Raw genomic sequence first — 44,308 nt, forward strand, 5'->3', positions numbered from 1 at the left:
TGCCCGCGCCCAGCACCGGCCCGCGACCCAGCCTGTCGGCCAGCCCCCCGGCAATCGGCGACGCCGCCGTGCCCAACAGATAGGCGTAGAAGATATGGCTGATCTGCAACTGGCTCAGACCATAGGGCGATGCGCTGAGCAGAAAGCCGGCATAGTTGTAGATGCTGACAAACACACCCATCAGACCGAAGGCGATCAGGAACAGCAGCGGCAGGCCCGGGTGACGCAAATGACGACCCCAGGCCTGCAGGTGGTATCTGGCGCCCAGCCCGGTCTTCTTGATGAAGTTGCGCGAATGGGGCAGCAACCAGACAAAACCCAGGGCGGCCAGCAGATCGAGCACCGAAAGCACCGCCATGGCGTGGCGCCAACCCCAGAACTCGGTCATGGCGCTCATGCCGACCCGGCCCAGCATGCCGCCCAGCGCCGTGCCGCCCACATACAGGCCCATGGCAAAGCCCAAGCCGGGCGGATCGATCTCCTCGGACAGATAGGCCATGGCCACCGCGGGCACGCCGCCCAGCAACAAGCCTTCCAGCGCGCGCGCGGCCAGCAGCGCATGCCATTGCGGCATGAATGAAGCCAGCAGATTGCACAGCGCCGCCAGGGCCATGGAGATGAACATCAGCTTGCGCCGCCCCAGCCCCTCGGACAAGGCCCCTGCCAGCACGATGGAGCCTGCCAGGCAGGCCGTGGATACCGACAGCGCCAGCGCGCTCTGGGCCGGGCTGACGGCAAAGCTGTGGGCCAGCTCCGGCAGCAGCGGCTGCACGCAGTACAGCAGGGAGAAGGTGGCAAACCCCGCCAGGAACAACGCCACGCTGACCCGCCAGTACTCGGGAGTGCCGCGCTTGATCCATACCGGAGCAGCAGTGGCAGGAGACTGGTTGGGTAAGGAGGTATTCACATCCTGCGGGGCGCTGTTCATGAGGGAAAGATGAGGACCGGAAACAAGGCCCCTATTGTGCTGTGCATCTGCCAGTTGCCGCAGCCGGCGGCCCTGGCAATGGCGTCGAGCGGCCCGCATTTCCGCAGCAGCTCCAAGAATTGGCCCTGCCGTTAAAATAAGCGCCCTCAAGACTTATTCACAGGTCTGCCCTGCATGGGTGCGGGCCTGGTGCGGCAAACGAACCGCCGCACCTTTTGTTGTCACAGCCGGCGTTCTCCGGCTGTATTTACAGCTCTCAATACTGTGTCATACGCCCCAGAAACCCGGCGCCGTCGTACGTTCGCCATCATCTCCCACCCGGACGCGGGTAAGACCACGCTGACCGAAAAGCTGCTGCTGTTCTCGGGTGCGATCCAGCTGGCCGGTACCGTGAAGGCGCGCAAGAGCGGCCGTCATGCGACCTCGGACTGGATGGAAATCGAAAAGCAGCGCGGCATCTCGGTGGCCAGCTCGGTGATGCAATTCGAGTATCGCGACCACGTGGTCAACCTGCTCGACACCCCGGGCCACCAGGACTTCTCCGAAGATACCTACCGCGTACTCACCGCCGTGGACTCGGCGCTGATGGTGATCGACGCCGCCAAGGGCGTGGAAGAACAGACCATCAAGCTGTTGAACGTCTGCCGCATGCGCAATACGCCCATCATCACCTTCATGAACAAGCTGGACCGCGAGACCCGCGATTCGCTGGAGCTGTTGGATGAGCTGGAGTCGGTGCTCAAGATCCAGTGCGCGCCAGTGACCTGGCCGATCGGCATGGGCAAGAACTTCCGTGGCGTGTATCACCTGCTGCGCGACGAGATCATGCTCTTCAAGGCCGGCGAAGAACGCGCCAACGGCAACGTGGAAATCATCAAGGGCATCGACAACCCCAAGCTGGCAGAGATGTTCCCGCTGGAGATCGAACAACTGAAGATGGAGGTGGAGCTGGTGCATGGCGCCTCCCACCCCTTCAATCTGGACGACTTCCTGGCCGGTGTGCAGACGCCGGTGTTCTTCGGTTCGGCCATCAACAACTTCGGCGTGCGCGAGATCCTCGACGCGCTGCTGGACTGGGCACCCGGCCCGGGTGGCCGCGACGCCACCGTGCGCGAGGTCAAGCCGACCGAGGAGCCCTTCTCCGGCTTCGTCTTCAAGATCCAGGCCAACATGGACCCGGCGCACCGCGACCGCATCGCCTTCCTGCGCGTGTGCTCGGGCCGCTTCGAGCGCGGCATGAAGTTGAAGCACCTGCGCCTGAACCGTGACATCAAGGTGTCCTCGGTGGTGACCTTCATGGCCTCCAGCCGCGAGCAGGTGGAAGAAGCCTATGCCGGCGACATCATCGGCCTGCCCAACCACGGCAATATGCAGATCGGCGACAGCTTCTCTGAAGGCGAGATGCTGCAGTTCACCGGCATCCCCTACTTCGCGCCGGACTTCTTCCGGGTGGCGCGCATCCGCAATCCGCTCAAGATCAAGCAGTTGCACAAGGGCTTGCAGCAGTTGGGCGAAGAAGGCGCGGTGCAGGTCTTCAAGCCGGTGACCGGCAGCGACCTGATCCTGGGTGCGGTGGGCGTGCTGCAGTTCGAAGTGGTGGCCAGCCGTCTGCTCAACGAATATGGCGTAGATGCCGTCTTCGAAGGGACCAGTATCAGCAGCGCCCGCTGGATCACCTGCGAGGACAAGAAGAAGCTGGCCGATTTCGAACGCTCCTCGGCCGGTGCCAACCTGGCCGTGGATGCGGCCGGCAACCTGGCCTACCTGGCCAGTTCGGGCGTGAACCTGCGCCTGACCCAGGAACGCTGGCCGGAAGTGACCTTCCACGCCACCCGCGAGCACGCCGCCAAGCTGGACTAAGGTGTTGCTCTTGCACTGCGTACGCGCCTACCGTTCGGGCTGAGTAGACGCGTAGCGTCGTATCGAAGACGCGACTACGGCGCGACATCCGCTGACGGAGCGCCCCTTCGTCAGGCTCAGGACAGGCTTCGATACGGCCCATCCGGGCCTACTCAGTCCGAACGGAGATAGGTAAGCGAAGTATCAAAAAAAATCGCCCGGCAGGCGCAAACCTGTCGGGCGATTTTTCTTGGTACGGCGTCGGGATTACTTGGCGTTCTTGAACGCTTCCACACCAGCCAGGATTTCGGCGCGGGCGGCATCCGGGCCTTCCCAGCCTTCGACCTTGACCCACTTGCCCTTTTCCAGGTCCTTGTAGTGTTCGAAGAAGTGCTTGATCTGGTTCAGGCGCAGTTCGTTCAGGTCTTCCGGCTTTTGCCAGTGGGTGTAGATCGGCAGGATCTTGTCGACCGGCACGGCCAGCAGCTTGGCATCGATGCCGGATTCGTCGGCCATCTTGAGCACGCCGATCGGGCGGCAACGCACCACCACGCCCGGGATCAGCGGGAACGGGGTGATCACCAGCACGTCCACCGGGTCACCGTCCTGCGACAGGGTCTGGGGAATGTAGCCGTAGTTGCACGGGTAGTGCATGGCGGTGCCCATGAAGCGGTCGACGAAGATGGCGCCGGTGTCCTTGTCCACTTCGTACTTGATCGGATCGGCGTTCATCGGGATCTCGATGATCACGTTGAAGTCATTGGGCAGGTCGCGGCCGGCGGGGACGTTGTTCAGGCTCATGGGATTCTCACTAGGGAAAGAAAACAGAAAGCTTTTTCGCGCAGGCCGTACGGCGGGCCTGATCGCGGAAAGCCGCAATTATAGCGGCAATCGGACTTGGGTCTGCATCTTGGCGGCTGCAACTTACGCCAACATGACAACCGCCTGCAAAAAAGGCGGAAGGGCTTGCGCCGCTTCCGCCTTGGTCATTCCTGCCTGCAACAAGTTCAACGGATGGCCGTGGCCAGGGCGCATTGCTTGTAGTGGGCGGCGGCCTGGTCCGGCTGGTCAAGCGCTTCATGCAGCTGCGCCAGCGCCAGATGCGATTCGCGCACGGTGCGTGGCTCGATGGCGTCCGACAGGGCCTGCTCCAGATGGCGCTGGGCCTTGCCCCACAGCTTCTGGCGCAGGCAGAACATGCCCAGGGTCAGGGCCAGTTCGGCGTCGGTGGGATTGCGGGAGAGCCAGGATTCGCAATGCTCGATCTGCGACAGCAGCGCCGGCGAGCCGGACTCGGCGGTCGATTCGCGATAGGCGCGCAGCAGGCGGATATCCCAGTCGGCCGCCAGGGCACGTTCCAGCAGGCTGCGGGCTTCGTCGTGCAGGCCGCGGCTGGAGAAGGCCTGGGCAGCACGCACGGCGATGTAGGGCTTGAGCTTGTCGGCGCCGGGGACCGCATGCCACAACAGGCGGATCGATTCTGCATCATGGGCGCGGTCCGATAGCAAGGCATCGTAGGCCATCTCGCGCAGGCGGTTCGACAGCGCCGGATGCAGGGCATTGCGCTTGTCCAGGGTCTGCACCAGACGCAATACCTCGGGCCAGTTCTTGGCTTGCTGATTGGCCTTGAGCGCCCACTGCAGGGCCTGGATGTGGCGCGTGCCGTTGGCGTTGAGTTCTTCCACCGTTTCCAGCGCCTGCTTGAAGTGGTGTTCATCCACCTGCAGTTCCAGCGCGGTCATCAGGCGCGCCGCCTTCAGGGTGGGGTCGACCTCGGTGCTGGCCAGCCAGATGTCGCGGCGCTCGCCCTGGCGCATGCGATGCGCGGCGCGGGCCGCGATCAGGGCGGCGATGCCGGCATTGTCGGCCAGGTCGGAGGCACGGGTGGCCGACTTTTCAGCCTGGCCGAAGCGACCTTCGAAATAGGCCTTGAGCGCATCGCGCAGGGCCTTGTTGCTTTCGTTCTCGCGCTTGGCACGGCGATAGGCGATCACGCGGCCAGGCAGCTTCTGCGTCAGGCGCACGGCGCGGATGACCACGTAGATCGCCAGGAACAGCGCCAGCACGGCGAAGATGAAGAAGTTCAGGGACAGGTCGATGCGGTACGGCGGGTAGAACAGCACCACATTGCCCGGGTTGAAGCGTGCCAGCACGGCCAGGCCGATGGCGGACGCGAAGAGGGTCAGGAGCCAGAGCAGTATTTTCATATCAGGTATGCGTCAGCGGCTCAGGGACGGGCCTTGTAATTGCGCACCGCGTTGAGGCTTTCGGCCAGCGTGGGCAACTGGATGGACAGGTTGCTGCCCTGTACCTGCTTCAACAGCGACTGGGTGGTCTGGACCTGCTTGGCGCGGGTATCGAAATACTTGGCGATGGTGTCCTGGGCCGAGGCCAGATCGTTGCGGAAGGCGAACTCATTGCGAGACAGCAGCGCCAGGCGGGCGTTCAGGAGACGCAGCTTGAGGTTTTCGCGCACGAAATAGGCCTGACCCGGCGAGAGCAGGATCGCCTCGGGCGTCTGCACTTCACGGATGCGCACCAGCTGGCGCAGCTCGGACCACATCTCGGTGCTCATGCTCTGCCAGGTTTCACGGGCGCCGGCCAGCCATTGCGACCAGGCGGAGGCTTCGGCCGGTGCGGCTTCGGCCTTGGTGTTGGTCTTGGGATGCGCGGCACTGGCCTTGCCGACCGGGGCCGCTGCGGGCGCCGGGCTCACGCGCTGCGGCCGGGGCTCGGTGGCCGATTCCACCGGACGCTCGTCCACCAGCAACGGCATGTTGTCAATCTGGCCGATAGCGCTATCCAGGCGCACGGCGATGCCGGCGATGTCCACCGTCGGCAGTGCCTTCAGACGTTCGATGTCGCGCGCAATGGCACGGCGGATGACGATGAACTGCGCCTTGTCCGAGCGCGACAGGCTCTTGTCGGCATTCTGCAGGGCGATCAGGGCGCCCTGGACGTTGCCGGCCAGTTCCAGCTGCTGGTCGGCGGTGGAGAGCACTTCCTCGATCTCGGAGAGCGCCCAGTCGTCGCGGTTCTTGTTGAGGTCCTGGTACATCTGTTCCAGGGCCAGTTGCTGGCTCTGGGATTCGGCCTGCTTGCTGTCGAGCACGCTGACCTTGGACTGCAGTTCCTTGGTGCTTTCCTGCACGCTCTTCAACACGCCCTTGAGCTCATTGCTGCTGTTGTCGCCACTCTGCAGGCGCTGCGCCACTTCGCTGCGCAGGTCGCGCAATTCGGTATGCGAGACCCACCACTGTGCGCCCAGGCCGGCGATGACCAGCAGCAGCACGACGGTCTGTGCCCGTTGGCGACGGCGGATGACAGCGGTGCCGTCCGGCGTGGTGAAGGTATAGGACGCCTGCGAGGCGGCCGCACCAGCGTTCTGGCTGGCTTGCGGCTGGGGCTCCGGCAATTGGGGAGTGGATTGCTGTTCGTTCATGGGCTGGATTGTAACGCGGCAAATTACGCGGCCACTCAAGTTGCAGGGGCAGCAAGGGCAGCAAGCAGGCGCTCATCGCCCGAACCGGTCTGGATCACCTGCACGAAGCCCTGCTCCCGTGCGTTCTCGGCGATCCTGTGGTGCGAGACGAAGATACGCTGTCGTTGCAGTTTTACCACACGTTCCTCGCCCCCGGCTAGTCTTGCCAACTCCAGCAAATTGCGCAAGGCCTCCGAACTGGTGATCACCCAGTCGGCTCCACCGTCCAGCAAATCCAGCAGCTGCGGGCGTGTTTGCGCATCCAGCACCGGGGCCAGGCGGCGATAGGCGGTCAGGTGTTCGACCATCACGCCGTGTTGTTGCAATGCTTCACTCAGGAAGTCACGGCCGCTCTGGCCGCGCACGATCAGAGCACGACGACCGCGCAATTGTTCCAAGGGGAGGGATTTGAGCAATTCTTCCGAATCCATCTTGTCGGCACGCTGCGGGCCGTAGAGGGTGGCATTGGACGCCTGCACGCCATGCGCGCACAGGGCCAGCCGGCTGCCCTCGCCGACAATGCCTATCGGCAGTTCACTTGGCCAGCCATCCAGGTGAGCGAATGCGGCATCGATGGCATTCGGACTGACGAAGACCACCAGCGCAAACTCCTGCAGGCGCGACAGTGTGGCCCGCAGGGGGCCGACATCTTCGACCGGCGCGATCTGCAGCAGCGGGAACACCACCGCTTTGCGCCCCAGTTGCCGCACGGCGTCGGCAAAGGCCTGCGCCTGCTGCAGTGGTCGCGTGACCACCACCGGCAAGCCGCCTGCCGGCTCAGCTGGCAGCGGCATCGGCCTGGGCCTTGCAGGCGGCCAGGATGGCGTCGGCGCCACGGGCCTTGAGCAGATCGGCGACCTGGGCGCCCAGCGCTTCCGGCGCGGCTGCCGTGCCTTCGGCTTCGGCGGCAGCGGTCTGTTCGCCGTCGGGCGTGGCGATCATGGCGCGCAGGTGCAGGCGGTCGCCGTCCAGCGTGGCATAGGCCGCCAGTGGAATCTGGCAGCTGGCACCGAAGATGCGCGAGACCGAACGTTCGGCCGCCGAGACCACGGCAGCGGCTTCGTCATGCAGCGGCGCCAGCAGACGCTTGATGTCGTCGCGCCCCTCGGGGATTTCGATGGCCAGCGTACCCTGCCCCGGCGAAGGCAGGCTCTGCTCGGGCTCCAGGAAGGCACGGATGCGCGCCTTCAGGCCCAGGCGATTCAGGCCGGCCACGGCCAGGATGATGGCGGCATAGTCGCCGCGATCAAGCTTGCCCAGGCGGGTATCAAGGTTACCGCGCAGCGGCTTGACCACCAGTTCCGGATAACGGGCGGCGATCATCGCCTGGCGACGCAGGCTGCTGGTGCCGACCACGGCGCCGTCGGGCAGGTCGTCCAGCGAGGCGTAGTCGTTGGAGACGAAGGCATCGCGCGGGTCTTCGCGCTCCAGCACGGCGGCCAGCTCGAAGCCTTCGGGCAAGTCCATCGGCATGTCCTTCAGGCAGTGCACGGCCAGATCGGCGCGGCCTTCGGCCATCGCCACTTCCAGTTCCTTGACGAACAGACCCTTGCCGCCGACCTTGGAGAGCGTGCGATCCAGGATCTGGTCGCCGCGCGTGGTGGTGCCAAGGATATTGATGCTGCACTGCGGATATAATGCCGCCAGACGGTCCCGCACGTATTCGGCCTGCCACATGGCAAGGCGACTTTCACGCGAAACGATGACGATGTTGGAAGGAGGAAATTCTTTCAAGACGGGCTTTCCGATTCAGTCGTGGCACCCGCGGCAGAGGAGACAAGGAAAGCAGGAGACCGGCGAATCCAGACTGTAAAACGATCAAAAACGCAGTTCAGAAGCGAAACGCAACCATAAAAAAACGAGGCAAATTCTAGCACGCACACCACTGGCAATCCGATCCACAAGCACGACTTTCTCTCCCGAAAACCGCAGCAACCGTTGATCATGGCGACTACAAATCCAACTACACGCAGTGCCCGCTCCGCTTCTTCCAACTCCCGTCCGGCTGGCGCCAGGACTGCCAAGCCTGCCATTGCACCCGGCAAACCCGCACGCGGCACCGACAAGGATGCCCCGCTCAAGGAAGACATCCGTCTGCTGGGCCGCCTGCTGGGCGAGGTGGTCCGCGAACAGGAAGGCGATGACGTCTTCGAGGTGGTGGAGACCATCCGCCAGACCGCCGTACGCTTTCGCCGCGAGTCCGATGCCAAGGCCGGTGCCGAGCTCGACAAGCTCCTCAAGAAGCTGACCCGCGACCAGACCAACTCGGTGGTGCGCGCCTTCTCCTACTTCTCGCACCTGGCCAACATCGCCGAGGACCAGCACCACAACCGCCGTCGCCGCACCCATTTGCTGGCCGGTTCCGAAGCGCAACCGGGCAGCGTGGCCTATGCCCTGTCGCGCCTGGATGACGCTGGTGTTTCCGGCGCCCAGGTGCGCAGCTTCCTCAAGGAAGCGCTGGTGTCGCCGGTGCTGACCGCCCACCCGACCGAAGTGCAACGCAAGTCCATCCTCGACGCCGAGCGCGAAATCGCCCGCCTGGTGGCCGAGCGCGACCTGCCGCTGACGCCCCGCGAACTGCGCCACAACACCGAACTGCTGCGCGCGCGCATCGCCACCCTGTGGCAGACCCGCATGCTGCGCTATACCAAGCTGACGGTGGCCGACGAGATCGAGAACGCCCTCTCCTACTACCGCATCACCTTCCTGCGCGAACTGCCGGCGCTGTATGACGACATCGAAGCCGAGATCGACAGCCAGTTCCCCTCGCGTGGCAAGGCGCGCATGGCCGAGCTGCCGCCCTACCTGCAGATGGGCAGCTGGATCGGTGGCGACCGTGACGGCAATCCCAACGTCAATGCCGCCACCATGCAGCATGCCCTCAAGCGCCAGTCCACCACCATCTTCGACTACTACCTCGATGAAGTGCATACGCTGGGTGCCGAGCTGTCCATCTCGACCCTGATGGTCGATGCCAGCCCGGAACTGCTGGCCCTGGCCGATACCTCGCCGGATCACTCCGAACATCGCGCCGACGAACCCTACCGGCGCGCCCTGATCGGCATCTATGCGCGCCTGGCCGCCACCGCCCGCTCGCTGGGCGTGGTCAACATCCTGCGCCAGGAAATCGGCAGTGCCTCCCCCTACGCCAACCCGGCCGAGTGCGTGGCCGAACTGGATGTGCTGGTGACGTCGCTGCAGGCCCATCACGGCGCCGCACTGGTCAAGCCGCGTCTGGCCGGCCTCAAGCGCGCCGTGGAAATCTTTGGCTTCCACCTGGCCACGCTGGACATGCGCCAGAGCTCGGACGTGCACGAGCGGGTGCTGGCCGACCTGTTCGCCAAGGCCCAGGTCGAGGCCGATTACGCGGCCCTGAGCGAAGAGCGCAAGATCGCGCTGCTGCTGGGCGAACTGTCGCGACCACGACTGCTGTACTCGCCCTATGTGCAGTATGCCGACGAGACCAATTCCGAGCTGACCATCCTGCGCGCGGCCCGCGAGATCCGCCGCCGCTATGGCGAGCGCGCCATCCGCAACTACATCATTTCGCATACCGAGACCCTGTCGGACCTGCTGGAAGTGCTGCTGCTGCAGAAGGAAACCGGCCTGCTGCATATCGAAGGCAACCAGCTGCAGGCGCTGGAGCTGATGGTGATCCCGCTGTTCGAGACCATCCCCGACCTGCGCTGCGCCGCCGAGATCATGCGCGGCTGGCTGACCCAGCCCCAGGTCAAGGGCCTCATCGCCAAGCACGGCAAGCTGCAGGAAGTGATGCTGGGCTATTCGGATTCCAACAAGGACGGTGGTTTCCTGACCTCCAACTGGGAGCTCTACAAGGCCGAGAACCAGTTGGTGGAGCTGTTCAACGAGGCCGGCGTCAAGCTGCGCCTGTTCCATGGTCGCGGCGGCACCGTCGGCCGTGGCGGTGGCCCCAGCTACCAGGCCATCCTGGCGCAGCCGCCGGGTACCGTGAACGGCCAGATCCGCCTGACCGAACAGGGCGAGATCATTGCCTCCAAGTTCTCCAACCCGGAGATCGGTCGCCGCAACCTGGAACTGCTGGTGGCCGCCACCCTGGAGGCCAGCCTGATGCCGACCAACACCGACAGCAAGGAAGCCAGGAAGCTGGCCGAATTCGAGCGGGTGATGGAGCAATTGTCGGAACGCGCCTATCAGGCCTATCGCAACCTGGTCTATGAGACCCCGGGCTTCACCGACTACTTCTTTGCCGCCACGCCGATCGCCGAAATCGCGCAACTGAACATCGGTTCGCGCCCGGCCTCGCGCAAGGCCAGCCAGCGCATCGAAGACCTGCGCGCGATTCCCTGGGGCTTCTCGTGGGGCCAGTGCCGCCTGCTGCTGCCGGGCTGGTATGGCTTTGGCAGCGCGGTCTCGGGCTGGCTGGGCGAGGCCGGCAACGCCAAGGAGACCTCCAGGCGCCTGACGACCTTGCGCGCCATGTGCAAGGAATGGCCGTTCTTCGCCGCCCTGCTGTCGAACATGGACATGGTGCTGTCCAAGACCGACCTCGCCGTGGCCTCGCGCTACGCCGGGCTGGTGGCCGACCGCAAGCTGCGCAATACCATCTTCGGCCGTATCACCGACGAACATGAACGCACCAGCGCCGTGCTCTCCACCATCACCGGCAGCAAGGAACGGCTGGCCGCCAATCCGCTGCTGGCGCGCTCGATCAAGAACCGCTTCGCCTACCTCGACCCGCTGAACCACCTGCAGGTCGAACTGATCAAGCGCCACCGCGCCACCGCAGCGGCCAAGCGCACGCCGGAAGAACGCGTGCAACGCGGCATCCACCTCACCATCAACGGGGTGGCCGCCGGCTTGCGCAATACCGGTTGAGCGTCGCTGCATCAGATGTTTCACCGCAAGCTGCCCGGGATGACCGGGCAGCTTTTTTTTCGCCCTGCCATGAGAAGAGCGATCATCGCCGGGAGACGCCCCGTCTCAAGTTCAGGCTTTACATGCCGATAACAGATGGATGAAGTGTCATTTGGCAAGACGACAAGCTGTTGCGAAGGATGGACAGCCGCGTCCGAGGTTTGTGCAGGATCAGGTTTTTGCAGCGCAAAAACCTGATTTGCCACGCCGCCGAGCTCTTCACTTTTGTAAAATAAGATCTGAGCGAATTTAGAACACGTCACCGTCGCAGACCCTGAAGGATCTTGCTTCAGAGACCATTTTCCCGGGCCATGGGGCGGGCCTGGAAACAGACGGTGCGGCATCGATACGGGGAATCACACACTATGCAATACTGGGGAAAACCGGTAGCTGCGTTCTGCATTGCAGCAACGCTGGCCTTGATCGGCGCACGCGTGCAGGCTGCGCCCAATGCGGCACCGCCGCCGCCACTGGAAGCCCGCCGCGTCTCGCTGACCAGCGTGGACAGCAAGGGTGGCAAGGCGACCGCGCTCTATGGCGTATGGATCAAGGCGCGCAAGTCGCTCAACAGCAAGGGACCTTATCCCACCGTGATCGCCCTGCATGGTTGCGGTGGCCTGTACAGCATGGTGCGTGATGGCAAGGGCGAATTCACGCCACGCCATCTCGCCATGGCGCGGGTACTGACCGACGCCGGCTACAACGTCCTGTTCCCGGACAGCTTTACCCCGCGTGGCCGCCGCTCCACCTGCCAGGACACCGTGGCCCAGCGCGAGATCAGTGCCATGAACCGGCGTTTCGATGTGCAGGCCGCCATGCACTGGGTCACCTCCCAGCCGGACGTGGACGTCAAGCGCATCGCTCTGCTGGGCTGGTCGCACGGCGCCTCCACCCTGCTGGCCTCGATCAACCTGGCGGAAACCGATGTGGCCGTGCGCAAGATCCAGCCGCGCGCGGCCGTGGCCTTCTATCCCGATTGCCGTCCCTATGCCAAGCCGGGCGAAGCCTTCAAGCCGGCCGCGCCGCTGCTGATCCTGATGGGCGAGAACGACGACTGGACCCCGCCCCAGGCTTGCGAAGCGATTGAGCAGAAGATGCAGGGCAGTGACACCGAAATCGCCCTGCGCCTGTACCCCGACACCTACCACGACTTCGACGCGCCCGGCCTGCCGGTGCACGTGCGCATGGACGTGGCTGGCGTGGGCAAGCGGGGTGAGGGCGTCACCAGCGGCGGCAACCCGGATGCGCGCAGCCAGGCCTATCGGTCCATGCTCAACTTCCTGGACGCCAAGCTGAACTACTGAGCGCACCGCTCACGCCCCCAAAAATCAAATGCCGGCCCCTTACGGGGCCGGCATTTTTCATGGGCAGCCTGCCCGGAACCGCAGGCAGGCGATCAGGCCAGGAGCTCGGTCAGGCCACCAGTTCCTGCATACCCTCGCTCAGCTCGGGCAGCGGCGGCATGTCTTCGGTGAAGGTCGCCAGGCTCAGGCCCAGCTTGGCCGCCACCTCGGTGGGGAAGGTCGATTCCATTTCATCGGCGGAATATTTGTTTTCTTCTGCGCGGGCGCGCCAGGTCGCCAGGTGCACGATGGCCGCGAACGGGTCGTACTGCCCTTCCAGCGGCTGCGGGAAGGCCTTGATGACCTGACTGAATTCCTCGGGGAAGCGCCAGCGGCGCGCCAGTTCGGCACCCACATCGGCAAAGTCGTAGCCGAAGGACTTGCGCTCCACGTCCAGGCGGCGCGCATCCAGGGGGCCGGCCACCTTGTCCACCTGCAGGGCCTGTTCCGGCATGGCCGCATGCATCACCAGCTGGCCGATGGCGTGCATCAGGCCCACGGTGAAGGCGAAATCGGCATTGAGCTTCAACTGCTTGGCCAGCCACTTGGAGACCACCGCCGTATCCAGGCTGTAGCGCCAGAACAGCTTGAGGTCCACGCCCGGCAGCTTCTTGAAGCTACCCGCCATGCCGGTGCTGACCACCAGCGTGCGCACGGTCATGAAGCCCAGCATCAGCACCGCATCCTCCACCGTGCCGACGGTGCGCGAGACGTGGTAGTAGGACGAATTGGCCAGGCGCAGGATCTTGGCGCTGAGCACCTGATCGGCGGCCAGCTTCCTGGCGATCTCTTCGATCGAGACCGATTCGTTGTTGAAACTTTCGATGACTTCCTGCACTACCTTGGGAATGCTCGGCAATGCGGTTTGCTGCTGAAACAGTGCTTCCAAATTCATGCTTCTCTCCTGTAAGACGACCCCCATACATCTTGCTCATGCGCGTCGACAGGCCCCTTTGGGCGGCAACAGCGGCCGGCGCCCGACATCCCGTCGTCGGCTGCATCCCGGCCATGCCGCAAGCGTGTGGGGCCCTTGCTCCCCGGCGCGCCTTCATCGGCCCTCCGGATCGGTCATCGCGTGTCGAGTATAGCGTTGGCTTTTGTCAGCCGTACAAGAGTTTTTTGCGCCGCAGGAAGACTTGCGCAAATACAACAAGCAAAAATGATGCCATACAGAAACAAGCGGGATGCCCCAGCACAAACTCCCTCTCCCGACACCAGCGGCTGGGAACCGGAGAAAAAACCGTGCGGCCAGACCGCCACTGAATGCGAAAAATCCGCATCCAGCAGCATTTCCGCCTGCATTGGCGTGGCTGGGCGCAGTTGTGCTTGCTATAATCGCCCATTCTCCGGAATTCCCAATATGACAGACCAATTTGCTAAAAAGGGCGAAGCCTGGTCGGCTCGCTTTTCTGAACCCGTCTCCGATCTCGTCAAGCGCTATACCGCATCGGTGTTCTTCGACAACCGCCTGGCCCAGGTCGATATCCAGGGCTCGCTGGCGCACGCCGAGATGCTGGCGCATCAGGGCATCATCAGCGCGGCCGACCACGCCGAAATCCAGCGCGGCATGGCCCAGATCAAGGGCGAAATCGACGCCGGCAAGTTCGAATGGCTGCTGGACCTGGAAGACGTCCACCTGAACATCGAAAAGCGCCTGACCGAGCTGGTCGGTGATGCCGGCAAGCGCCTGCACACCGGCCGCTCGCGCAATGACCAGGTCGCCACCGACATCCGCCTCTACATGCGCGGCGCCGTGGACGACATCGTGGGCCTGCTGCGCGAACTGCGCCTGGCCCTGCTGGACCTGGCCGAGCAGCACGCCGACGTGATCCTGCCGGGCTTCACCCACATGCAGGTCGCGCAACCGATCACCTTCGGCCATCACGTGCTGGCCTATGTCGAGATGTTCGGCCGCGACGCCGAGCGCATGGCCGACGCCCGCAAGCGCATCAACCGCCTGCCGCTGGGCGCCGCCGCCCTGGCTGGCACCACCTTCCCGATCGACCGCCTGCGCGTGGCCAGGACCCTGGGCTTCGACGATGTCTGCCGCAACTCGCTGGACGCCGTCTCGGACCGTGACTTCGCCATCGAATTCTGCGCCGCCGCGGCGCTGGTGATGACCCACATCTCGCGCATGTCCGAAGAACTGGTGATCTGGATGAGCCCGCGCGTGGGCTTCATCGACATCGCCGACCGCTTCTGCACCGGCTCCTCGATCATGCCGCAGAAGAAGAACCCGGACGTTCCCGAACTGGCGCGCGGCAAGACCGGTCGCGTCAACGGCCACCTGATCGCCCTGCTGACCCTGATGAAGGGCCAGCCCCTGGCCTACAACAAGGACAACCAGGAAGACAAGGAACCGCTGTTCGACACCGTCGACACGCTCACCGACACCCTGCGCATCTTCGCCGACATGGCCCGCGGCATCAGCGTCAAGCCCGATGCCATGCGCGCCGCTGCCCTGCAGGGTTACGCCACCGCCACCGACCTGGCCGACTACCTGGTCAAGAAGGGCCTGCCCTTCCGCGACGCCCACGAAGCCGTCGCCCACGCCGTGCGTACCTGCGTGGACAAGGGTTGTGACCTGGCCGACCTGTCGCTGGACGAACTGCGCGCCTTCTCGGAGCTGATCGGCGAAGACGTCTTCGCGGTCCTCACGCTGGAGGGCTCGGTGGCCGCGCGCGACCACATCGGCGGCACCGCACCCAACCAGGTGCGCGCGGCCATCGCCCATATCCGCAAGGAACTGAACTAAGCAATCGCACCACCCTCGTCCGCTGGCCGGACGACATTCGCATGCCGCTGCGGCGCACCCTACCCGGGTGCGTGGCGGCGGGTTGTAATTGCTGGCGCAGCCTGCTTTTTCGGGTATGCTGTGCCGGCTGTATCGAAAGAGGCCGCAAAACGGTCTTCAGAGGATGGAGCACAGGTCCCGGCCATCCCGGGCGTCTTTTGCATCATCCTCGATGAAGGAATCGCCTTGTGACGTGGCGCCGGTCTGCGCTGCCTGACGGGGACGGTTTCTACAATATCTAACTGAGGAGAGAACTCGATGCAATTCAATACCATGCTCAAGACCATTCCGGCCCTGCTGATCGGTGCCACCCTGTCTTCGGCCGCACTGGCCGCCGACATCAAGCTGGGCGTCGCAGAAGCCCTGACCGGCCCGGCCGCCAAGTACGGCGTGGCCATCAAGAACGGCTTCACCCTGGCTTCCGAAGAAATCAACGCCAAGGGCGGCGTCAACGGCGACAAGCTGGCCCTGGTAATCGAAGACGAACAAGGCAAGAAGGAAGAAGCCATCAACGTCTTCAAGAAACTGATCTTCCAAGACAAGGTGCTGGCGGTGTTCGGTCCCACCCTGTCGAACTCGGCCTTCGCTGCCGACCCGATCGCCAACGCCTCCAAGGTGGTGGTCTTCGGTACCAGCAACACCGCTGACGGCATCACGGCCATGGGCCCCTTCACCTTCCGCAACTCCGTCATGGAAGCCGACGTGCTGCCCGTGACCGTGAAGGCTGCCGTGAAGCACTTCGGCATCAAGAAGGTCGCCGTGATCTACGGTAACGACGACGCCTTCACCAAGTCCGGCTACGACGTCTTCAAGGCCACCCTGGAACAGCAGAAGATCCCCGTCACCACCACCGAGGCCTATGCCAAGGGTGATGTCGACTTCAAGGCCCAGCTGACCAAGATCAAGGCCGGCAACCCGGACGCCATCGTCTGCTCCTGCCTGGCCGAAGAAGCCGCCAACATCATCCTGCAGACTCGCGCCCTGGGCATGAAGCAGCCCTTCATCGGCGGCAATGGCCTGAACTCGCCCAAGCTGTTCGAGATCGCCAAGGATGCCGGCGACAACACCCTGATGGGCAGCCCGTGGTCGGCCGAGAACCAGACCCCGGCCAACAAGGCCTTCATCGCGGCCTACAAGGCCAAGTTCGGTTCCGATCCCGACCAGTTCGCCGCGCAAGCCTATGACGCCATGTACATCGTGGCCGATGCCCTGAAGAACGTGAAGCTGTCGGGCAACCTGGCCAAGGATCGTGACGCCCTGCGCGCCGCGCTGCCGGCCGTGAAGATCGATGGCGCCACCGGCAAGTTCGCCTTCCGCGCAGCCCCGGCCGTGGCCGGCAAGCAGGTCGGCTTCGATGCTGACCAGGAAGCCATCGTCAACATCGCCAAGGGCGGCAAGTTCGTCCTGCTGAAGTAAGCAAGGCGTAGCAAGCTCTCCAAGGCAGTACGCTGCCGGGCGACCGGCAGCTTCGATACTCTCCCGCAGTCCCGCAGCAGGCGTCATGCGCCTGCTGCGCTGTTTGAGCGGGAAATGAAGCAGATCTCCAGGCCGGAACGGGGAACCACAGGCAGCCCGTCGGGACGACAGGCCGCTGATTCCGGCAATACGACGTAACGAGGGACTTCGTCCGCGCCATGCATGCAGTGCAGGCCGCTGGCGCCGTGCCCCATCACCTATCGCAGGTTCCAATGTTAGAACAACAGCTCATCAATGCCCTTTCGCTGGGCAGCGTGTATGCGCTCTTCGCGCTCGGCTTCACGCTGGTCTTCGGCGTACTGGGCGTGATCAATCTTTCGCACGGCGCGATCTTCATGCTGGGCAGCTATGCCGCCCTGCTGCTGGTCGAGCAGATGGCACTGCCCCTGTGGGTAGCCCTGCTGCTGGCCATGGTGGCCACCGGCCTGCTGGGCCTCATCATCGACGTGCTGGTGCTGAAGCCGCTGCGCAAACGCAACGCGCCTCACCTCATTCCCATGATCGCCACCATCGGCGTGGCCATCATGATCACCAACATCTCGCAGGGCATCTTCGGCGCCGAGAACAAGCGCTTCCCCCAGGGCACCATCCCTGAAGAGAGCGTCAGCCTGGGCAACCTGCACATCACCGCCGTGCAAGTGGCCATCATCGTCATCGCCTTCGTGCTGATGGTGGTGCTGCTGGGCGTGATGCGCAAGACGCAACTGGGCCGGGCGCTGCGCGCCATCGCCGAGTCGCCCAAGGCGGCCTACCTGCTGGGCATCAACGTAGAAGGCCTGTTCCTGCTGACCTCGTTTGCCGCCGCCGCCCTGGGCGGTGCTGCCGGCGTGCTGGTGGGGGTGTCCTTCAACGCGATTTCGCCCTTCATGGGCCAGCCGATGCTGCACAAGGGCATCGCCGTCATCATCCTGGGCGGCATGGGCGATATCCGCGGCGCCATGATCGGCGGCCTGTTCCTGGGCTTTGCCGAGGTGCTGACGGTCGCCTATATTTCGAGCGACTTCCGCGACGCGGTGGCCTTCGGCCTCCTGTTCCTGATCCTGCTGGTAAAACCCTCCGGCATGTTTGGCAAAGTGCTGGAAAGGAAGGCATAAGATGGGCTTCATGGAATGGTGGGATGGCTTCTGGGCCACCTACAACACCGTCATTTTCAGCATCGGCGTCAACGCCATGCTGGCACTCTCGATCTACGTCACCCTGTCCTGCGGCCTGCTGTCGCTGGCCAATGCCGCCTTCATGGGTATCGGCGCCTACACCGCGTCGCTGCTGACGATGCAGTTCGACCTGCCCTTCCCCATCGCCCTGGCCGCAGGCGGCGTGCTGCCCTCGCTGGTGGCGCTGGTGATCGGCATCCCCACGCTGCGCCTGTCCGGCGTCTACCTGGCCATGGCCACACTGGGCTTTGGCGAGGTGGTACGCGTGATCGTGCTGAACCTGGACATCACCGGCGGCCCCATGGGCCTGAACGGCGTGCCGCCCATCACCGAGTGGTGGCACATCGTGCTGCTGCTGGGCGTGACCATCTACGCGCTGGCCCGCCTGCGCCGCTCCAAGACCGGCCGTGCCTTCGAGGCCATCAAGGAAGATGAAGTGGCGGCCCGCCTGATGGGCGTGAACGTGGCCGGCTACAAGCTCTTGGCCTTCGTCATCGGCGCCGCCATCGCCGGCGTAGCCGGTGGCCTGAACGCCCACTACACCTTCACCATCGGTCCCAACAACTACGGCTTCGAGAATGCGGTGGACATCCTGACCATGGCCGTCTTCGGTGGCACCAGCAACCTGATCGGCCCGATGATAGGCTCGACCATCCTGTCGCTGCTGCCGGAAGTGCTGCGTCACTTCAAGGACTTCCGCCTGGCCATCAACGGCCTGATCCTGATCCTGGTGGTGCTGTACCTGCCCAAGGGCATCTGGGACCCGCGCCGCATCCGCGCCTTCCTGGGCCGCAACGCTGAGAAGAAGGTGAAGTAATGCTTTTACAACTGAACGACATCAGCAAGAACTTCGGTGGCCTGCAGGTGCTGCAGGGCGTGAACTTCAACGTCAAGCAAGGCGAGATCTTCGGCCTGATCGGCCCCAACGGCGCCGGCAAGACCACCGTCTTCAACCTCATAACGGGCCTGTTGCGCGCATCATCGGGCAGCATCCGCTTCAACGACGACGACATCGGCGCCGTCGCCCCGCACAAGATCACCGAGCGCGGCATCGCCCGCACCTTCCAGAACATCCGCGTGTTCAAGGAAATGACGCTGCTGGAAAACGTCGTGGTCGGCATGCACGAGCACCTGAACTATGGCGTGGCCAGCATGCTGTTCAACCTGGGCGGTTTCCGCAAGGCAGAGAAGGAAGCGCGTGAACGTGCGCTGGAACTGCTGTCCTGGGTGCGTCTGGATCACAAGGCGCACATGCTGGCCGATAGCCTGTCCTACGGCGAGCAGCGCAAGCTGGAATTCGCCCGGGCGCTGGCCACCAAGCCCAAGCTGTTGCTGCTGGACGAACCGGTGGCCGGCATGAATCCGGCCGAGAAGACCGAGTTGATGAGCGAGATCGTCAACATCAAGCAACGCGGTTTCACCATCTTCATGATCGAGCACGACATGCGCTTCGTCATGGGCCTGTGCGAACGCATTGCCGTGCTCAACTTTGGCAAGATCATCGCCGAAGGCACCCCGGACCAGATCAAGAACAACCAGGAAGTGATCGAGGCCTATCTCGGCAAGGAAGAAGCATGAGCGCCAGCAGTAACAAGCAACCCATCCTCCAGGTGGAAGACCTGGCCGTGGCCTATGGCCACATCGAGGCCGTCAAGGGCATCAGCCTGTCGCTGAACGAAGGCGAGATCACTGCCCTGGTCGGTGCCAATGGCGCCGGCAAGAGCACCTCGCTGCTGGCCATCTCGGGTCTGGTGAAGGCCCAGCGCGGCCGTGTGCTGCTCAACGGGCAGGACCTGCTGCAGATGTCGCCGCATCGCATCGTCGAATCCGGCGTGGTGCAGGTGGCGGAAGGCCGCGCTACGTTGACCACGCTGACCGTGGAAGAGAACCTGGCTTTGGGCGCTTATACGCGCAAGGACAAAGACGGCGTGGCGCGTGATCTGGAATGGGTGTATTCCCTCTTCCCGGTATTGAAGAACCGTGCGGCCGGACTGGCGGGCAACCTCTCGGGTGGTGAACAGCAGATGCTGGCCATTGGCCGCGCCTTGATGGCCAAACCCAAGGTGCTGCTGCTGGACGAACCCTCGATGGGCCTGGCACCGCTGATCATCCAGGAAATCTTCCGCATCGTGCAGGAGATCAACAAGACCGGCATGACGGTCCTGCTGGTGGAGCAGAACGTACGCCAGGCACTGCGCATCGCGCAGCGGGGCTATGTGCTGGAGACCGGCAAGATCGTGCTGGAAGACAGTGGCGCGAATTTGCTGGGCAATCCCAAGGTGGTGGAAGCTTACCTGGGTGGTTGATACCCTTGCGTCCACGCAGGCAGCGGACCGGAGAAAAATAATAAAAAATTTCTCAATTAGGTGTTGACCATCAGGCTGATAGGCCTTAATATGCAGCCTCTTTCAAGCACAGCAAGTTACCGCTGATGCAAAAAGGCCCACGTGGCGGAATTGGTAGACGCGCATGGTTCAGGTCCATGTGCCGCGAGGTGTGGGGGTTCGAGTCCCTCCGTGGGCACCAGACATAAAAGGCCGAATGATGAAAATCATTCGGCCTTTTGCGTTTAGGGGCCCCACGAGCAAAGCGTCTGCGCGCTTTGCGGGAGGGACGGGGTCGCGGGACGTGGCCGAGTGCCTCAGTGCGCAGCAAACATAAAAGGTCGAATGATGAAAATCATTCGACCTTTTGCGTTTTGGAGCCCACGTACAAAGCTCCCGCAAACATGGGACACCATGGCAACGACGCTTGAACTCTTCCACCCGATTTATTTAGTTTCAGCTCCCCTTCTTCCCTCTGCATGAGGCAATTTTTAGTTAGATTTCGCGAACATAAAAAACGCAAAAAAATGATGACAACATGAAGGTTTGCCCTTAGAATGCAGCCTCTTTCAAGCAATGCGGTTTCAGCGCATATGCAGAAGGCCCACGTGGCGGAATTGGTAGACGCGCATGGTTCAGGTCCATGTGCCGCGAGGTGTGGGGGTTCGAGTCCCTCCGTGGGCACCAGACATAAAAGGTCGAATGATGAAAATCATTCGGCCTTTTGCGTTTGGAGCCCACGAGCAAAGCGCCTGCGCGCTTTGCGGGAGGGACGAGAAAGTCTGGCCTTGCAAGGCCAGACGGGGTCGCGGGACGTGACCGAGTGCCTCAGTGCGCAGCAAACATAAAAGGCCGAATGATGAAAATCATTCGACCTTTTGCGTTTTGGGCCTGCAAAAAACCACCCTCCCACTTTGCGGTAGGCTTAGCCTTCCTCATTCCTATCGATAACAAGGGAGACCATGAAAACCACCATCACCCTGCTCGCCGCCATGCTGAGCAGCGCAGCCATGGTTCAGGTCCATGCGGCAGGCCCCGCCGGCAAGCCGGCCGGCTATATCGACCAGCTTGAGATCACCCAGACGGCAGATGCCTTCGGCGGCTCAACCCCGGCAGGCGCAGCCGGTCCCTACCAGCTGGTCTCGGGCATCGTGCATGGCAAGCTCGATCCCCATCATCCCGACAATGCGATGATGACCGATCTCGACAAGGCGCCCAGGGATGCTGACGGCTATGTATCCTATACGACCGACTTTGTGATCCTGCGCCCCAAGTCGGCGGCCCAGGCTCGTCGTGTGCTGTTCTATGACGTGGCCAATCGGGGCCGCAAGCTGGCCGAGGAATTCTTCATCGGCGGCAAATCGCTGCGCAACGGACCCGCCCCCGGCGACACCTACCCTTCCCTGCTGCGGGCCGGTTACACCATCGTCTGGAGCGGCTGGCAGGGTGATCTGCAGCAATCAGGCAAGGCCATCGACGGTGCGCTGGGCACACGATTTCCGGTGGTCACAAACAAGGATGGATCCGCCATCACTGGCCTGAGCCGCGAAGAATACATCCCCGATTTCCATCAGGGACACAACGAGTTCAAGCTCTCCTACCCGCCGGCTTCGTTGCGCGACAAGTCACATGTGAGCTTCACGGTACGCCAGACCTGGCGCAATGCGCAGGGCCAGCAGGATTACCGGGCGCCCGCCGCTACTGTCACCGACTGGCATTACGAGCCCCGGGCCGACGGCAGCGTGAACGTGGTCTTCACCCCTCCATCGGCCGTACCCGGTCCCGATGGCGGCACCGTACCGGCTGACCAGGGCAGCATCTACAGCTTCGTCTATCCGGCGACCCATCCCAAGGTCATGGCCATCGGCTTTGCCGCCGTACGCGACCTGGTGAGCTTCCTGCGCGACGCGTCGACCGATGCCAGGGGCGGGGCCAATCCTCTGAACGACATGAAGGACGCTGCCTGCGTCAGCCAACCGGCCTGCACGATGCCCAACAAACGCAATTTCGACCTGACCATCGGCGAAGGGATTTCACAGTCGGGCAGATTCATGCGTGATTTCCTCTACATGGGTTTCAACAGGAATGCGCAGGGCAACAAGGTCTTCGACGGGATGATGGCCATCATTCCGGGCGGCCGCCGCACCTGGATCAATGAACGGTTTTCACAACCCGGCCGCTGGTCCAAAGGCCACGAAGAACACTGGATGCCTGGCGACCAGTTCCCCTTCGCCTACAACGTCATCAAAGATCCGGTCAGTGGCGCCACCGATGGCTTGCTCAGGCAGTGCAGCGCCAGCGCGACCTGCCCGAAGATCATGCAGATCGACGGCAGTTTTGAATGGTGGGGCGGCCGCGGCGCACTGGTGGTCACGGATGGCGCAGGCAAGGATCTGGTCTTGCCGGACAACGTGCGCTACTACCTGATTTCCGGCACCCAGCACGCCGGTGGTCCTGGTGTCGGAAATGGGCTGGTCAAGCAGATCGGCAAGGACAGCATGTGCCAGTTCCCGCCCAGCCCGGTGACCCAGGCGCCGGTCTTGCGCGCGATGGTCCCGGCCATGGAAAACTGGCTGGCCAAGGGTCAGTTGCCGCCGCCGTCACGCTACCCGACGGTGGCCGGCGGCACGGCAGTGACGCCGGACCAGGCCTCTGTCGGATTCCCGACCCTGGACGATGTGCGTGTGCCGCTGGTGAACGCGGTCGGTGGCGTGACCCCGAGCGAACTGCACCTGGTCTACAGCGGCATCCACAATCCGCTGGCCGTCACCGATTATCGCGGCGCCATCCCGGTGGCGGATGTGACGCGCGCCTATCGCATCCTGGTGCCGAAGGTCGATGCAGATGGCAACGAACTGGGGGGTATTGCCCAGCCTGAAGTGGCGGTCCCGCTGGCCACCTATACCGGCTGGAACCTGCGCGCCGCCGGCCACGCCCAGGGCGAAACCTGTTCCTCGCTGGGCAGTGCCATTCCCTTTGCGGTGAGCAGTGAAGCCAGGAGCAGCAGCGATCCCCGTCCTGCGCTGGATCGCCGTTACCAGGGGCGCGCCGATTACGCTGCCCAGGTCGAGGCGGCTGGCGACAAGCTGGTGCGCGAAGGCTATCTGCTGCCGCTGGATGCGCAACACGTCTTTGCCGCACACGCCCGGCAGGTGTCGCCGCAGCTGATTCCGCGGCCCTGACACCGCTGCCCCTCCGTGGGCCTACACGGCCCGGGGTGGCTGTGTTCAGCGGCGCGGCTTGTCCTCGGGCCGCGCCACTGCTCCGCGCACCTCGAAGCGCACGCTATCGAGCTGCCTGCCGCCGCGGTCCTGCAGCACCAGCATGTGCCTGCCCGGCCAGGGCATCCAGTCGAAGCCCAGTTCTTCCTCGCCCGTGCCGGCCGATGCCATCGCCACCTGCTGCGCCCGCACCCGCCCCGCTTCCATCACGGCCTCCGGCATCAGCTTGCCATCCAGCACCCAGCGGCTTCCTGCGGGCGCGCCCTGGGCGCGGAAACGGATGCGCTGGCGCGCGGGAGGGATATCCGGGTCCAGCGCCACCAGCATCCCGGCCGTCGGATAGCTGATGGCCGGACGGATTTCGCGCGCGTGCGCGATGCGGATCTCGGACTGCGCCGTGCCGGGCAGAAAGTATTCGGTGCGGGCAGCCTCGAGGTCCTGTTCATAACGTATCGCCCGGGCCTGTACGCCGGCCGGCTTCTGCGGCGGGCCGCTGCGGGCATCCCGACTGCCGTCGCGGCCGCGCTCATGCAGGTACTGCATCACCTCCTGCCACACCGGTGCGGCGCCGGTCACGCCGGAGACATCCCACATCGGGGCACCGGAGGCATTGCCGACCCACACGCCGACGGTGTAACGCGAGGAATAGCCGACGCACCAGTTGTCGCGCATGTCCTTGGAGGTGCCGGTCTTGACGGCAGTCCAGATACGGGTGGACAGCGCGTTCTCCAGGCCGAAGGTACGGGCGCGGGCGCTGCGGTCGGAGAGGATGTCGCCGATGATGTAGGCGGCATCGGCGTCCATCACCGGTACCGGGCGAGGCGCGGTGCGGGCGTCATCCAGTCGCGTGCGCAAGGGGGAATAGCGGCCCTGGTTGGCCAATGCGCGATAGGCATTGGCAAGGTTGGCCAGGGTCACGTCGGCGCTGCCCAGGGCCAGGCTGTAGCCGTAGTAGTCGCCGCTCTCGCGCAGGTTGAAGCCCAGTGCCTGCAGGCGGCGGAAGAAGCGCTCGGGCGTGACCATCACCAGCGTGCGCACGGCGGGGATGTTCAGGGAAGAACCCAGCGAAGTGCGCAGACTGACCAGCCCCTTGTATTGCTTGTCGTAGTTTTGCGGGATGTAGAGTCCGGCGCTGGTGGCAAGGTTGACGGGGGAATCGTCCAGCAGCGAAGCCGCCGTGAGCCATTTTCTTTCGATCGCCAGTTCGTAGAGGAAAGGCTTGAGCGTCGATCCCCCCTGGCGCTGCGCGACTACGCCATCGACATTGGCGGCCGCCGACAGGGTGCCACTGGAGCCGACCCAGGCCAGGACCTCACCGGTGGCGTTGTCGATGACGATGATGGCGCCATCCTCGATGTTGCGTTCGGCCAGGCCGGCCAGCTGATGGCGCAGGGCTTGCGAGGCGAAGCGCTGCAGGGGCGCGTCCAGCGTGGAGCGCACTTGCTGGCCGGGCGTGTTCAAGAGCTTGCGCGCCAGGTGGGGGGCCAGTTGCGGTGCATCGCTGGTGCCCGGCAGGTCGCGTTTGGCGGCGGCACGGGCCAGGACCAGTTCGGTGCGGCCATCCATGCCGTTGCATTGTTCGGCAGCGCCCTGTTCCTTCAGGATGGCGCAGGCGCGCTCGGCCACGCGGCGCGGAGTGGCGTTGGGGGCACGGATCAGGGCGACCGCGATGGCAGCTTCGCCCTGGTCCAGTCCGCTGGGGTGCTTGCCGAACATGACGCGCGACAAGGCATGCACACCCGCCAGCTCGCCCCGGAAGGAGACCAGGTTGAGGTAGGCCTCCAGGATCTGGTCCTTGCGCCAGCTGCGTTCCAGCGATTGCGCGATCCACGCCTGCGAGACCTTCTGCGTCAGCGTGCGTGCGCCGGATTTGCGACGCAGGTCATCATGGAGCAAACCTGCCAGTTGCATGGTGATGGTGGAGGCGCCGCGGGTCCGGGTATTCCAGAGATTACCCCAGGCCGAGGCCGCGACGGCATTCCAGTCGATGCCGCTGTGCTGGTAGAAACGCCGGTCTTCGGAGGCGATCAGGGCCTGGCGCAGGGCGGGCGAGACATCTTCCAGCTTCACCCAGGCGAGCTTGCGTTCGTCCATGTTCACACGCAGGCGCTGCAGCAGCTCGCCGTTGCGGTCCAGCAGGCTGGCCTCGGAGGGGAGGAAGTCGCGCTGCACCTCGGCAAACGAAGTCACCGCCCCCGCGCTGGCCGGCAGCAGCAAGGCCAGCACCAGCGCACAGCCTGCGCCGGCGCGGGACCAGGGCATGCCGCTGGCGTTCACGGCGCCGCCTTGACGACCAGTTTGGCGTTAGGCACTTCGCCAAACATTTCCGGCGCATACATCGCTTCCACCCGCGTGGGCGGCAGGTTGAATTCGCCGGCATTGTTCAGGCGCACGGTGTAGCTGATGCTGGTGCGGCCCTTGGGCATGGACTCGTAGTAGGCGCGATAGGCTTCGAAACTGCGTTCCTCGTAGGCCAGCCAGCCTAGGCCGCGATCACGCGGGCTGTCCTGTTTGCCCTGGGCGATGGCGGAATCACGCCCCAGGCCGGAACCCAGCAAGGTCGCGCCGCCCGGTACCGGATCGCTGACGACGACCCAGGTCATCTCGCTCTGGGCATCGATGTCCAGCGTCACCCGCAGCACATCACCACGGGTATAGACGCCGGCCTGCTTCTGCTCGATGGCCTCGACCTTGCGGCTGATGCGATAGCCGGCCGCGAACGGCTGCTTCAGGGGGACGGCGGCCAGGCTTTGCAGCGTGACCCAGGGCTTGCCATTGCCCTCTTGCGTGAAGCGCACATTGCCGCCTTGCGCATTGCCATCCGGCCAGGGCAATTGCAGCTTGCCGCCGCTGGCGGCGCTGCTCCAGGCCAGGCTCTGGGTGGCACTGGTGGCATTAGCGGCACTGTTGCCCCCACCCTGCTCCAGCGTGGCGCGGGTACTGCCGGTGACCGGTTCGGATTCGAACTTGCGGGCGAATTTCTCCAGGGCCAGGCTGCCCCAGACGTTGGCGGTGGTGGTGCTCCAGTGGCCGCGCTGCTGGCGGCCGATGGCGCCGGCCACCAGGCGTGGCAGGTCGTCGCGCCAGGCCGGGTTGTTCAGTTCCAGCAGGATCAGGCGGTTGGCATTGGCGTCGCCGCTGCTCATGAGCCACCACCAGTAATCGCCCTCTTCATTGGAGAAGCCCATGCGCGTGCCCTGGAAGTTCAGGCGGGCGCGCAGGATCTGGTCGGCCTCGTCGAGCTTCTTCTGGCGTTCGGGGATGGCAGTGACCCGCTGCAGGATGGCGATCCAGTCCAGCAGACCGGAGGTGGGCCACTGGTTGGGATTGATCTGGATCGATCCCAGCATGGCTGGCTGCACGCGGTTGTAGCGCGACAGGGCTTCCAGCGCGGCCAGCTTGCGCACGTCCAGATCTTTCTGTGGCGACCAGAATTCGCGCATCACCTTGCCCTCCACGAAGCCGGCCAGGCCGTCGAGCATTTTGTCGCGGCTGGCGGGCGGGATGGCATAGCCGGCCTCGTTGGTGGCCGCCAGCAGGTAGGCGGTGAGCGTGTCGCTGCCACGCCGCGCGCCGCTGTCGCTGGGCGGGAAGTAGTAGGCCAGGCCGTCGCCGTCGAGATAGGTCGGCAGGTCGCTCACGATCTTCTGCCACGCCGCTTCATCGCGCAGGCCGATGGCCTTGGAGGTCTTCTGCTCCAGGCAGGCAAAGGGATAGTTGACGAAATAGCGGGTCAGCGCATCACTGCCACCGGCCAGGCTGGGCTTGAGCGAGATGGCCAGGCCACCGCGTCCGGGGAGGCTGTCGGCCGGGCGGGCAACGCTGAGGGCGGCGCTCTTGTCCAGCTGGAACAGGGTCGCCTGCTGCACCGTCACCGGGACCGCCGGTACCACGCGCTGGCTGAACTTCATGGCGTCCTTGGCCTTCTGGCCGGCCTGCTCCTGGGCGCTGATTTCCCAGGCCAGCTGGCTGATGCCTTCCGGCGTCTGCACCGGCCACATCACTTCGGCCGACTGGCCGGCCGCTATCTTGATGTCGCGCTCGGGCAGCGTCAGGGTGCTGGCGGGCGTGCCGCCCTGGGCGCGTGCGCTGACCTTGAGGGTCATGTCATGGGTGGTGGTATTGCGCACGGTGACGCTGCCGTTGAAGCTGTCGCCTTCACGCACCAGGGGTGGGAGGCCGGAGATGACCTGCACATCCTGGGTGGAGCGGATGCTGATACTGCCGGTCCCGAAATCGCTGACGCCATTCTCGGCAATGGCGACGATGCGGAAGGAAGTCAGCGCATCGTTCAACGGCACCTCCAGTTGCGCCCTGCCCTCTGCATCCAGGGTGACCTTGGGCTTCCATGCCAGCAGGGTGTCGAACAGTTCACGCGTGGGGGCGCGACCACCGCCGCCACCGGCCGGGGTGGCCTTCTTGCCGTAGTGGCGCTTGCCGACCACCTGCATCTGCGCGGTGGAGGTTTCCACACCATAGCTGCGTCGTTGCAGCATGGCGCGCAAGACATCCCAGCTGCCATTGGGCTGCAGCTCCAGCAGGGCTTCATCCACGGCGGCCAGGGCGAATTCGCCCCCGGCGGCCGGTTTGCCGTTGGGCAGTTTCACCTGCACTTGCACCTTGGCGATGGCGCGGATGGGATAGGTGGGCTTGTCGGTCGTCACCGCCACCTGCAGGCGATGGCCGGCATCGCCGATGTTGACTTCGGCGATGCCGAACTTCCATGCCGGCTTGGAGAGATCGACGATGGGGCCGGGTCCCTGATAGGTGCGGAATTCATGCCACCAGTTGAGCGGCTCCTTCCAGCCCCAGACGAAGAAGGAATACCACGGCACCTCGCGCATGCGACCGCGCACGGCCAGCACCGAGACATAGACATTGGGACCGTACTCGGCTTTCATCGGCACGCTGATGGTGGGGTCCTGGCCGGACAGTTGTACCACGCGGGTGTCGGTCACACCTTCACGCTCCACGGCAACCAGCGCGGTCGCGTGACGGAAAGGCATGCGCACCTGGAAGGTGGCGGTCTCGCCGCGCTGGTAGTTCTTTTTCTCGGGCAGGATGTCGATGCGGTCCTGGTTTTCGCCATCGAACCAGACTTCGCCACGCCCGGTGACCCACACCGAGGAACGGGCGGCAGCCGCATTGCCATCGCCATCCCTGGCGCTGGCGATCAGTTCCACATTGCCGGCCTCGGAAAGTTCGGTGTCGCAGGTGAACATGCCGTGCTGGTCGCTCTTGCCGGCGCAAAGCTTGCCGAGGTCTTGCTTGCTCTCGTCGTTTTCGTAGGCGTAGAAGCCGCCCACCATGCGCTTGCGGTGCGAATTGGTTTTGCGCGCCAGGCCATGGATTTCCACCGGCACACCGGCCTGCGGCTGACCGGCGGTATTGAGGGTGACGGCGGTCAGCGTCAGCTTTTTCTTGACCGACACCCAGTTGCCCGTGCGCAGTCCCACCACCACCGCCGATGGCCACAGCGGCGTGACGCTGGAGATGGTCTGCACTTCACCGTTAGGGTCGCTGTAGGTCATCTCGGTGAGCAGTTCCTGCGGGCGTTGCAGCACCGGCAGCTTGCCGATGACGGCGCGACCGCTGCCATTCTTGTCGAGGGTGACGGCGAGCTTGTCGGCGACGATCTTCTGGTCGTCGGCATTGCTGTCATCATCGCTGCGCGGGGCGTCGAAGGAGAAACCATCGTAGCCGGCGATGTTCACCCCGCGCGAACGCAGCAGCGACGATACCCGCACGGCCTGGTTGGCCGCGCCACCGCCGTTGATGTAGTTCAGTTGCAGGTCCAGCGGCAATTCCTTGATGGCGACCTGGGCGCCCTTGGGCGGCGTGATGCGGCCCTGCATCAGCGGCAGGCGGAATTCTTCCACGCGGAAGCTGCCGGTGACATAGGTGCCGCGTCCGTAGCTGTCTTCGGCCTCGCCCTCGTTTGCGCTGGTGCCGGCGCCGGTATTGACCTTGCCCTGGTCCAGTACCACTTCATAGGTCCCAAGCTTGGCTTCGCGCGGCAGTACGAAGCTGGTCTCGGCGCTCTTGTTGCCGCGCCAGGTCAGGGGAAACTGGTATTGCTGGCCACTGCCCAGATGGCTGATGCGCACGCGGGTGGGCAGGTCTTCCTTGCGCAGCAGGCCGAAGCCTTGCTGGGTCTCGGTGCGGATGACGTGCTTCATCGAGACCGTTTCGCCGGCACGGAACAGGCTACGATCGAAGATGGTGGTGGCGCGCACGGTGGCGGCGCGGTCCATGTCGGTGGGCAGGTTGAAGCGCCAGGACTCGATACCGTCGTTCCAGGAGGTCAGGGCGAAGGCCATATCCTGACGGCCGCGTTCGTCGGTCTTGCGGGCGCTGACGAACAGGCCATTGATGCTGTCGGCATTGTCCTCGCTGTAGGGACGATGGGCGCAGGCATCCTCCAGCGCCGGCATCATCGCCACGCCATTGGCATTGGTCTTGCCCTGCCAGAGCGACGTGCCTTCGCAATTGGAGACGCGGATCTCGGCGTCGGCCACCGGCCTGGCGTCATCCAGCCGGGTCACCCAAACGGCGCCGTTGGCGCGGCCCAGCTTGACGTGGACAGCCATGTTGGTCACCAGCGCGCTGGTGCGCACGTACATGGGCTGCGGCTTGCCCAGTAGGGAGGCACCCAGTTTCTGCGATTCCAGTTCGACCACGTAGAAGCCGGGGTCCTTCAAGGGGATGCCGATCACTTCGAAGGGCCACTCGCCGTCCCTGGCCTCCTTCTGCGCGGGCAGGTCGAGCTTCTTCGCGCCCGGTTCCTTGGCCAGCAGGCTGACACTGCGCGAATCCACCTTCTTGGGGTCGCCCCATTTCTCGTGATACTTGTTCAGGCGCGTGAGCCAGGCGATCACCGCCTGGTCGCCATCGACCTTGAGATCGGCCACCTTGCCGGGCATGGCGCGACCATCCTTGCCGCGCACCTGCAAGCCGGCTTCGACCCGGCGCAGGGTCACCGGCAGCGTGGGATCGGCGTTGAGTTCGATGATGCCGAAGGGCGCAGCCGGGAATTTGGCCAGCGGCGGGAAATCGGCCAGGGCTGATTTCAGCGGGAAGGCGGCGGCGTTGGAGAGCGTGCGGCCATCCTCGTCCTTGAAACCGGAAGGCAGGCTGATGCTGAACTCGGATTTTTCCGGGAATGGCGGCTTGAAGCGCAGTTCGCGCACGGCAGCATCCTTGTCGCCGTCCAGGGCGGGCTTGATCTTGCCGGTGCTGGCGTTCATCACGATCTGCTCGGCCAGATTGCGCGGCACCGGGGCCGAGAACGACAGGGTCACCGGCAGGATGGGCGAGCAGGCGGCATTGGCGTTTTCGCGCTGGCAGGACAGGCTGGCCGTGAATTCGCTGCGCACCTGGAAGCTGAAGACCTGCGGCTTGGTGGTGACGATGGCCGGTGCGGCTGCGGCGGCAATACCGCGATCCCAGACCAGCTTGACGTGCGCTTCATTGGGCAGGCGCTGCTGGCACTGGACGATGGTCACCGAGGCCGGATCGATGCCCTTGGCGAACTGCTGCAGCAAGGCCTTGCGGTCGGACTCACCGACTGCCCTGGTGGGGATGCGCTCGTTGACACCCTCGGCTTCGCAGTAAAGATGTTGACGCACCGAGGCTTCGGTGGCCGGGCCATTCTGGTAGAGGATGAAGGCCTGGTCTTCGGTGATGCGCGCATCGTCATAAGGCTGTACACGGCTCACGGCCGGTCCGCCGGTGCTGAACTGGAAGCGGGTCTTGCCAGCCACCGCATTGCCCGCAACCGAGCGGGCATCGCTGCGCAGAGTGAAGCTGCAGCGGGTACCGGGCGGCAGGTCGCGTTCGAAGTCATAGACCCAGTTCTTCTCATCGGCCCAGCGCGCGGTGCCGGCCACGGCGCAATCCGCATCGAAGGGCGAGGCGGCCTTGGGGTCGCCGAACTTGATCATGGCTTCGGAGAAGCGCGCCCTTACCTGGCGGATGCGCTGGACTTCGCCCTGGGGCGAGAAGGTCTGCACGCTGGCAGCGGCGGCGCTGGCGGACGGCGCCGGCAGCAGCAGCGCGGCTCCCAGGGCGAGTGCCGCCGGCAGCAGGCGACGGATCTGCCGCGGCCAGTGGGTGATCCATGGGCGACCTGCAGCCCTACCGGTGGGTATTTGCTTCATCTTGTTCTCTCCGGATCAAGTTCGTGTGATGGCGGCCACAGGTCGTTTCCCCCTTGCGGCAATGTTGGCGCTCAGACTTGGTTTAAGGCAAAACGTTTCCTCTTCACAGCTTGCATTGCAAAAAATCGAGGAAGCAGCTGATGCGGCGCGACAGCTGGGTGTTGTGATAGTAGACCGCTGAAATCTTCTGGCGGAAGCCACTATCGTTCTGCGCCAGCAGGCGCACCAGCCGTCCTGCCGCGATATCGTCGTCGGTCATGAAACTGGAGAGGCAGGCGATGCCCTGCCCCGTCAGCGCCAGCTGGCGGATGGTTTCGCCGCTGGAAGCGCGCAAGGCCGGCCGGGTCTGGTAGCGGTCGCCGGCGCTGTGGCGCAGGGGCCAGTGATTGAGGATTTCCGGTTGCGAAAAGCCGATCAGCTGGTGCTGCTCCAGTGCCTCCACCGAATCCGGGGCGCCGTGAAGGGCCAGATAGTCGGGGCTGGCGACGATGTTGAGCCGGGCCGAACTGAGGGAACGTGCGTGCAAGGTCGAATCCTGCAGTTCGCCGATGCGGATGGCGATGTCGGCACGCTGCTCCACCAGGTCGATGAAGCGGTCATTGGTGGTGAGCTCCAGTTCGATGTCCGGATAGGCCTCGCGGAAGGCGCCGACATGCGGGACGATACAGTGCAGCATGAAGGGGACGGCTGCGTCCACACGCAGCTTGCCGACCGGCTTGCGGGTGCGCAGGCGCACCGTTTCCTCGGCCTGCTCCATGGCTGCGAGGATGGCCCGGGCCTGTTCCAGGAAGGCCTCTCCTTCCTCGGTCAGCTCCATGCGCCGGGTGGTGCGGGTCAGCAGGCTGGCCCCCAGTTTTTCTTCCAGCCGCGACAGCGCGCGGCTCACGCCCGAGGTGGTCTGCTCCAGCACTTCGGCTGCCGCCGACAGGGTGCCGGCCTCGACCACGGCGACGAAGGTACGCAATTCCTCGGACTGGATATTCATTGTTGACTCCGGATCAAATATTCTTTGATTGTAACGGGATTTTTCTCAACAAAGACTGCGCGCACAATCCTTCACATCGCTGGCAATCCAACTGGAGAAGCCGGTCTACTCCACACCACAACAAGAGGATTGCCATGCCAATTGCACTTTGGGCGCTGACCATCAGCGCATTCGCCATCGGGACTACCGAGTTCGTCATCATGGGGCTGCTGCCGGAAGTGGCCTCCAACCTGGGCGTGAGCCTGTCCTCGGCCGGTCTGCTGGTGACCGGCTATGCGCTGGGCGTGTTCGTGGGCGCCCCGCTGGTGACTGCCACCACTGGCCGCCTGCCGCGCAAGACGCTGCTGATTGCCCTGATGGTGGTCTTCGTCATCGGCAACCTGGCCTGTGCCATTGCACCGGGTTACGCGACGCTGATGCTGGGCCGGGTGGTGGCTTCCTTTGCCCACGGCGCGTTCTTCGGAGTCGGCTCGGTGGTGGCCACCAGCCTGGTGCCCAAGGAAAAGCAGGCCTCTGCCATCGCCCTGATGTTCACCGGCCTGACGGTGGCCAATGTGCTGGGCGTGCCCTTCGGCACCTGGCTGGGTCAGCACTATGGCTGGCGCGCCACCTTCTGGGCAGTGACCGTGATCGGGGTGATCGCCCTGGCTGCCACCGCCGTGCTGGTGCCGCGTTCGCAAGGCGGTGAAGAGGCCGACTTCGGCAAGGAAGTGCGCGTACTGATGCGCCCACAGGTAATGCTGGGCCTGCTGATGACGGTGCTGGGCTTCGGTGGCGTGTTCGCGGCCTTTACCTATATCGCCCCGATCCTGACCGATATCAGTGGCTTCCCGGCCTCTGCCGTGTCGCCCATCCTGCTGCTGTTCGGCCTGGGGCTGGTGATCGGCAACCTGGCCGGCGGCAAGCTGGCCGACAAGCGCCTGATGGCCACGCTGCTGGGCAGCCTGGTGCTATTGGCAGTGGTGCTGGTGCTGTTCGGCCTGACCAATGGCAACAAGATCGCCGCCATCGTCGGCGTCGGCCTGATGGGCATGGCGGCCTTCGCTACCGTACCACCGCTGCAGATGCGGGTGCTGGAAAAGGCGACCGGCGCGCCCAATCTGGCCTCCTCGGCCAATATCGCGGCCTTCAACCTGGGCAATGCGGCCGGCGCCTGGCTGGGTGGTGTGACCATCGACCACGGTCCGGGCCTGCATGCCGTTCCCTATGTGGCGGCCCTGCTGCCGCTGGCGGGCATCGCAGTGGCCCTGCTGAGCTGGAAGATGGATGGCAAGCCGGTGCGCGCACCCGCCAGCCCACGTACCGAAACCTGCTGAACCGGGAGGCCCGCATGTCGCATAGCGCAACCCCACGCAAGACCGCCCTGGTAGTCGGCGCCCATGGCGTGATCGGCAGTCAGTTGATGACCCACCTGCTGTCCCTGCCGCAATGGGAGGTGATCGGCCTGTCGCGTCGTGGCGGCGAAAGTCGCAAGCAGGATCGGCTGCGCCACGTCGCCGTCGATCTGCTCGACGCCAACGAGACCGAACGCCGGCTGGCGCCGCTGGAACAGGTCAGTCATGTGTTCTACGCCGCCTACCAGCATCGTCCCAGCTGGGCCGAGCTGGTGGCGCCCAACCTGACCATGCTGCAGAACACGGTGGAGGCGGTGGAGAAGCACGCGCCAGGGCTGCAGCACGTGAGCCTGATGCAGGGCTACAAGGTGTATGGCGGCCATCTGGGTCCCTTCAAGACACCGGCACGCGAAAGTGACGCGCAGTTCATGCCGCCCGAATTCATGTTCGACCAGCAGCGCTGGCTGGAGCAGCGGCGCATCGATTCCGGCCGCTGCTGGAGCTGGTCGGCGCCACGCCCGGCGGTGGTGGGTGGGGCCGCGCTGGGCAATCCCATGAACCTGGCGCTGGCCATTGCGTTGTATGCCTGCATGTCCAAGGCGATGGGCTTGCCGCTGCGCTTTCCCGGCAAGCCTGGGGCCTATGACAGACTGCTGGAGATGACCGACGCCGGCCTGCTGGCCAAAGGTACGGTCTGGGCGGCCACCCACGAGGCGGCGGCCAACCAGGCCTTCAATATCGGCAATGGCGACCTGTTCCGCTGGAGCGAGATGTGGCCCAGGATCGCGCAGTATTTCGGCATGGAGGTGGGCCCGCCGCTGCCGCTGAAGCTGGCCGAGGTGATGGCGGACAAGGCCGCCTTGTGGGAACGCATCGTCACCGCGCACGGCCTGAAGGCCCATCCATATGCTTCACTGTCGGCCTGGGAATTTGCCGATTTCGTGTTCTCCTGGGATTACGACATGTTCGGCGATGGCAGCAAGGCGCGGCGGCTGGGGTTCCATGAATACGTGGAGACCGAGCAGATGTTCTACCGGCTCTTCGATACCTTCAAGGAGCACAAGGTCATTCCCTGGTCCTGATGCTACTGAGCTGCGCACCGGACAGGTACGACAAAAAAAGAGCTTGCCGCGGCAAGCTCTTTTCACATCTGAAGCATCGCTGGTGAAGACGATACTCAGGCGCCCTTCTTGATCCAGGCCGCCAGCTGGTGCGGGCCCAGACCGTCGTACTCTTCGAAGGGCTGGTGGATCCAGGGATTGGTGGGCAGGTAGTCGATATGGAAATCGGGTTCCACGACCGAGCAGGCCTTCCACCACAACACGGCGCTCTTGATCTCGGTGACGGCAGGGTAATGCTCCTTCAGGTGCAGCATCACCTTTTGCAGGGTGACGCCGGAATCGACCAGGTCGTCCACCAGCAGGATGCGGCCACCCAGGGTTCCCTTGGTGATGGTGATGTACTTGGCGATGTCCAGCGAGCTGCGGATGGTGCCGGCGGCTTCGCGGTAGGAGCTGGTCGAGAGGATGGCCAGCGGGACATCGAAAATGCGCGACATCACGTCACCCGGGCGCAGGCCGCCGCGCGCCAGGCACAGCACCTGGTCGAACTGGTAGCCGGATTCATAGACCTTCAGCGCCAGTCGTTCGATCAGGCGGTTGTAGTCGTCCCAGGAGACCCAGAGGTCTTTGTCGTCAGAGATCTTCATATTCTTGATTGCTTCGTGTTGCTTTGTTACGTGTTACGGCGATGGCCTGATTACTTGAACGGGTGACGCAGGACGATGGTCTCTTCGCGGTCAGGACCGGTGGAGATCATGTCGATGGGCACGCCCACCAGTTCCTCGATGCGCTTGATGTAGGCACGGGCATTGGCCGGCAGCGCATCCAGCGACTTGGCGCCCACGGTGGTCTCGGACCAGCCCGGCATTTCTTCGTAGATCGGTTCGCAGGCTGCGGCTTCTTCGGCGCCGACCGGGAAGATGTCGACGGTCTTGCCGTTCAGCTTGTAGCCGGTGCACAGCTTCAGCGATTCCAGGCCGTCCAGCACATCCAGCTTGGTCAGGCACATGCCGGAGACACCGTTGATCTGCACCGAGCGCTTGAGCAGCGCGGCATCGAACCAGCCGCAACGGCGGGCACGACCGGTGACGGTACCGAATTCATGGCCGACCGAGGCCAGGTGCTTGCCGGTGCCGGCATCGGTGGGCAGTTCGGCCGGGAACGGGCCGGAACCGACACGGGTGGTGTAGGCCTTGGTGATGCCCATGATGTAGTGCAGCATGCCCGGGCCTACGCCCGCACCGGCGGCGGCATTGCCGGCCACGCAGTTGCTGGAGGTGACGAACGGGTAGGTGCCGTGGTCCACGTCCAGCAGGCTGCCTTGCGCGCCTTCGAACAGGATCTTGCCGCCGGCCTGGTGGATGGCGTACAGGTCGCTTGAGACGTCGGTGACCATGGGCTTGATGCGCGGCACGTTGGCCAGGGCTTCGTCCAGGGTCTTCTGGAAGTCCACCGGCTGGGTCTTCAGGTAGTGGGTCAGGACGAAGTTGTGGTAGTCCAGGTTGGCCAGCAGCTTTTCGGCAAAGCGCTTTTCGTTCAACAGGTCGGCCACGCGGATGGCGCGACGAGCCACCTTGTCTTCGTAGGCCGGGCCGATGCCCTTGCCGGTGGTGCCGATCTTGTCAGCGCCACGGGCGGCTTCACGGGCCACATCCAGGGCCACGTGGTAGGGCAGGATCAGCGGACAGGCGTCCGAGATCTTCAGGCGCGAGCACACTTCCACGCCGGCGGCTTCGAGCTTGTCGATCTCGCGCAGCAGGTCGGGCACCGACAGCACCACGCCGTTGCCGATGTAGCAGGCCACGCCGTCGCGCATGATGCCCGAGGGAATCAGTTGCAGCGCAGTCTTCTTGCCGCCGATGACCAGCGTGTGGCCGGCATTGTGGCCGCCCTGGAAACGCACCACGCCTTGCGCGTGATCGGTCAGCCAATCGACGATCTTGCCCTTACCTTCGTCGCCCCATTGCGTACCGATGACGACGACATTCTTTGCATTGCTGTTCTGTAACATGACTCAACCCAAGTTTTTGATAATCCAGTTTCCATTGCTGAATTCGAGTGCACGGTCGCAATCGAATTCGTCCTGATCGTGTTCGTGGCCGGGAAGGCTTTGGATCACGATCTCTCCCGCTTGCCGCAATTGCGCTATTTTCTCACGCAGACCGGCGTCCCTACCCCAAGGGGCGAGGATGGCGCGTTTTCGTTCTGCGCCTGGCATCAGTCGTGCCAGTTCACGCAGGTCCAGGGAGAAGCCGGTGGCCGGCCGCGCGCGGCCGAAGGCTTCACCCACATGGTCGTAGCGGCCGCCGCGCACCACCGCGTTGGGCAGGCCCGGCACATAGGCGGAGAACATCACGCCGCTGTGGTAATGATAACCGCGCAGGTCGGCCAGATCGATGGTGACGGCCGCACCTTCATGGCCGGCGGCCAGTTCGACCAGGGCCTGCAGCTCGTCCAGCGCCTGAGCGATGCCGGGCAGCGCCGGCAGGGTGATGCGGGCGCGGGCGATGACGGAGATGTCGCCGTACAGGTTGGGCAGGGCCAGCAGCGCGGCACGAGTACCTTCCTGGAAGCCGGCCGTGATTTCCTGCAGGCCAGGCACGTCCTTGGCCTGCAGCAGGCCGAACAGGTTGGCTTCCTGGCGCTTGGCGGCGGGGTCGTTGGCGATGATGGCGCGCAGTACACCCACGTGGCACAGGTCCAGGCGGATGGTGCGCATGCCGGCCAGGGCCAGCGAATTCAAGGCCAGTTCCTGGATTTCGGCATCGGCTTCAATGCCGGCATGACCGTAGATCTCGGCGCCGATCTGGATCGGTTCACGGGTGGCATGCAGGCCGGTCGGGCGGGTATGCAGGACGCTGCCGGCATAGCACAGGCGGGTCACGGAAGCGCGATTGAGCAGGTGGGCGTCGATACGCGCCACCTGGGTGGTCATGTCGGCGCGCACGCCCAGGGTACGACCGGAGAGCTGATCGACCAGCTTGAAGGTGCGCAGGTCGGTGTCCTGACCGGCTCCGGTGAGCAGGGATTCAAGGTACTCCAGCAGCGGCGGCATGACCATTTCGTAGCCATAGAGGCGGAAATTGTCGAGCAGGCGGCGACGCAGTTCCTCGATCTTGCGCGCTTCGGAGGGCAAGACATCGGCGATGTTTTCGGGAAGAAGCCAGTTAGGCATAAACAAAAGTCAAAGCTAAAAAAACGGATACGTGGACCGGCGATGTGCATTGCCACGGCAATAACAACCGGCCAGACGAAAAACCGGGGCGGTTCAGGAAAAGCTGCCGCCCCTCTTCTTGCGTTCCGGGAAACTTGCATCACGGAACATTGTGTCCGACCAAAAAAGGAAAGATGCCCTCTACCAGCGGCATCCATCCTGTTCGCCCTGCCCGCCTCACTTGGAGGCGGCGCAGGAAGCTTCACATTATCGCCTGTTCGGCGGATTTTTACTTCTTTGCAGCGCTGGCGGTGTTGCCACCCACACCCTTGAAGTATTTGAAGAATTCCGAGCTCGGGTCTACCACCATCAGATCGTGACGGTTCTTGAAGCTGGCGCGGTAGGCTTCCAGGCTACGGTAGAACTTGTAGAAATCGGCATTCTGGCTGAAGGCCTGGGCGTAGATCTGGGAGGCCTTGGCGTCGCCGGCACCGCGAATCTTTTCGGATTCACGATAGGCTTCGGCCAGGATCACCACGCGCTGGCGATCGGCATCGGCGCGGATCTTTTCCGATTCGGCCGCACCGGTGGAACGCAGCTCGTTGGCCACGCGCACGCGTTCGGACTTCATGCGCTCGAACACCGAGGCGTTGATCTGGTCCACGTAGTCCACGCGACGCAGACGCACATCGATGACTTCCACGCCGATCTGCTTGGCCTCGTTGGCCACGCGGGCCTGGATGGCATCCATGACGTTGTTGCGCTGGCTGGAGATGACTTCGCGCACGGTGCGCTTGGTGATTTCATCGTTCAGCGCGGCCTTGACGATCTGCGACAGGCGGTCCTGGGTACGACGCTCGTCAGCGCCGAAGCTGACGAAGTACAGGCGCGGATCGACGATGCGCCACTTGACGTAGGCATCGACCAGCACGTTCATCTTTTCGGCGGTGATGAAACGGTCGGCGTCCGGGGTATCCAGGGTCTGGATGCGCTTGTCCAGGTACATCACGTTCTGGAACGGCGGCGGCAGCTTGAAGTGCAGACCGGGCTCGGTGATGACCTGCTTGACTTCACCGAGGGCGAAGACGATGGCCGAGGAGCGCTGGTCCACCACGAAGATGGTGGAAGAGGCCAGCCAGATCGCGACGACGGCGACGATGACGGAAGTGACGAGGCGGCCCATCAGCGCACCTCCCTTTCACGCGACTCACGGGGATCGCGGTTTCTGGTATCACGCATCAGCTCGGAAGAATACACAGTGTCGTTTCCTGCAGTCGAATTGGTGGACGCTGCGCCCAGCGACGGTTGGCTGGCCGCGGGCGCCTGCTGCTTGCCGGCGGCCGGCGCCGCGTCGCTGCCGCTTTGCTGGATCAGCTTGTCCAGCGGCAGGTACAAGAGGTTGCTGCCTGACTTGACATCGACCATGACCTTGGTGGTGTTGGCGAAGATCTGCTGCATGGTCTCGATGTACATGCGTTCGCGGGTGACGGCCGGAGCCTTGGCATAGGCTTCCTGCACCTGGGTGAAGCGCGAGGCATCACCTTCGGCATTGGCCACCACGCGGGAGCGGTAGGCTTCGGCTTCTTCCAGCAGGCGCGAAGCGGCACCGGAAGCGCGCGGGATCACATCGTTGGCATAGGCCTGGCCTTCGTTCTTGAGACGCTCACGGTCTTGGCCGGCCTTGACGGCGTCGTCGAAGGCTGCCTGCACCTGCTCGGGTGGTTGCACGCCCTGCATGGTGACGTTGGTGATCTGCACGCCGGACTTGTAGCGGTCCAGGATCTGCTGCATGCGCTGGCTCACGTCCAGCGCGACCTTTTCACGGCCCTCGTAGAGGACGAAGTCCATCTTGCTGCGACCGACGATCTCGCGGATGGCGGTTTCTGCCACCTGGCGCACGGAATCGTCCGGATCGCGGTTGTTGAACAGCCATTCGGCGGCGTTCTTGAGCTTGTACTGGACCGCGAACTGGATGTCGATGATGTTTTCATCATCGGTGAGCATCAGGGATTCTTTCAGCTGCTTGTTGCGCACGCTGCCGCGATAGCCGATCTCGGCGGTACGCACCTGGGACATGTTGACGATTTCATGCCCCTGGATGGGGTAAGGCCAGCGCCAGTTGAAGCCCGGCAGCGTGGTGTGGCTGTAGCGGCCGAAGGTGGTGACCACGGCGGTCTGGCCTTCCTGCACGATGAAGAAGCCGCTGGCCAGCCAGAGGAAGGCGACGATGACGGCGATGACGCCCACACCGATGCCGGCGCCCTTCACATCGCCGCGATTGAAGCCGCCGCCACCGTTGCCACCATCGGAGCCGCCACCACCCTTGCGGCCGAGCAGGCCGGCGATGCGCTGGTTGAAGTCGCGCCAGAGCTGGTCGAGGTCGGGCGGACCGTCGTTGTTGCCGGACGGTTTTTCGGGCCGTTTGTCGCCGTTACTTCCGTTATTCTGATTCTCGCGGTTGTCGTTTTGCGAACCACGTCCCCATTGGGGGTCGTTCAACGAAAACTTGACACCGATTTTCCTGAATAAAGACACAAGCATGCGTTTGCGATCCGTCTGAAGTGATGGATTAAGAGAATCAAGGAGGAATGCGCGCCGGGAACGTGCGAAAGGCCGTCCCCACGAACGGCTCAGGCGTGCATGTCTACGGAATCGACTGGCGTGGAACGGCTGCGACCCCTGGCCTCCAAGGCGGCCTTGAGCGAAGCGGTGATCGCTTCGCGCAGCAGATCCAGGCCAGCACCAGACTTGGCACTGACGAAAACCCGCTGGATTTTACCATACTCGTCATACTCGACCGCCGGTTCCAGGCCGGCAGCGTCGATCTTGTTCCAGACCAGGATCTGCGGCACATGGTCGGCGCCGATTTCCTTCAGGACCAGGTTGACCTCGTCGATCTGTTCCATGCGCACCGGGCTGGCGGCATCCACGACGTGCAGCAGCAGGTCGGCGTGGATGGTTTCCTCCAGCGTGGCACGGAAGGCTTCCACCAGTTGGTGCGGCAGTTCGCGGATGAAACCGACGGTGTCGGAAATCACCACGTGCCCGACCTCGCCCAGGTAGACGCGACGGGAGGTCGTGTCCAGGGTGGCGAAGAGCTGGTTGGCAGCATAGACGCCGGCCTTGGCGAGCGAATTGAAGATGGTCGACTTGCCGGCGTTGGTATAGCCCACCAGCGACACCGAGAAAGTCTCGTTGCGCCCCCGCGCACGTCGCTGGGTGGCATGTTGCCGACGCAGCTTGGCCAGCACCGCGCGCAATGCCTTGACGCGCTCGCCCAGCAGGCGGCGGTCGGTTTCCAGCTGGGTTTCACCGGGACCGCGCAGGCCGATACCGCCCTTTTGCCGCTCCAGGTGGGTCCAGCCGCGGATGAGGCGGGTCGAGAGATGCTGCAGCTGCGCCAGTTCGACCTGCACCTTGCCTTCGTGGCTCTTGGCGCGCTGGGCGAAGATATCGAGGATCAGGCTGGTACGGTCGAGCACACGCACCTTGAGCACCCGCTCCAGATTACGCTGCTGGGCCGGAGAAAGGGCATGGTTGAAGATGACCAGTTCGAGCTGGAGGTCGGCGACGGCGTCAGCGATTTCCTGAGCCTTGCCGGTACCAACGAAGAGAGCGGCATCCGGGCTGGCGCGACGCCCGGTGATGGTGATCACCGGTTCCGCACCAGCCGATTTTGCCAGAAGGAAGAGCTCATCCAGACTTGCGGCGAAATCGTTCTTGCCGAAGTCCAGGCCGACTAACGCGGCACGCATGTCAGAATGCCCACGGCGTCAAGCCGGCCAGGTAGACCATTATTCGTCGGACGAGGATTCGAGACTGAGGTTGACCGCACGTGCAGGCACGACGGTGGAGATGGCGTGTTTGTAAACCATTTGCGTAACGGTGTTGCGCAGCAGGACCACGTATTGATCGAAGGACTCGACATGGCCTTGCAGCTTGATGCCGTTGACCAGGTAGATAGAGACGGGAACGTGCTCTTTTCTCAATGCGTTCAGGAATGGGTCTTGTAACAATTGCCCTTTGTTGCTCATGGCAGCTCCACGGTGTTGTTGTGATTAGGACTTGGAGGCACTTCAAGGAATATCAAGTGCTTTACCAACTTTATGCTATTCAATTTAAACGATTTTTGCGTCAACGCCAAAAAACATTGATCGAATAACAGGATTTACGATTATTTTTCCTGCCGGATGAAAGGATTCTTGCCCGACTTGAACTCGATACGCAGTGGAGTGCCCACCAGGGAGAAAGTTTCCCGGAAGTGCTTTTCCAGATAGCGTTTGTAGTTGTCGTCGATAGCTTCCAGGGCATTGCCATGGATCACCACCACCGGCGGATTCTGACCACCCTGGTGCGCATAGCGCAGCTTGGGACGGATCGAGCCCTTGCGACGCGGCTGCTGATGCTCCAGTGCCTCTTCCAGGGCGCGCGTGAGGCGCGGTGTGCTCAGCTTGGCCATGGCAGCGGCGTATGCGGAGTCGATGGATTTCATCAGCGGCCCGATGCCGGTGGATTTCAGCGCCGAAATGAAGTGGAATTTGGCGAAGGACAGGAAGTTGAGCTTGCGCTCCAGATCCATCTTGATCTGGTCGCGCTGGTCGCTCTGCATGCCGTCCCATTTGTTCACCCCCACCACCAGCGCCCTGCCCGACTCCAGCACGAAGCCCGCGATGTGGGCATCCTGCTCGGAGATGTCCTGCTGGGCGTCCAGCAGCAGCAGCACGACGTTGGCGTCTGAAATCGATTTCAGGGTCTTGACCACCGAAAACTTCTCGATGGCCTCGAACACCTTGCCACGGCGCCGGATGCCGGCGGTGTCGATCAGGGTGTAGTGACGGCCTTCGCGCTCGAACGGGATCTCGATCGAGTCGCGGGTGGTGCCGGGCATGTCAAAGGCGATCACGCGCTCCTCGCCCAGCAGCGTATTGACGAGGGTCGATTTGCCGACGTTGGGACGGCCAACGATGGCGATCTTGGTGCCGCGCACGGCCGGTTCTTCAGCTTCCGGCTCCTGGGCGCGCTGGGCTTCGATCTGGTCCAGTGCTTCCTGCACCAGATCGGCCACGCCATCACCATGGGCAGCGGAGATCACGTAAGGATCGCCCATGCCCAGTTCGTAGAAATCGGCCGTGACCGAGGTGTACTTCATGCCTTCGGACTTGTTAACCACCAGCATCACCGAACGTCCGCATTTGCGCAGGAAGTCGGTGATGGTCTTGTCGTGTGGCGTGAGCCCCTGACGGCCGTCGACGATGAAGACCACGACATCGGCCTCGACCACGGCCTGCTTGGTCTGCTTGGCCATTTCATACATGATCCCGTCCTTGGCGACGGGTTCGAAGCCACCGGTATCGATCACCAGGAACGGACGCTCGCCAACCCGGCCTTCGCCGTAGTGACGATCGCGCGTCAGGCCGGGCAGGTCCGCCACCAGCGCATCGCGGCTGCGGGTGAGCCTGTTGAACAACGTCGATTTGCCGACGTTGGGACGGCCTACAAGTGCAATTACCGGTTTCATTTCTTTTCTTAAGGGTCGTTCGCCGCTTATTCAGCGACGATGGAGACCACGGTTCCTGATTTGGTTTGGAAAACGACAGACGAGCCGGTCGAGACCGGCGGCGCCTGGATAGCACTGCCATCGGTGGAAAGACGCGCCACGAAGGCGCCATCTTCCCGCGACAGGAAGTGGATATAACCCTGGTAATCGCCCACTGCCACCGCCTTGCCCACGGCGATCGGGGCCGACAGCATACGGTTCTTCAGGCGATCATTGCGCCAGATGACGGCACCGGTATCGCGGGCGAATTCGGTGACGGCACCACCGATATCGGCGGCATAGACATAGGCATCGTCCAGATTGACGCCGACATCACTGGAGAACTCCTTGATCCAGCGCACATTGCCATTCAACAAGTCGAAGCAACCGATGCGACCCTGGTAGGACGCCGCACAGATATCACGCGAACCCAGCGCCGGCACTCCGGACACATCGGAAATACGCTCCAGCTCGGTGGTGCCGCGCGGGTCGCCGACCGGCACTTCCCAGCGCGGACCGCCATTGTTCAGGGCCAGGGCCGACAGGCGGCCACCCGGCAGCGCCACGAAGGCGGTTTGCGAACCGATCGCGATGCCCGGCGCATTGCGCAGCGTCAGCGAGGG

31 protein-coding genes and 2 tRNA genes are annotated in these 44,308 nt (G+C 63.8%); 14 read left to right on the top strand and 19 right to left on the bottom strand.

Annotated elements, in window-relative coordinates; all coding sequences use genetic code 11:
- Positions 1-928, bottom strand: a 928-nt coding sequence (locus VE092_RS21060) for an MFS transporter (protein WP_324879896.1), incomplete at its 3' end; no start/stop codon positions are given.
- A gap of 174 nt (positions 929-1,102) precedes the next feature.
- Here VE092_RS21060 and VE092_RS21065 point away from each other — a divergent pair.
- Entirely contained in the window at positions 1,103-2,788 is a 1,686-nt protein-coding gene (locus tag VE092_RS21065; RefSeq protein WP_324879897.1) for a peptide chain release factor 3, read from the top strand.
- Positions 2,789-3,034: 246 nt separating this feature from the next.
- Here VE092_RS21065 and ppa read toward each other — a convergent pair whose 3' ends face one another.
- The 5 genes from ppa to hemC all read right to left on the bottom strand — a co-directional run bounded on the left by ppa (position 3,035) and on the right by hemC (position 7,982).
- Positions 3,035-3,568: an inorganic diphosphatase gene (ppa, locus tag VE092_RS21070; protein ID WP_006463345.1), complete on the bottom strand. Its 534-nt coding sequence runs from the start codon at positions 3,566-3,568 to the stop codon at positions 3,035-3,037.
- Positions 3,569-3,774: 206 nt separating this feature from the next.
- On the bottom strand, positions 3,775-4,974 hold the full coding sequence (locus VE092_RS21075) for a heme biosynthesis protein HemY (protein WP_324879898.1): 1,200 nt from the start codon (positions 4,972-4,974) through the stop codon (positions 3,775-3,777).
- A 20-nt stretch (positions 4,975-4,994) separates the two neighbouring features.
- Positions 4,995-6,209, bottom strand: coding sequence for a uroporphyrinogen-III C-methyltransferase (locus VE092_RS21080; protein WP_324879899.1), 1,215 nt, complete (start codon positions 6,207-6,209; stop codon positions 4,995-4,997).
- 35 nt (positions 6,210-6,244) lie between these two features.
- Positions 6,245-7,042, bottom strand: a complete 798-nt coding sequence (locus VE092_RS21085) for a uroporphyrinogen-III synthase (RefSeq protein ID WP_324879900.1) — start codon at positions 7,040-7,042, stop codon at positions 6,245-6,247.
- Entirely contained in the window at positions 7,026-7,982 is a 957-nt protein-coding gene (gene hemC, locus VE092_RS21090; RefSeq protein ID WP_324879901.1) for a hydroxymethylbilane synthase, read from the bottom strand. The genes VE092_RS21085 and hemC overlap by 17 nt, the downstream gene beginning before the upstream one ends.
- 210 nt (positions 7,983-8,192) lie before the next feature.
- On the opposite strand from hemC, the gene ppc reads away from it, so the two are divergent.
- Together ppc and VE092_RS21100 are read left to right on the top strand one after the other, a co-directional pair.
- Positions 8,193-11,105, top strand: a complete 2,913-nt coding sequence (gene ppc, locus VE092_RS21095) for a phosphoenolpyruvate carboxylase (RefSeq protein WP_324879902.1) — start codon at positions 8,193-8,195, stop codon at positions 11,103-11,105.
- A 404-nt stretch (positions 11,106-11,509) separates the two neighbouring features.
- A complete protein-coding gene (locus VE092_RS21100; RefSeq protein ID WP_324879903.1) occupies positions 11,510-12,448 on the top strand; it encodes a dienelactone hydrolase family protein in 939 nt (312 codons plus the stop codon).
- Positions 12,449-12,557: 109 nt separating this feature from the next.
- Here the strand turns inward: VE092_RS21100 and VE092_RS21105 are convergent, their stop codons facing one another.
- Entirely contained in the window at positions 12,558-13,382 is an 825-nt protein-coding gene (locus tag VE092_RS21105) for an HDOD domain-containing protein (RefSeq protein ID WP_324879904.1), read from the bottom strand.
- Positions 13,383-13,847: 465 nt separating this feature from the next.
- On the opposite strand from VE092_RS21105, the gene argH reads away from it, so the two are divergent.
- The 9 genes from argH (at position 13,848) to VE092_RS21150 (ending at position 23,417) form a co-directional block, all read left to right on the top strand.
- On the top strand, positions 13,848-15,242 hold the full coding sequence (argH, locus tag VE092_RS21110) for an argininosuccinate lyase (protein WP_324879905.1): 1,395 nt from the start codon (positions 13,848-13,850) through the stop codon (positions 15,240-15,242).
- 297 nt (positions 15,243-15,539) lie between these two features.
- Positions 15,540-16,697, top strand: coding sequence for an ABC transporter substrate-binding protein (locus VE092_RS21115; RefSeq protein WP_006463336.1), 1,158 nt, complete (start codon positions 15,540-15,542; stop codon positions 16,695-16,697).
- 272 nt (positions 16,698-16,969) lie between these two features.
- The gene (locus tag VE092_RS21120) at positions 16,970-17,851 is read left to right on the top strand and encodes a branched-chain amino acid ABC transporter permease (RefSeq protein WP_017450136.1); all 882 of its coding nucleotides are present in this window, start codon (positions 16,970-16,972) and stop codon (positions 17,849-17,851) included.
- A gap of 1 nt (position 17,852) precedes the next feature.
- Positions 17,853-18,728, top strand: a complete 876-nt coding sequence (locus VE092_RS21125) for a branched-chain amino acid ABC transporter permease (protein WP_324879906.1) — start codon at positions 17,853-17,855, stop codon at positions 18,726-18,728.
- Positions 18,728-19,489, top strand: a complete 762-nt coding sequence (locus tag VE092_RS21130) for an ABC transporter ATP-binding protein (protein WP_324879907.1) — start codon at positions 18,728-18,730, stop codon at positions 19,487-19,489. The genes VE092_RS21125 and VE092_RS21130 overlap by 1 nt, the downstream gene beginning before the upstream one ends.
- The gene (locus VE092_RS21135; protein WP_324879908.1) at positions 19,486-20,217 is read left to right on the top strand and encodes an ABC transporter ATP-binding protein; all 732 of its coding nucleotides are present in this window, start codon (positions 19,486-19,488) and stop codon (positions 20,215-20,217) included. Before VE092_RS21130 ends, VE092_RS21135 begins: the two co-directional genes overlap by 4 nt.
- Before the next feature lie 135 nt (positions 20,218-20,352).
- Positions 20,353-20,437, top strand: a tRNA-Leu gene (locus VE092_RS21140).
- 400 nt (positions 20,438-20,837) lie between these two features.
- Positions 20,838-20,922, top strand: a tRNA-Leu gene (locus tag VE092_RS21145).
- A 275-nt stretch (positions 20,923-21,197) separates the two neighbouring features.
- On the top strand, positions 21,198-23,417 hold the full coding sequence (locus tag VE092_RS21150) for an alpha/beta hydrolase domain-containing protein (RefSeq protein WP_324879909.1): 2,220 nt from the start codon (positions 21,198-21,200) through the stop codon (positions 23,415-23,417).
- A 45-nt stretch (positions 23,418-23,462) separates the two neighbouring features.
- On the opposite strand, the gene pbpC is transcribed toward VE092_RS21150, so the two are convergent.
- The 3 genes from pbpC to VE092_RS21165 form a co-directional block, all read right to left on the bottom strand.
- On the bottom strand, positions 23,463-25,718 hold the full coding sequence (pbpC, locus tag VE092_RS21155) for a penicillin-binding protein 1C (RefSeq protein ID WP_324879921.1): 2,256 nt from the start codon (positions 25,716-25,718) through the stop codon (positions 23,463-23,465).
- A gap of 11 nt (positions 25,719-25,729) precedes the next feature.
- A complete protein-coding gene (locus tag VE092_RS21160; RefSeq protein WP_324879910.1) occupies positions 25,730-31,615 on the bottom strand; it encodes an MG2 domain-containing protein in 5,886 nt (1,961 codons plus the stop codon).
- A gap of 103 nt (positions 31,616-31,718) precedes the next feature.
- Entirely contained in the window at positions 31,719-32,600 is an 882-nt protein-coding gene (locus VE092_RS21165; protein ID WP_324879911.1) for a LysR family transcriptional regulator, read from the bottom strand.
- Positions 32,601-32,734: 134 nt separating this feature from the next.
- Here VE092_RS21165 and VE092_RS21170 point away from each other — a divergent pair, with 134 nt between their 5' ends.
- On the top strand, positions 32,735-33,916 hold the full coding sequence (locus tag VE092_RS21170; RefSeq protein WP_324879912.1) for an MFS transporter: 1,182 nt from the start codon (positions 32,735-32,737) through the stop codon (positions 33,914-33,916).
- Between the two features lie 14 nt (positions 33,917-33,930).
- Entirely contained in the window at positions 33,931-35,016 is a 1,086-nt protein-coding gene (locus tag VE092_RS21175; protein WP_324879913.1) for an SDR family oxidoreductase, read from the top strand.
- Between the two features lie 95 nt (positions 35,017-35,111).
- Here VE092_RS21175 and VE092_RS21180 read toward each other — a convergent pair whose 3' ends face one another.
- From VE092_RS21180 to VE092_RS21220, 9 genes are all read right to left on the bottom strand, one after another.
- Positions 35,112-35,642 carry a phosphoribosyltransferase gene (locus tag VE092_RS21180; RefSeq protein WP_077235649.1) on the bottom strand — a complete coding sequence of 177 codons (531 nt, stop codon included), beginning with the start codon at positions 35,640-35,642 and terminating at the stop codon, positions 35,112-35,114.
- A gap of 50 nt (positions 35,643-35,692) precedes the next feature.
- Complete coding sequence (locus tag VE092_RS21185; RefSeq protein ID WP_324879914.1) at positions 35,693-37,006, bottom strand: adenylosuccinate synthase; 1,314 nt, start codon at positions 37,004-37,006, stop codon at positions 35,693-35,695.
- 3 nt (positions 37,007-37,009) lie between these two features.
- Positions 37,010-38,170 (bottom strand): ATP phosphoribosyltransferase regulatory subunit, encoded by a 1,161-nt coding sequence (locus tag VE092_RS21190; RefSeq protein WP_324879915.1) that lies wholly within the window; start codon positions 38,168-38,170, stop codon positions 37,010-37,012.
- A gap of 268 nt (positions 38,171-38,438) precedes the next feature.
- Positions 38,439-39,332, bottom strand: coding sequence for a protease modulator HflC (hflC, locus tag VE092_RS21195; RefSeq protein ID WP_324879916.1), 894 nt, complete (start codon positions 39,330-39,332; stop codon positions 38,439-38,441).
- The gene (hflK, locus tag VE092_RS21200) at positions 39,332-40,690 is read right to left on the bottom strand and encodes an FtsH protease activity modulator HflK (protein ID WP_324879917.1); all 1,359 of its coding nucleotides are present in this window, start codon (positions 40,688-40,690) and stop codon (positions 39,332-39,334) included. The genes hflC and hflK overlap by 1 nt, the downstream gene beginning before the upstream one ends.
- An 89-nt stretch (positions 40,691-40,779) precedes the next feature.
- Positions 40,780-41,904: a GTPase HflX gene (gene hflX / locus VE092_RS21205; RefSeq protein WP_324879918.1), complete on the bottom strand. Its 1,125-nt coding sequence runs from the start codon at positions 41,902-41,904 to the stop codon at positions 40,780-40,782.
- Positions 41,905-41,943: 39 nt separating this feature from the next.
- Positions 41,944-42,183, bottom strand: a complete 240-nt coding sequence (hfq, locus tag VE092_RS21210; protein WP_006463311.1) for an RNA chaperone Hfq — start codon at positions 42,181-42,183, stop codon at positions 41,944-41,946.
- A gap of 140 nt (positions 42,184-42,323) precedes the next feature.
- On the bottom strand, positions 42,324-43,667 hold the full coding sequence (gene der / locus VE092_RS21215; RefSeq protein ID WP_324879919.1) for a ribosome biogenesis GTPase Der: 1,344 nt from the start codon (positions 43,665-43,667) through the stop codon (positions 42,324-42,326).
- A 26-nt stretch (positions 43,668-43,693) separates the two neighbouring features.
- On the bottom strand, positions 43,694-44,308 hold a 615-nt coding region (locus tag VE092_RS21220; protein ID WP_324879920.1), incomplete at its 5' end, for a PQQ-binding-like beta-propeller repeat protein.

The organism is Herbaspirillum sp., from assembly GCF_035644555.1.
Classification (GTDB): domain Bacteria; phylum Pseudomonadota; class Gammaproteobacteria; order Burkholderiales; family Burkholderiaceae_D; genus Herbaspirillum.

Bases quoted from the DNA above. Each gene is read 5' to 3' on its own strand.
- VE092_RS21065 (WP_324879897.1), top strand. From the start codon at position 1,103: ATGGGTGCGGGCCTGGTGCGGCAAACGAACCGCCGCACCTTTTGTTGT.
- ppa (WP_006463345.1), bottom strand. From the start codon at position 3,568: ATGAGCCTGAACAACGTCCCCGCCGGCCGCGACCTGCCCAATGACTTC.
- VE092_RS21075 (WP_324879898.1), bottom strand. From the start codon at position 4,974: ATGAAAATACTGCTCTGGCTCCTGACCCTCTTCGCGTCCGCCATCGGC.
- VE092_RS21080 (WP_324879899.1), bottom strand. From the start codon at position 6,209: ATGAACGAACAGCAATCCACTCCCCAATTGCCGGAGCCCCAGCCGCAA.
- VE092_RS21085 (WP_324879900.1), bottom strand. From the start codon at position 7,042: ATGCCGCTGCCAGCTGAGCCGGCAGGCGGCTTGCCGGTGGTGGTCACG.
- ppc (WP_324879902.1), top strand. From the start codon at position 8,193: ATGGCGACTACAAATCCAACTACACGCAGTGCCCGCTCCGCTTCTTCC.
- VE092_RS21100 (WP_324879903.1), top strand. From the start codon at position 11,510: ATGCAATACTGGGGAAAACCGGTAGCTGCGTTCTGCATTGCAGCAACG.
- VE092_RS21105 (WP_324879904.1), bottom strand. From the start codon at position 13,382: ATGAATTTGGAAGCACTGTTTCAGCAGCAAACCGCATTGCCGAGCATT.
- argH (WP_324879905.1), top strand. From the start codon at position 13,848: ATGACAGACCAATTTGCTAAAAAGGGCGAAGCCTGGTCGGCTCGCTTT.
- VE092_RS21115 (WP_006463336.1), top strand. From the start codon at position 15,540: ATGCAATTCAATACCATGCTCAAGACCATTCCGGCCCTGCTGATCGGT.
- VE092_RS21120 (WP_017450136.1), top strand. From the start codon at position 16,970: ATGTTAGAACAACAGCTCATCAATGCCCTTTCGCTGGGCAGCGTGTAT.
- VE092_RS21125 (WP_324879906.1), top strand. From the start codon at position 17,853: ATGGGCTTCATGGAATGGTGGGATGGCTTCTGGGCCACCTACAACACC.
- VE092_RS21130 (WP_324879907.1), top strand. From the start codon at position 18,728: ATGCTTTTACAACTGAACGACATCAGCAAGAACTTCGGTGGCCTGCAG.
- VE092_RS21135 (WP_324879908.1), top strand. From the start codon at position 19,486: ATGAGCGCCAGCAGTAACAAGCAACCCATCCTCCAGGTGGAAGACCTG.
- VE092_RS21150 (WP_324879909.1), top strand. From the start codon at position 21,198: ATGAAAACCACCATCACCCTGCTCGCCGCCATGCTGAGCAGCGCAGCC.
- pbpC (WP_324879921.1), bottom strand. From the start codon at position 25,718: ATGCCCTGGTCCCGCGCCGGCGCAGGCTGTGCGCTGGTGCTGGCCTTG.
- VE092_RS21160 (WP_324879910.1), bottom strand. From the start codon at position 31,615: ATGAAGCAAATACCCACCGGTAGGGCTGCAGGTCGCCCATGGATCACC.
- VE092_RS21165 (WP_324879911.1), bottom strand. From the start codon at position 32,600: ATGAATATCCAGTCCGAGGAATTGCGTACCTTCGTCGCCGTGGTCGAG.
- VE092_RS21170 (WP_324879912.1), top strand. From the start codon at position 32,735: ATGCCAATTGCACTTTGGGCGCTGACCATCAGCGCATTCGCCATCGGG.
- VE092_RS21175 (WP_324879913.1), top strand. From the start codon at position 33,931: ATGTCGCATAGCGCAACCCCACGCAAGACCGCCCTGGTAGTCGGCGCC.
- VE092_RS21180 (WP_077235649.1), bottom strand. From the start codon at position 35,642: ATGAAGATCTCTGACGACAAAGACCTCTGGGTCTCCTGGGACGACTAC.
- VE092_RS21185 (WP_324879914.1), bottom strand. From the start codon at position 37,006: ATGTTACAGAACAGCAATGCAAAGAATGTCGTCGTCATCGGTACGCAA.
- VE092_RS21190 (WP_324879915.1), bottom strand. From the start codon at position 38,170: ATGCCTAACTGGCTTCTTCCCGAAAACATCGCCGATGTCTTGCCCTCC.
- hflC (WP_324879916.1), bottom strand. From the start codon at position 39,332: ATGGGCCGCCTCGTCACTTCCGTCATCGTCGCCGTCGTCGCGATCTGG.
- hflK (WP_324879917.1), bottom strand. From the start codon at position 40,690: ATGCTTGTGTCTTTATTCAGGAAAATCGGTGTCAAGTTTTCGTTGAAC.
- hflX (WP_324879918.1), bottom strand. From the start codon at position 41,904: ATGCGTGCCGCGTTAGTCGGCCTGGACTTCGGCAAGAACGATTTCGCC.
- hfq (WP_006463311.1), bottom strand. From the start codon at position 42,183: ATGAGCAACAAAGGGCAATTGTTACAAGACCCATTCCTGAACGCATTG.
- der (WP_324879919.1), bottom strand. From the start codon at position 43,667: ATGAAACCGGTAATTGCACTTGTAGGCCGTCCCAACGTCGGCAAATCG.